The organism is Bradyrhizobium sp. WBOS08 (genome assembly GCF_024585125.1).
Classification (GTDB): Bacteria; Pseudomonadota; Alphaproteobacteria; order Rhizobiales; family Xanthobacteraceae; genus Bradyrhizobium; species Bradyrhizobium japonicum_B.
On the sequence record NZ_CP028988.1, the window covers coordinates 4,562,221 to 4,619,891 of the forward strand.

Annotated in this window: 51 protein-coding genes (2 of these 51 only partly in view); 29 read left to right on the top strand and 22 right to left on the bottom strand. The window is 64.9% G+C overall.

Features of this window, described 5'->3' with window-relative positions:
* Both DCM80_RS21455 and DCM80_RS21460 read left to right on the top strand, forming a co-directional pair.
* Positions 1-842, top strand: the 3' end of a protein-coding gene (locus DCM80_RS21455; RefSeq protein WP_257193556.1) for a transketolase. It extends 1,522 nt beyond the left edge of the window; only the last 842 of its 2,364 coding nucleotides appear in the window; its start codon lies beyond the left edge, outside the window; its stop codon occupies positions 840-842.
* 300 nt (positions 843-1,142) lie between these two features.
* Positions 1,143-2,573 (top strand): aldehyde dehydrogenase family protein, encoded by a 1,431-nt coding sequence (locus DCM80_RS21460; RefSeq protein WP_257193557.1) that lies wholly within the window; start codon positions 1,143-1,145, stop codon positions 2,571-2,573.
* Positions 2,574-2,738: 165 nt separating this feature from the next.
* Here DCM80_RS21460 and DCM80_RS21465 read toward each other — a convergent pair whose 3' ends face one another.
* Positions 2,739-3,716, bottom strand: coding sequence for an SMP-30/gluconolactonase/LRE family protein (locus DCM80_RS21465; protein WP_257193558.1), 978 nt, complete (start codon positions 3,714-3,716; stop codon positions 2,739-2,741).
* Positions 3,717-3,804: 88 nt separating this feature from the next.
* On the opposite strand from DCM80_RS21465, the gene DCM80_RS21470 reads away from it, so the two are divergent.
* Positions 3,805-4,629, top strand: coding sequence for an NAD(P)-dependent oxidoreductase (locus DCM80_RS21470; protein WP_257193559.1), 825 nt, complete (start codon positions 3,805-3,807; stop codon positions 4,627-4,629).
* A 72-nt stretch (positions 4,630-4,701) separates the two neighbouring features.
* Here DCM80_RS21470 and mddA read toward each other — a convergent pair whose 3' ends face one another.
* The 4 genes from mddA to DCM80_RS21490 form a co-directional block, all read right to left on the bottom strand.
* Positions 4,702-5,463 carry a methanethiol S-methyltransferase gene (gene mddA, locus DCM80_RS21475; RefSeq protein WP_257197996.1) on the bottom strand — a complete coding sequence of 254 codons (762 nt, stop codon included), beginning with the start codon at positions 5,461-5,463 and terminating at the stop codon, positions 4,702-4,704.
* Between the two features lie 79 nt (positions 5,464-5,542).
* On the bottom strand, positions 5,543-5,797 hold the full coding sequence (locus DCM80_RS21480; protein ID WP_257193560.1) for a hypothetical protein: 255 nt from the start codon (positions 5,795-5,797) through the stop codon (positions 5,543-5,545).
* 73 nt (positions 5,798-5,870) lie between these two features.
* Positions 5,871-6,056, bottom strand: a complete 186-nt coding sequence (locus DCM80_RS21485; RefSeq protein ID WP_257193561.1) for a hypothetical protein — start codon at positions 6,054-6,056, stop codon at positions 5,871-5,873.
* 52 nt (positions 6,057-6,108) lie between these two features.
* Complete coding sequence (locus DCM80_RS21490) at positions 6,109-6,414, bottom strand: DUF4242 domain-containing protein (RefSeq protein ID WP_257193562.1); 306 nt, start codon at positions 6,412-6,414, stop codon at positions 6,109-6,111.
* 155 nt (positions 6,415-6,569) lie between these two features.
* Between DCM80_RS21490 and DCM80_RS21495 the strand changes: the two genes are divergently transcribed.
* Positions 6,570-8,363, top strand: coding sequence for a winged helix-turn-helix domain-containing protein (locus DCM80_RS21495; RefSeq protein WP_257193564.1), 1,794 nt, complete (start codon positions 6,570-6,572; stop codon positions 8,361-8,363).
* 30 nt (positions 8,364-8,393) lie between these two features.
* Here DCM80_RS21495 and DCM80_RS21500 read toward each other — a convergent pair whose 3' ends face one another.
* On the bottom strand, positions 8,394-9,365 hold the full coding sequence (locus DCM80_RS21500; RefSeq protein ID WP_257193566.1) for a transporter: 972 nt from the start codon (positions 9,363-9,365) through the stop codon (positions 8,394-8,396).
* Positions 9,366-9,848: 483 nt separating this feature from the next.
* On the opposite strand from DCM80_RS21500, the gene DCM80_RS21505 reads away from it, so the two are divergent.
* Positions 9,849-11,561 (top strand): IlvD/Edd family dehydratase, encoded by a 1,713-nt coding sequence (locus tag DCM80_RS21505; protein ID WP_257193567.1) that lies wholly within the window; start codon positions 9,849-9,851, stop codon positions 11,559-11,561.
* A gap of 12 nt (positions 11,562-11,573) precedes the next feature.
* On the opposite strand, the gene DCM80_RS21510 is transcribed toward DCM80_RS21505, so the two are convergent.
* Positions 11,574-12,368, bottom strand: coding sequence for an enoyl-CoA hydratase/isomerase family protein (locus tag DCM80_RS21510; protein WP_257193568.1), 795 nt, complete (start codon positions 12,366-12,368; stop codon positions 11,574-11,576).
* A gap of 224 nt (positions 12,369-12,592) precedes the next feature.
* Here DCM80_RS21510 and DCM80_RS21515 point away from each other — a divergent pair, with 224 nt between their 5' ends.
* Positions 12,593-13,813 (top strand): NAD(P)/FAD-dependent oxidoreductase, encoded by a 1,221-nt coding sequence (locus DCM80_RS21515; RefSeq protein ID WP_257193569.1) that lies wholly within the window; start codon positions 12,593-12,595, stop codon positions 13,811-13,813.
* On the opposite strand, the gene DCM80_RS21520 is transcribed toward DCM80_RS21515, so the two are convergent.
* Positions 13,814-14,731: a ribokinase gene (locus DCM80_RS21520; protein WP_257193570.1), complete on the bottom strand. Its 918-nt coding sequence runs from the start codon at positions 14,729-14,731 to the stop codon at positions 13,814-13,816.
* Between the two features lie 6 nt (positions 14,732-14,737).
* Positions 14,738-15,631, bottom strand: coding sequence for a sugar kinase (locus DCM80_RS21525; protein WP_257193571.1), 894 nt, complete (start codon positions 15,629-15,631; stop codon positions 14,738-14,740).
* A gap of 224 nt (positions 15,632-15,855) precedes the next feature.
* On the opposite strand from DCM80_RS21525, the gene DCM80_RS21530 reads away from it, so the two are divergent.
* From DCM80_RS21530 to DCM80_RS21570, 9 genes are all read left to right on the top strand, one after another.
* A complete protein-coding gene (locus DCM80_RS21530) occupies positions 15,856-16,704 on the top strand; it encodes a VOC family protein (protein ID WP_028135184.1) in 849 nt (282 codons plus the stop codon).
* Positions 16,705-16,859: 155 nt separating this feature from the next.
* Entirely contained in the window at positions 16,860-17,591 is a 732-nt protein-coding gene (locus tag DCM80_RS21535) for a TetR/AcrR family transcriptional regulator (RefSeq protein WP_257193572.1), read from the top strand.
* Positions 17,592-18,007: 416 nt separating this feature from the next.
* A complete protein-coding gene (locus tag DCM80_RS21540) occupies positions 18,008-18,817 on the top strand; it encodes an ABC transporter permease (RefSeq protein ID WP_135162343.1) in 810 nt (269 codons plus the stop codon).
* Between the two features lie 57 nt (positions 18,818-18,874).
* Positions 18,875-19,867, top strand: a complete 993-nt coding sequence (locus tag DCM80_RS21545) for an ABC transporter substrate-binding protein (protein ID WP_257193573.1) — start codon at positions 18,875-18,877, stop codon at positions 19,865-19,867.
* A gap of 151 nt (positions 19,868-20,018) precedes the next feature.
* Positions 20,019-20,861, top strand: a complete 843-nt coding sequence (locus DCM80_RS21550) for an ABC transporter ATP-binding protein (protein ID WP_257197997.1) — start codon at positions 20,019-20,021, stop codon at positions 20,859-20,861.
* A gap of 218 nt (positions 20,862-21,079) precedes the next feature.
* Positions 21,080-22,477, top strand: a complete 1,398-nt coding sequence (locus tag DCM80_RS21555) for a hypothetical protein (protein WP_257193574.1) — start codon at positions 21,080-21,082, stop codon at positions 22,475-22,477.
* The gene (locus DCM80_RS21560) at positions 22,474-23,625 is read left to right on the top strand and encodes a Gfo/Idh/MocA family protein (protein ID WP_257193575.1); all 1,152 of its coding nucleotides are present in this window, start codon (positions 22,474-22,476) and stop codon (positions 23,623-23,625) included. The genes DCM80_RS21555 and DCM80_RS21560 overlap by 4 nt, the downstream gene beginning before the upstream one ends.
* 196 nt (positions 23,626-23,821) lie before the next feature.
* Positions 23,822-25,012 (top strand): dihydrodipicolinate synthase family protein, encoded by a 1,191-nt coding sequence (locus DCM80_RS21565; RefSeq protein WP_257193576.1) that lies wholly within the window; start codon positions 23,822-23,824, stop codon positions 25,010-25,012.
* On the top strand, positions 25,012-25,875 hold the full coding sequence (locus tag DCM80_RS21570; protein WP_257193577.1) for a sugar phosphate isomerase/epimerase: 864 nt from the start codon (positions 25,012-25,014) through the stop codon (positions 25,873-25,875). Before DCM80_RS21565 ends, DCM80_RS21570 begins: the two co-directional genes overlap by 1 nt.
* A 109-nt stretch (positions 25,876-25,984) precedes the next feature.
* Here DCM80_RS21570 and DCM80_RS21575 read toward each other — a convergent pair whose 3' ends face one another.
* Complete coding sequence (locus DCM80_RS21575) at positions 25,985-27,205, bottom strand: cytochrome P450 (protein WP_257193578.1); 1,221 nt, start codon at positions 27,203-27,205, stop codon at positions 25,985-25,987.
* Between the two features lie 105 nt (positions 27,206-27,310).
* On the opposite strand from DCM80_RS21575, the gene DCM80_RS21580 reads away from it, so the two are divergent.
* The 8 genes from DCM80_RS21580 to DCM80_RS21615 all read left to right on the top strand — a co-directional run bounded on the left by DCM80_RS21580 (position 27,311) and on the right by DCM80_RS21615 (position 36,271).
* On the top strand, positions 27,311-27,853 hold the full coding sequence (locus DCM80_RS21580; RefSeq protein WP_257193579.1) for a phosphonopyruvate decarboxylase: 543 nt from the start codon (positions 27,311-27,313) through the stop codon (positions 27,851-27,853).
* Positions 27,850-28,440, top strand: a complete 591-nt coding sequence (locus DCM80_RS21585) for a thiamine pyrophosphate-dependent enzyme (protein WP_257193580.1) — start codon at positions 27,850-27,852, stop codon at positions 28,438-28,440. The genes DCM80_RS21580 and DCM80_RS21585 overlap by 4 nt, the downstream gene beginning before the upstream one ends.
* Positions 28,441-28,579: 139 nt before the next feature.
* Positions 28,580-29,269, top strand: coding sequence for a TetR/AcrR family transcriptional regulator (locus DCM80_RS21590; protein WP_257193581.1), 690 nt, complete (start codon positions 28,580-28,582; stop codon positions 29,267-29,269).
* Position 29,270: 1 nt separating this feature from the next.
* On the top strand, positions 29,271-30,464 hold the full coding sequence (locus tag DCM80_RS21595) for an efflux RND transporter periplasmic adaptor subunit (RefSeq protein WP_257193582.1): 1,194 nt from the start codon (positions 29,271-29,273) through the stop codon (positions 30,462-30,464).
* 68 nt (positions 30,465-30,532) lie between these two features.
* Entirely contained in the window at positions 30,533-33,628 is a 3,096-nt protein-coding gene (locus DCM80_RS21600; protein ID WP_257193583.1) for a MexW/MexI family multidrug efflux RND transporter permease subunit, read from the top strand.
* A gap of 256 nt (positions 33,629-33,884) precedes the next feature.
* Complete coding sequence (locus tag DCM80_RS21605) at positions 33,885-34,268, top strand: response regulator (RefSeq protein ID WP_028135199.1); 384 nt, start codon at positions 33,885-33,887, stop codon at positions 34,266-34,268.
* Entirely contained in the window at positions 34,265-35,515 is a 1,251-nt protein-coding gene (locus tag DCM80_RS21610) for an adenylate/guanylate cyclase domain-containing protein (RefSeq protein ID WP_257193584.1), read from the top strand. Before DCM80_RS21605 ends, DCM80_RS21610 begins: the two co-directional genes overlap by 4 nt.
* A 9-nt stretch (positions 35,516-35,524) precedes the next feature.
* Positions 35,525-36,271: a hypothetical protein gene (locus tag DCM80_RS21615; protein WP_257193585.1), complete on the top strand. Its 747-nt coding sequence runs from the start codon at positions 35,525-35,527 to the stop codon at positions 36,269-36,271.
* Positions 36,272-36,389: 118 nt separating this feature from the next.
* Here the strand turns inward: DCM80_RS21615 and DCM80_RS21620 are convergent, their stop codons facing one another.
* The 12 genes from DCM80_RS21620 to DCM80_RS21675 form a co-directional block, all read right to left on the bottom strand.
* Entirely contained in the window at positions 36,390-37,274 is an 885-nt protein-coding gene (locus tag DCM80_RS21620) for an ABC transporter permease (RefSeq protein WP_257193586.1), read from the bottom strand.
* 4 nt (positions 37,275-37,278) lie between these two features.
* The gene (locus DCM80_RS21625; protein WP_257177350.1) at positions 37,279-38,220 is read right to left on the bottom strand and encodes an ABC transporter permease; all 942 of its coding nucleotides are present in this window, start codon (positions 38,218-38,220) and stop codon (positions 37,279-37,281) included.
* A 157-nt stretch (positions 38,221-38,377) separates the two neighbouring features.
* Complete coding sequence (locus DCM80_RS21630) at positions 38,378-39,886, bottom strand: ABC transporter substrate-binding protein (protein ID WP_257193588.1); 1,509 nt, start codon at positions 39,884-39,886, stop codon at positions 38,378-38,380.
* 22 nt (positions 39,887-39,908) lie between these two features.
* The gene (locus DCM80_RS21635) at positions 39,909-41,015 is read right to left on the bottom strand and encodes an ABC transporter ATP-binding protein (RefSeq protein ID WP_257193589.1); all 1,107 of its coding nucleotides are present in this window, start codon (positions 41,013-41,015) and stop codon (positions 39,909-39,911) included.
* A complete protein-coding gene (locus DCM80_RS21640; protein WP_257193590.1) occupies positions 41,015-42,004 on the bottom strand; it encodes an ABC transporter ATP-binding protein in 990 nt (329 codons plus the stop codon). The genes DCM80_RS21635 and DCM80_RS21640 overlap by 1 nt, the downstream gene beginning before the upstream one ends.
* Complete coding sequence (locus DCM80_RS21645; protein ID WP_257193591.1) at positions 42,001-42,711, bottom strand: DUF1028 domain-containing protein; 711 nt, start codon at positions 42,709-42,711, stop codon at positions 42,001-42,003. Before DCM80_RS21645 ends, DCM80_RS21640 begins: the two co-directional genes overlap by 4 nt.
* Before the next feature lie 10 nt (positions 42,712-42,721).
* A complete protein-coding gene (locus DCM80_RS21650; RefSeq protein ID WP_257193592.1) occupies positions 42,722-44,527 on the bottom strand; it encodes a gamma-glutamyltransferase family protein in 1,806 nt (601 codons plus the stop codon).
* Positions 44,528-44,608: 81 nt separating this feature from the next.
* Positions 44,609-45,598, bottom strand: a complete 990-nt coding sequence (locus tag DCM80_RS21655) for an ABC transporter ATP-binding protein (protein ID WP_257193593.1) — start codon at positions 45,596-45,598, stop codon at positions 44,609-44,611.
* Complete coding sequence (locus tag DCM80_RS21660) at positions 45,595-46,581, bottom strand: ABC transporter ATP-binding protein (RefSeq protein WP_257193594.1); 987 nt, start codon at positions 46,579-46,581, stop codon at positions 45,595-45,597. The genes DCM80_RS21655 and DCM80_RS21660 overlap by 4 nt, the downstream gene beginning before the upstream one ends.
* 28 nt (positions 46,582-46,609) lie before the next feature.
* Positions 46,610-47,581 (bottom strand): ABC transporter permease, encoded by a 972-nt coding sequence (locus DCM80_RS21665; RefSeq protein ID WP_257193595.1) that lies wholly within the window; start codon positions 47,579-47,581, stop codon positions 46,610-46,612.
* Between the two features lie 11 nt (positions 47,582-47,592).
* Positions 47,593-48,573: an ABC transporter permease gene (locus tag DCM80_RS21670; protein ID WP_257193596.1), complete on the bottom strand. Its 981-nt coding sequence runs from the start codon at positions 48,571-48,573 to the stop codon at positions 47,593-47,595.
* A gap of 102 nt (positions 48,574-48,675) precedes the next feature.
* Positions 48,676-50,271, bottom strand: coding sequence for an ABC transporter substrate-binding protein (locus DCM80_RS21675; RefSeq protein WP_257193597.1), 1,596 nt, complete (start codon positions 50,269-50,271; stop codon positions 48,676-48,678).
* A gap of 303 nt (positions 50,272-50,574) precedes the next feature.
* On the opposite strand from DCM80_RS21675, the gene DCM80_RS21680 reads away from it, so the two are divergent.
* The 6 genes from DCM80_RS21680 to DCM80_RS21705 all read left to right on the top strand — a co-directional run.
* Positions 50,575-50,832: a DUF6489 family protein gene (locus DCM80_RS21680; RefSeq protein WP_028135213.1), complete on the top strand. Its 258-nt coding sequence runs from the start codon at positions 50,575-50,577 to the stop codon at positions 50,830-50,832.
* Positions 50,832-51,632, top strand: a complete 801-nt coding sequence (locus DCM80_RS21685; protein ID WP_257193598.1) for a triacylglycerol lipase — start codon at positions 50,832-50,834, stop codon at positions 51,630-51,632. The genes DCM80_RS21680 and DCM80_RS21685 overlap by 1 nt, the downstream gene beginning before the upstream one ends.
* Before the next feature lie 48 nt (positions 51,633-51,680).
* Positions 51,681-53,231, top strand: coding sequence for a wax ester/triacylglycerol synthase family O-acyltransferase (locus DCM80_RS21690; RefSeq protein WP_257193599.1), 1,551 nt, complete (start codon positions 51,681-51,683; stop codon positions 53,229-53,231).
* Positions 53,232-53,241: 10 nt separating this feature from the next.
* Positions 53,242-54,237, top strand: coding sequence for an alpha/beta fold hydrolase (locus tag DCM80_RS21695; RefSeq protein ID WP_257193600.1), 996 nt, complete (start codon positions 53,242-53,244; stop codon positions 54,235-54,237).
* A gap of 125 nt (positions 54,238-54,362) precedes the next feature.
* Positions 54,363-57,596 (top strand): bifunctional cytochrome P450/NADPH--P450 reductase, encoded by a 3,234-nt coding sequence (locus tag DCM80_RS21700; RefSeq protein ID WP_257193601.1) that lies wholly within the window; start codon positions 54,363-54,365, stop codon positions 57,594-57,596.
* A 30-nt stretch (positions 57,597-57,626) separates the two neighbouring features.
* Positions 57,627-57,671, top strand: the 5' end (the start) of a protein-coding gene (locus tag DCM80_RS21705; RefSeq protein WP_257193602.1) for a spermidine synthase. Its footprint extends 630 nt past the window's final position; the window shows 45 of its 675 coding nt (coding positions 1-45); its start codon is at positions 57,627-57,629; its stop codon lies beyond the right edge, outside the window.

Genomic DNA, 57,671 nt, shown 5'->3' on the forward strand with positions numbered 1-57,671 from the left:
GCGAGCGGCTCTTGCCGGTCGGCACGCTCTACGATCCCTTCATCGAGCGCGGGCTCGATGCGCTGAACTACGCCTGCTACCAGGATGCCCGCTTCATGGTGGCGGCGACGCCGTCGGGCATCACGCTCGCGCCCGAGGGCGGCGCACATCAGTCGATCGCGACGCCCTTGATCGGAATGGCGCAGGATGGGCTCGCCTCGTTCGAGCCGGCCTTCGTCGACGAGCTCGCCGTGATCATGGGGTGGGGTTTCCAGCACATGCAGCGCGAGCCGGGCGAGGGTGGCTCGGTCTATTTGCGGTTATCGACGCGCAGCATCGAGCAGGCGCAGCGGATCATGACACCGGAGCTGCAGCAGGGCATCACCGACGGCGCGTACTGGCTGCGCAAGCCGGGCCCGAATGCCGAAGTCGTGATCGCCTATACCGGCGCGGTCGCGCCCGAGGCGATCGAGGCCACCGGTTTCGTCGGCGAGAGCCGCCGCGACGTCGGCCTGCTCGCGATCACCTCGGCCGACCGGCTGCACGCTGGATGGACCGCCGCGCGGAAATTGCGCCGCGACCGCCGCGGCGTGCAGCATCTCAGCCACGTCGAGAAGCTGCTGGCGCCGCTGCCGCGCGACTGCGGCATCGTGACCGTGATCGACGGCCACCCGTCCGCGCTCGGCTGGCTCGGCGGCATCCGCGGCCACCGCGTCGAGGCGCTCGGTGTCGAGCAGTTCGGCCAGACCGGCAGCATCGCGGACCTCTATCGGCACTACGGCATCGACGCCAACGCCATCATCGATGCGGCCGAAAGCCTCACCGTGGGCGCGCCGGTGCTGCACCGGAAGATGGCGGTGTAGTCGGGGTAACCATGCGCATGGGCCCCGGCTCTGCAGCGCATTACTGAAGAAGTGCTGCGCTGCGTCCAGGGCACGAGACTGTCTGGGCTCGTTACAATCTCGTGTCCCGGACGCGGCGCGACATGAAATGTCGCGACGTCGAGCCGGGACCCAGAGCCGCTTGCCTCGCTTCAAATCGCGTCCCATATTCCGCGCGTCCGCCGCAACGCTGGCCCGCATACGGCGGGTTCAATTGCCGGCGCTTTCGTGCAAGGATGCCGGCCGAAACGCCCCCTCCAAGCCCCCAAGAAGAGGTTAACGATGGTCAATCGCATGCAATTCTACATCGACGGCGCCTGGGTCGATCCGGTCGTCAAGAAGTCCACCGCCGTGGTCAATCCCGCGACGGAAGAGGCGATGTACGAGGTTGCGCTGGGCTCCAAGGCCGACGTGGACAAGGCGGTTGCCGCCGCCAAGCGCGCCTTCGCGACCTTCTCCCAGACCAGCCGCGATGAGCGCGTCGCGCTGCTCAGCAAGGTCATCGAGGTCTACAAAGGCCGCCTCAAGGAGATCGGCGCCGCCGTCTCCGACGAGATGGGCGCGCCGCTGCCGATGGCGGAGAAGCTGCAGGCCGGCGCCGGCCTCGGCCATCTCATGACCACGCTCGACGTGCTCAAGAACTATCATTTCGAGGAGCCGGTCGGCACCGCCATGGTGCTGCGCGAGCCGATCGGCGTGGTCGGCATGATCACGCCCTGGAACTGGCCGCTGAACCAGATCGCCTGCAAGGTCGCGCCCGCGCTCGCCGCCGGCTGCACCATGATCCTCAAGCCGTCGGAGTTCACGCCGACCTCGGCGCTGATCTTCGCGGAAATCCTGCATGAGGCCGGCGTGCCCAAGGGCGTGTTCAACCTCGTCAACGGCCTCGGCCCCGAGGTCGGCGCCGCCATGAGCGAGCATCCCGATATCGACATGATCTCGTTCACCGGCTCGACCCGTGCCGGCATCGACGTGGCCAAGCGCGCCGCGCCCACCGTGAAGCGCGTCAGCCAGGAGCTCGGCGGCAAGTCGCCGAACGTCATCCTCGAAGGTGCCGACCTCACCAAGGCGGTGACCGGCGGCGTGATGCACATGTTCAACAATTCCGGCCAGTCCTGCAACGCGCCCTCGCGCATGATCGTGCCGCTGTCGAAGATGAAGGAAGTCGCCGCGATCGCGAAGGCCGCCGCCGACAAGACCAAGGCGGGCGATCCGCGCGCCGAAGGCACCACCATTGGCCCGGTCGTCAACCGCGGTCAGTGGGACAAGATCCAGGGCTTGATCAAGAAGGGCATCGACGAGGGCGCAACGCTCGTCGCCGGCGGCCCGGGCCTGCCCGAAGGCGTCAACAAGGGCTTCTATGTCCGTCCGACCATCTTCGCCGACGTCACGCCCGACATGACGATCGCGCGCGAAGAGATCTTCGGACCGGTGCTGACCATCATCGGCGCCAAGGACGAAGCCGACGCGGTCAAGATCGCCAACGACACGCCCTATGGTCTCGCCGGCTACGTCTACGGCCCGTCGGTCGAGGACGCCAAGCGCGTCGGCCGCCAGATCCGCGCCGGCAACGTCAATCTTCAGGGCGTGCCCAACGACCGCACCGCGCCGTTCGGCGGCTACAAGCAGTCCGGCAACGGCCGCGAGTGGGGCAAGTTCGGCCTCGAGGATTTCCTCGAAGTGAAGGCCGTCGCCGGCTTCAACGCGGCGTAAGTTCGAGCGGTTGGAAAGAAGGACGCCGGAGCGGGAGGCCGCTCCGGCGTTTTTGTTTTGCGGAGTTCGTAGGGTGGATTAGCGAAGCGTAATCCACCATGTATGTCGCCGTGGAGACCAAAGAGGTGGGTTACGCCTTCGGCTAACCCACCCTACGATTTCGAACTATCCCCCCACCGCGCCCTGCGTGTTCACGTACAGCGCGTAGATCGACTGGCTCGCCGCCATGAACAGGCGGTTGCGCTTGAGGCCGCCGAAGCAGACGTTGGCGCAGCGTTCGGGCAGTGCGATGCGGCCGATCATGACGCCGTCGGGCGCGAACACCACGACGCCGTCGAGCTCGGGATCGCCCATGCCCCAGCCGCACCAGAGATTGCCGTCGATGTCGCAGCGCATGCCGTCGGGCGTGCCCGGGCCGGCATCGATGTGAACGCGCTTGTTCGAGATCGCAGTGCCGTCGGCTGAAACGTCATAGGCGAGGATCTTCCGGTTCGGCACGCCGCGGGATTCCACGACGTAGAGGATTGTCTCGTCCGGCGAGAAGCACAGCCCGTTCGGCCCGAGCACGCCCTCGGCCACGATGGTCGCCTTGCCGGTTGCCGGATCGAACCGATAGACGTTTGGCTCGATCTCGGGCTCGGCCTTGTAGCCCTCGTAATTGCCGAGCAGGCCGAAGGTCGGGTCGGTGAACCAGATCGAGCCGTCCGATTTGACGACGACGTCGTTCGGCGAGTTCAGCCGCTTGCCGTCGAATTGATCCATCAGCACCGTGATGCTGCCGTCGTATTCGGTGCGCACCACGCGCCGTCCGCCGTGCTCGCAGGTGACGAGCCGGCCCTGGCGATCGCGCGTGTTGCCGTTGGCGAAGTTCGAGGGCTTGCGGAATACGCTGACGGCGCCGGTCTCCTCCTCCCATTTGATGATGCGCTGGTTCGGGATGTCGCTGCAGAGGAGATAGCGCCCGTCGCCGAACCACACCGGTCCTTCGGCCCAGCGCAGGCCGGTCGTGACCCGCTCCACCGCCGACAGTTTCAGCCAGTATTTTTCGAAGCGGGGATCGAGCGCGTGGATGGCCGGATCGGGATAGTAGCTCGCCGGCCGCCAGCCCGGCCGTTCCTGGGGGTGGGACGATGCCTCATTCATGTCGGTTCTCTCGTTTCGTTCCCTCTGGACAATCCTGCTATCATTGGAGACACCTGACCGCAATTCGGACACCACAGGCGAGGAAGACATGCCGCGTATTTTGATGACGGGAGCTTCAGGCGGAATCGGCACCAGCCTGCGAAAACTGCTGCCGCCGATCTATCCGGATCTGCTGCTCTCCGACATCAAGCCGCCCGCGGATCTCGGTGCGAACGAGAAGTTCAAGGCGGCGGACCTTGCCGATCTCGCGCAATGCGAGGCGATCTGCGAGGGCGTCGACGGCATCCTCCATTTCGGCGGCTATTCAGTCGAAGGCAGCTGGGACCAGATCCTCCAGGCCAACATCATCGGCGGCTACAATCTGTTCGAGGCGGCCTACCGCAAGGGCGTCAAGCGCGTGGTGTTCGCCTCGTCGAACCACGCCGTCGGCTTCTATCCGCGCCACCACAGGATCGGCACCGACGTCACTGCGCGTCCCGATAGCCGCTACGGCGTCAGCAAGGTGTTCGGCGAGGCCGTCGGCGCGCTCTATGCCGACAAGCACGGGATGAAGGTGACGTGCCTGCGCATCGGCAATTTCGGCGACATGCCGCTCGACCAGCGCCGGCTCTCGATCTGGCTCAAGCCCGACGACCTCGTGCAGCTCTGCCGCATCGGGCTCGAGCATCCCGACATCCATTTCGAGGTCTTCTACGGCGCTTCCTTCAACGAGCGCGCCTGGTGGGATAACCACCGCGCCTACGAACTCGGCTACCGTCCGACCGGCCGCGCCGAAGACTTCCGCGAGCACGCCATGGCGGAGCAGGCCAAGCTCAAGCCGGATCCGGTCGGCGATTACTTCCAGGGCGGCGCGTTCTGCAGCATGGAGTTCGATGCTGACCCGGGCCGGATCATCGATTGGACGAAACGGTAGAGAAGCGCGCTCGACATGGTTTTGAGCGGCCGAAGCCCTGCTCGGCCGCTCAAACCCCATGCTCGCGCCGGATCAGAACAGGCCCGGAATCAACATCGCGACCTTCTCCCTGTAGTGCCGGTACTGATCTCCGAACAGGGTGACCAGGTCGCGCTCCTCCAACCAGATGCCGACGAAGATGTAGACCGTCGTCACCGTCGCGAACAGCAGGTGGCCGAGTGTCATGGTGGGTGTCGACCAGAACGCGATGATGAAGCCGAGATAGATGGGATGCCGGATCAGGCGATAGAGGCCCGGCGTCTTGAACTTCATTGGCTCGGCGAGCCGACCTGCAAAGTGGCTGACGACTTGGGTCAGTCCGAACAGTTCGAAATGGCTGATCAGGAACGTGCTGTACAGTACGATGAGCCAGCCGGCGAAGCTGCCAGCGACAGCGGCGTGTACGGCAATCGGCGTCTCGAATGCCCAAACGATGGACGTGATCGGCCGCCACTGCCAGAACAGCAGGAGCAGGCTCAGGCTTGCCAGCAGCACGTAGGTGCTGCGTTCGAGCGCGGGTGAAGCAAACGCGGCGAACAACTTCTTGAAGCCATGGCGAGCCATGCCGCTGTGTTGGACGGCAAACAGGGACATCAGCGCGAGGTTAATCAATAGGGCCTGTGCGGTCGAGCCGGCCACACCGCTGTCGATCGTCTTCGGCACGATGAGCTGCGAAATGAAGCCGACAGCGTAGAGAAAAGTCCCGAAGAAGATGAGATACGCGAGGACGCCGTAGCCGAGCACGAAGCTTCGTGCCGCGAGCGAACTTGCCGACTGAGCGGGTCCGTTATGCATGGTGATGGACATGATGGAGTTTCCAGTTTCGCGGAGGGGATGGAATGGCTGATTTAGTGGCGTGCCACTGTTGCCTTCATCACATTGCAAAGGGGGGCGGGAGCGTCGGAGCCTTGCATCTGCCGAGGCGTTTCTGGACCGCTGCGCCGCTCGCGCCTTCGGCATGAGGATCGTCGAACGTCGTTGCGGCCGAAGCCAGAACAATCGACAGCGTGACGGCCCCGAACGTCACGATCGCCAACGCGGCGGTTCTGGTTTTGAAGTTTCCCTGTTTGAGATGCCTGAATTTGGAGGACTTGGCTTCAGGAGCGTCGGATTGGAGGAAAGATTTCATGACTACTTCCTTGAATTGAAACTGTTGCTGGGACTTGCAGATCCCTTGATGGTGAAGCGCGTCTCGACCCGTTCTACCGCTTGCGTGCGGGGCGTGGCCCGGATGGGAAACCCTTCGCGAACTGCATTGCGGCCTTCTCGCGGTTCGCCAGCATGCTGGCGACAGACTGATTGATCAGTCGACGCAGCCGCAGCAGGATGCCGGCGAGATATCGCTGCGAGGGGCTCAGTGCGGGCGGCGCCTGAGACTGAATGGACATTTCCTTTCCTTTCACGGAATCGAGTACGATGACGGCGCCCGCCGCTGATCCGCTATTCGGCGGCTGCTGTCTGCGGTGCGGGGTCGTTGCGGACGACCACCGTCGTGGCGACCTTGTAGAATTCCTCGCCCGGTATGCCGACGCGCCGTGCATGCTCGCGGATCGACTCCCCATCGGTGGCTTCATAGATGCAGAAGGTACCGATGCGGCCGTCGGCCTCATGGACCACATAGCTGCGAATCCAGCGAACGCGGTCGGACATCTGCTCGTTGCCGATCCGCGCGGACTTCGCGCCCGCGGCTTCCAGTTCGCTCAGATTTGCCCAGGCGCTTGGGCGGCGAATGACATAGAGTTCCATAAGACGTCTCCTCGGGGTTGATGCCGCCGGTCGGTTGGTCGTGACCGATGGCCGTGAGGAGCTATAGGCGCCGCCGGCGCTGATCGTCCTTACCGGCGCCTGATCATTGCCTGATCCTTGTCTGAACCTTTTCCGTCTCTCCCAGACACACCGATATGACCCTCAGGTTTGGACCCTTCGAGCTCGACGAAGCGGGCCGCGCGCTTCTTCACGCGCAGCGGGAAGTCGCGTTACAGCCCCGCGTGTTCGATCTGCTGGTCTACCTGACTCGTAACCGGGACCGAGTCGTCACCAAGGAAGAGCTGCTCGATACCCTCTGGCCTGACGTAACGGTCACCGACAATTCCCTGCAACGGGCAGTGAGCATGCTGCGTGGCGTGCTCCGCAAAGGTGGGATGGATGGCGTCATCCGGAACATGCCGGGCAGGGGATATCGTTTCTGCATCGACGGCGTATCGGAGCTGCAGGTTGCTGCTCCCGGGACGATCGAAGAGCAAGCCCCGGACCTGCGGGTGCAAGCACAGCGCGCCGTTGCCGCGCAGGCCTGGGACAAAGCCGCAGCGCTGTTCGAGGCGGCCGATACTGTCCAACTGCTCGAAGGCACCGACTTGCGCCAATGGGCGCTGGCCTTGCAGTGCACCGGCAGGGCCGACGCGGCTCTGCCTCTCTTGGCCCGTGCAGTTGCCGTCCACACCAGGGCCGGCAACGTGCCGCTCGCCGTCACCGACGCCGTCACGCTCTCCGGTTTGCATTTCGAGCGCGGCCAGGCGGCGATTGCCAAGGGCTGGCTGGCTCAAGCGGAGGATTGGGCCTGCGAGATCGAGGATCCCGCCACGACTGCGTTAATTCTCTGGATGAAGTCGAAGGTCGCCGCGTTCGACGGCGAGCCTGAACAGGCGCTTTCGCTTGCCGACATCGCCTACAGCACGGTCCGCCACAAGGACGCTGTTGGCATCGAGGCGCTCAGTCTTGCTTATCGCGGATTCTACCGGCTGTGTCTGGGCGATACACGCGCAGGACTGGCGGACCAGGACCTCGCCGCTGCGATGGCGCTCTCCAGCGGAGATATCGATCCCATTGTCGGAGGCATCCTCTACTGCAACATCCTGTGGGCGGCGCGGATGTTCGGAGATTGGGCGAGGGCCGACCAGTGGACGCTGGGCTATCAGAAATACTGCACCGAGAGCGGGATGGAATTGACCGGTTCCTGCCAGCTTCATCGGTCCGAGGTTCTCGGCGTCAGGGGCTCGCTCGGCGAAGCCTTGTCCCGCATTCAGGACTCGCTGGCACGGCTCACAGGCGATGCACCTTGGGCGATCGGCGACGCCAACCGCGTGCTTGGCGACGTTCACGCGGCGATCGGTAACGACGACGACGCGCTCGAAGCCTATGAGAAGGCTTACGCGCGCGGCTGGTGCCCGGAACCGGGCCGCGCCATGCTGCTGCTGGAACGTGGCGAGGCTGAAGCCGCCTACGCCAGTCTCGAACGTAGTTTGATCGGAAAGACCTGGTGGACCCTGCAACGGCGGGGAATTCTGTTCGCGCACCTGGCGCTTGCCGCCGCGCACACGGGCCGTCGTGAGCAGGCATCGGCGCTGATCGAGGAACTCTCCGGAAGTCCCGACAGGTGGCCGATGCCGTCGATCCGGGCATTGACGAACGAGGCGCAATCGGTCCTCGCCCATGCGCGCGACGATTACGACTCTGCGCTGCGGCATCTTCATCTGGCCCGGCAGCTATGGTCGAGTGTCGACGGGCGAGTGCAGGCCGTCAGGCTGAGGCTCCGCATCGCGAAGCTGCAATTGGCGCATGATGACGTTCGAGGCGCTTCGGCGGAAATTCACGCAGCTCAGCTTCTGGCCGGCGAACTCGGCTCGCGGAAATACGGGGCCGAATGCGCGGCTTTGCGGCGCGAGGCTGATATCCGAAGGAGCGGACGCGCTGCCTAGCGACCGTCCACGCCGTTCGTGCGGCTGTCATCAGAAATGCAGGTTGAGACGCAACAGCGCTTGGTGCCGTTCGAACTGCTCCAGGTTGAGGCTGCGATTGTCGCCGATCGCCTTGCCGGCAACCTGCATCTGCCAGGTGCCGGAGATGCCGACCTCGTTCGAGATGTTGTAGGAGAAGGTCGGGCCAGCAAAGACGGCATCTCCCAAAAAGCGGTCGAGGCCGGCGCCGTCATAGGCCCGTGCGTAGCGTACGCCGAGGCCGAGCACGAGGTCGGGCTGCAGTGCGTACGAGATCGCGGTCTGCAACTGCATCTCGGAATCGTGTCGCCAGAGATTGGTCGAGATCTCGCGCGTTCCGCCGGTCCCGTACCAGACGTTGAAGGCCGCAAACAGCCTGTCCTTGATCAGCTCGCGATCGAACAGCGCGGCAAACTCCGCGCCATATTGTGCGATATGCATGCCGCTGGCGTCGTCGATCCGGCTCCAGCCGGGCTGCGCGTGGAGGGTCAGCCCGAACGGCGCGACGGTGCGGTCGACCAGCTTGTAGCGCAGCTCGAGCGCTCCACCGCTGAAAGCGATGTCCCGATGATCGGCAAGTCCCGGCACGCCCTTGATGTGCTGCCCGCTCAGCGAAAATCCGGGTGCGATCCGGAAGTTATCCGACACCGTGTATTTGACCTGATTGAGATTGGCCCAGGCTGCGTAAGTGCCTGAACGTTTTCCGAACGCGCCGACATTCTCGAACTCGATCTCGATATCGCCGGTCTTGCCGATATCGGAGCCCATGCTGAAGCCGAAGATGTGCTCGGTGTCGATCTCCGCGTGGGCCGACGGCAACCCGCCCGCAAGCTTGTTGGCGCCGAGGCCAGGCGCGGAGCCGGGCCACGGAGCCGCATATGCGAGGCCGCGTGCGCCCTCATCAGCGGAGGCGGAGACACAACTCGCCAGATGACCGACGATGGTCGCCGCCGCCAATGCGCCCGGGAAGCTCGATCTTCTCACCACGACAATCCACCAACCTACGCAAACCAAGGGACCGATCGACGCAGGGGCTCTGGGTTCGCTCGCAAGCCCCCTGCGATTGCAAGTCATTCGCAAAAGGATCCCATAGAATAACTAGGAATGCAACTACTTGCTAATCGTTCTTAGTTGCGTTCGAGGCCAGACCCGCGTCGAGGGCTGAAGAGCAAGGAAGTCTGGTGTGGCGCGCGGGTGCTGGTGGGTCCCCGAGGTTCGGCTGCGTGCGCGCTGGAGTTCCACCGAACCGCGCCGGGAAGCTGGAAACCTGGTAGCACTCCGCGCTGGTTGGGGGGCATCGAGATCGGCAAATCCGATGCAGGATCACCTTGCAGTTGAAACGGCCACGGTCCGTGAGATGCTCGCCTGCTGGAGGGCGCCGGCCACCAGCTCTCAGGCCTGCAACCCGGCTTATTGACAATCAGGGGGCCGGCCTTACCACGACTTCAAAGCTGAAGGAGCGACCTGATGACGAGTGGCTTGCGCAAGGGTTTGACGAGCTATGGCGATGCCGGCTTCTCGCTGTTCCTGCGCAAGGCGTTCATCAAGGCCATGGGATATTCCGACGACGCGCTGGAGCGCCCGATCGTCGGCATCACCAACACCTATAGCGACTACAATCCCTGCCACGGCAACGTCCCGCAGATCATCGAAGCCGCCAAGCGCGGTGTGATGCTGTCCGGTGCGATGCCGTTCGTGTTTCCGACGATCTCGATCGCCGAGAGCTTTGCGCATCCGACCTCGATGTATCTGCGTAACCTGATGGCGATGGACACGGAAGAAATGATCCGCGCCCAGCCGATGGATTCGGTGATCGTGATCGGCGGCTGCGACAAGACGCTGCCGGCGCAGGTGATGGCGGCGATCAGCGCCGACTTGCCGACCGTGGTGATTCCGGTCGGCCCCATGGTGGTCGGCCATCACAGGGGCGAGGTGCTGGGCGCCTGCACCGATTGCCGCCGTCTCTGGGCGAAATATCGTGCCGGCGAGATGGACGATTCCGAGATCGAGGCGGTGAACGGGCGTCTGGCGCCGTCGGTCGGCACCTGCATGGTGATGGGCACGGCCTCGACCATGGCCTGCATGATCGAAGCGATGGGCCTGTCGCTGCCGATGAGCGCGACGATTCCGGCGCCGCATGCCGAGCGCTTCCGTCTCGCAGAGGCGAGCGGGCGGGTGGCCGCCGAGATGGCGAAGACGAAGGGGCCGAAGCCGAGCGAGCTGCTGACGCCGGCCTCGTTCAGGAATGCGCAGGTGGTGCTGCAGGCGATCGGCGGCTCGACCAACGGCCTGATCCATCTGACGGCGATGGCGCATCGTTCGCCGCACCGGCTCGACCTCGAAGCGTTCGACCGGATCGGCCGCGAGGTGCCGGTGCTGGTCGATCTCAAGCCGTCCGGCGAGCATTATATGGAGCATTTCCATCACGCCGGCGGCGTGCCGAAGCTGCTGGCGCAGCTCGGCGACCTCGTCGATCTCGATGCCAGGACGATCTCCGGCCAGACGCTGCGCGATGTCGTGGCGCATGCGGAAGACGTGCCCGGGCAGGACGCGATCCGTTCGCGCGACAATCCGATCAAGAAGGAGGGCGGCCTCGCCGTGCTGCACGGCAATCTCGCGCCGCGCGGCGCGGTGATCAAGCAATCGGCGGCGAGCCCGAAGCTGCTCAAGCATACCGGGCGCGCGGTAGTATTCGAATCCGTCGAGGACATGACCTTGCGGGTCGACGATCCCGATCTCGATGTCACCGCCGATGACGTGCTGGTGCTGCGCAATGCCGGCCCGAAGGGGGCGCCGGGCATGCCCGAGGCCGGCTATCTGCCGATCCCGAAGAAGCTGGCGCGCGGTGGCACCAAGGACATGGTGCGCATCTCGGATGCGCGCATGAGCGGCACGGCGTTCGGCACCATCGTTCTGCACATCACCCCGGAATCCGCCGTGGGCGGTCCGCTCGCCCTGGTGCAGAACGGCGACATGATCAGCCTCGACGTGGCCAAGCGCAGCATCGAGCTGCTGGTCGATGCGGCCGAGCTCGAGCGCCGCCGCGCCGCGCTGAAGCCGATTGCTGCGCCGGAGGAAGCACGCCGCGGCTACGCCTGGCTGTTCAACGAGACCATCATGCAGGCCGACGAGGGCTGCGATTTCGACTTCATGCAGAGGACCGGCCCCGTGAAGGGTTGAGCGGGCGCGGCGCTATTTGCCCTTGCTGGTGAACTTCTTCACGGCGGTGCGGAAGTCCTCGGTGTTCATCGCCATGATGATCTTGTGCTCCTCGGCATCGAGCTGCTGCTTCACCGGCGTGGTCGCGGCCTGATAGACCAGCTGCTTGGTGCCTGATATCGCCGCCGGCGGGTTCTGCGCCAGACGCTCGGCGAGCTGTCGCGTCGCCGCCTTCAGCTCCGCGGCGGCAACGACCTTGGCGACCAGGCCCCATTCATGGGCCTGCTGCGCGGTGAAATTGTCCTCGGACAGGAAGATCTGCAGCGCCCGCCGCGAGCCGACCGTGCCGACGATGCCGACCGTGGAGCCGCCGTCCGGCGACACGCCGATCTTGGCATAGGCTGGCGTGAACTTGGTGTCGTCGGCGGCGATGCAGAGATCGGTGACGAAGGCGAGGCCCATGCCGGCACCGGCGGCCGAGCCGTGGACGCTCGACAGCGAGATCTTCGGCATGCGCCTGACGATCTCGATGAAGGCATGATAGTGCTTCAGGAGCTCGCCGACGACCGGCGTCACGGTGCCGGCCTCGGCGGCCGCACCGATCGTCTGCAGATCGCCGCCGGCCGAGAAGGCGCGGCCTTCGCCTTCGATCACCAGGACCTTGATGGCGTCGTCGCCCTCAATATAGGCCGCGAGCTGCTCGAGCTTCTGCGCAATCGCAAGGTTGATCGAGTTGCATGCGGCAGGGCGGTTGAGCGTGATGGTCGCGATCGGGCCGTCGACCTTGAGCAGGGCGGGATCGTCGGACTTTGAGACGGGAGCTGGCATTTCGAAATCCCCGGCATGAGGTGATTGCTGCAACTAAATCGCAGAAGCCGAGGGGTGACAATCCCCGCCTGCTGCTCTTGCACTGGGCCAAACGATAGGCTCAAATGGGCAGGCCTTTTCCAAGGGACGGACACGAGCGCCGGCTCCTCGTAAGGTCAGCAACCAGAATCAGCGAGAGGAGATGGCATGGGTCGCGCTCGTGTCTTCGGGAAATGGGCTGTCCAATGAGCGACGGTGCGGTGATCATCGTCGGTGCCGGCCATGGCGGCTACCAGGTCGCGGCATCGCTGCGCCAGGCCGGCTTTTCCGGCCGCGTCTGCCTGATCAACGACGAGGCGCATCTGCCCTATCAGCGGCCGCCGCTGTCCAAGGCTTACATCAAGGGCTCGGCCGGTCCCGAGAGCCTGATGTTCCGCCCCGAGAAGTTCTACCACGACCAGAAGATCGAGCTGATCGCCGGCCGCGCGGCCTCGATCGACCGCGCCGCGCACAAGGTGCTCCTCGCCTCGGGCGAAGCGCTCGATTACGGCCATCTCGTGCTGGCGACCGGCGCGCGCAACCGGCTGCTCGATCTGCCCAACGCTAACCTGCCCGACGTGAAATATCTGCGCATCCTCGACGAGAGCGAGGCGCTGCGGGCGATCATGCCCTCGAAGACGCGCGCCGTGATCATCGGCGCCGGCTTCATCGGCCTCGAATTCGCCGCCACCGCGCGGATCAAGGGCCTCGAGGTCGATGTGCTCGAGCTCGCCCCGCGCGTGATGGCCCGGGCGGTGACGGCGGAGGTGTCGGAGTATTTCCAAGAGCGTCATCGCGAGGCCGGCATCCGCATCCACCTCGGCGTCCAGGCGACCTCGATCGAGGCGGAGGGCGGCAAGGTCACCGGCGTCTCCTTGAGCGACGGACGGCATTTGCCCGCCGACCTCGTCGTGGTCGGCGTCGGCGTGCTGCCGAACATCGAGCTCGCGGCGGAGGCAGGGCTGCCGGTCGCGGCCGGCATCATCGTCGACGAATATCTTGCGACGGCCGACCCAGACATCTCCGCGATCGGCGATTGCGCGCTGTTCGCAAGCCCGCGCTTCGGCGGATCGCTGCGGCTGGAATCGGTGCAGAACGCGACCGACCATGCCCGCTGCCTCGCGGCGCGGCTGACCGGCGACAAGAAGCCTTATGACGGCCATCCCTGGTTCTGGAGCGACCAGGGCGACGACAAGCTCCAGATCGCGGGACTGACCACCGGCTATGACCGCGTCGTGCTGCGCGGCAACCCCGCGAACAAGGCGTTCTCGGCCTTCTGCTACAAGGGCGACAGGCTGCTCGGCATCGAATCGATCAACCGCGCCGGCGATCACATGTTCGGCCGCCGCCTGCAGGCCATGGACCGCTCGATCACGCCGGAGCAGGCCGCGGACGAAAGCTTCGACCTGAAGAGCGCGCTGGCGTAATCAAGAGGCACCAAGAACAGCCTTGACCTCCGCGGCCGTCGGCATCGACGGCCCCGCGCCCATCCGCTGCACGCTGATCGAGGCGGCGGCATTGGCGAAGGCGAGGGCGGCGCGCAAAGGCACATCGTCGGCAAGTTGCGCGGCGAGCGCGCCGACAAAGCAGTCGCCGGCGCCGGTGGTGTCGATCGCCTTCACGGCGCGCCCCGGCACGGTGATCTCTTCGCGCCCGGCAAGCGCAAGCACGCCGCGCTTGCCGAGCGTGACGCAGATGGTCTGATCCTGACGCGCCTGGAGTTTTCGCGCGACGTCGATGATCCTTGCGGCCTCATCGTCGTCCGACAACTCGCTGCCCCCGAGGAAACCGAGCTCGGTCTCGTTCAGCACGAGGATGTCGACCAGCGCCAGCAGCTCGCCCGGCATCTTCTGCGCCGGCGCAGGGTTCAAGACAGTCACGGCGCCGGCCTCACGCGCGCGCCCGAAGAATGCAGCAATCGTCGGCAGCGGAATCTCGAACTGGCTGACCGCGACGTCGCCCTTCAGCAGCGGCACCACCTCGACGTCCTCAGCGCCGACCAGCCCGTTCGCCCCGGGAACGACGACGATGGTGTTATCGGCCTCCGCCACCGTAATGATCGCGGTCCCGGTGTGCGCCTCGGCCGTCTCCACGACATAGCCGAGATCGATGCCCTGAACGGCGAGAAAGGTCCTCAGCTCGGCCCCGAACGAATCCTTCCCCAGCCGCCCGATCAACGTCGTCCCGGCGCCGAGCCGTGACGCTGCCACGGCTTGGTTGGCGCCTTTTCCGCCCGGAAAGTACAGCACCTGCCGGCCCGCGACGGTCTCGCCGACCTTCGGATGGCGATCGGCCGTCGCCACCACATCCATGTTGATGCTGCCCGCAACGAAGACGCGTCCCATCTCAATCTAGACCCTGACCTCGAACTCGTGCCTGACCTTGGCGATGTCGACCAGCGTCGGCAGGCCGGCCTCGTTGCCAAGGCGCTGGATCTTGAAGGTCGAGGCGGCGCGCGCGAAATCGAAATGCTCGCGCCAGCTTTTGCCGGGATGGGCGAGGTAGGAATAGACATAGGCGCCGTGGAAGACGTCGCCGGCGCCGTTGGTGTCGATCACGCGCTCGCGCGGGATCGGCATCGCCGGCATCACCTGCACCGTTCCGGTCTCGTCGTACCAGAAGAGGCCCTTCTCGCCCATGGTGACGCCGCCGATCTTGCATCCGCGGCTCTTGAGGTAGTCGAGCATCTTCTCGGGCGTCTGGTCCATCTGCTCGCACAGGCGCTCGGCGACGATGGCGACGTCGATGAATTCCAGGAGCTCGTGGGTGTTGGTGCGCAGGCCGCCGCCATCGAGCGAGGTCAGGATGCCGGCCTCGCGGCAGACCTTGGCGTAGTGGATCGCCGCATCCGGCTGGTGGCCGTCGACATGCAGCGCGCGGCAGCCGCCGAGGTTGAGCATCGGAAAGGGGTGGATGTGCTCGTCGTCGCGGCAGCGGACGATGGCGCGCTTGCCGTCCTTGGGCATGATGAAGGAAAGCGAGGATTGGTTGACCTTCCGCCCGTGCAGCGAGATCGCGTATTTCGCGCACATGTCCTGGAACATGCGTCCCAGCCAGTCATTGGCCACCGTCGCGATGAGATCCGGCACGATGCCGAGCTTGGCGCAGCAGAACGCCGCCGTCACGGCGTTGCCGCCGAAGGAGACCGCATAGTCCGAGGCCACGTGCTTTTCGTCGCCGCTCGGCATGTGGTCGGTGATGAAGACGACGTCGATATAGGTCTGTCCGATGAAGAGAGCCTGCATTGCCTGTCCGTCATGCGCTTGTGGTCCCGGCCGGTGCGCTTACTGTAGCACCGGTTCCGCTCCGGCGGGACGCTGAAATTATTCGCAAAACTGCCGCCCGAAGCGCTTGAGGTCAGCATGGTCAGGGAATACGACCATCACCGGGCAATGCCAAGCCCGGACAAACGCCGTGTTTCGGCCCATGGGTTCCAGGGCCATGAAAGGGGCGATCAGAGGGAGAAGAAATGATCACCGGCCTCGATCACGTCGTCGTTCTGGTAAGGGACATCGGGGCGGCCAAGGCGGCCTACCAGACGCTGCTCGCCCGCGCGCCGGCCTGGCAGAACTCGGGCGAGGGCGCCGATCGCGTGCTGTTCACCCTCGCAAACATGACGATCGAGTTGATGGCGCCAAGCGGCTTCAGCGTGACGGCAGATCGCATGCGGGCACTGCTCGATGACCAGGAGGGGATGCTCGCCAGCCTGTGCTTCCGTGTCGCGGACATGAGCCGGATGCACCGCCGGCTGGAGCGGGTGGCCCTGAACCCGGATCCGGTCACCGAGGTCGAGAGCAGCGACACCGAAACAGGCAACGTCCTGCACTGGAAGCGCACACGCGCCGCCACGGAGCTCACGCGCGGCGTGCGCATGTTCTTCCTCGAGCTGGCCGACGAGCGTCCGCTTTCCCCGGCCACCGACATCGCGCCGATCGACGCGCTCGACCATGTCGTGGTCACCACCGAGGATTCAGAACGGGCCGCTGCACTGTACGGCGCGCGGCTCGGCCTCGATCTGGCGCTCGACCGCTCGCACCAGGATTGGGGCCAGCTGATGTTCTTCCGCTGCGGCGACCTCATCGTCGAGGTGGTCCGCCGGCCCGTCGCCGGCAGCGACCTCGCGCATGACCGTCTGTGGGGCCTGAGCTGGCGCGTTGCCGATATCGACGCCACTCGCGCCCGCCTGATCGCGGCCGGCCTCGACCTCAGCGAAGTGCGCAACGGCCGCAAGCCGGGCACGCGGATCATGACGGTGCGGAGCGGCACCTGCGGCGTGCAGACCGTGCTGCTGGAGCGCTCGCCGAAGCCGGTGGAGTGAGGGCGGTCCCGTAGGGTGGGCAAAGCGAAGCGTGCCCACGTCTTGGCTGCTCGATGAGAAGACGTGGGCACGGCGCAAGTGCGCCTTTGCCTACCCTACGAAACTGCGTCCGGGCACGAGATCGTTCTCAAATGCTCGCCCGCATGATACATGCGATGGACCACCCAGCGAGCACCGGTTTGGCGAAGGCAAAGCGAACTCTGAAATGGCAGCGCGACCCCGAGGGGATGCGGCTGCGCATTCTCGAAGCCGCCAAGCAGGAGTTTTCTGCCCATGGTCTTGCCGGCGCGCGGGTCGACCGCATCGCGGCCAAGGCCGGCGCCAACAAGCGCATGCTGTACTACCACGTCGGCAACAAGGACGAGCTCTACCTGGCGGTGCTCGAAGGCGCCTATGACAAGATCCGCAGCGAGGAGCGGGGGCTCGATCTCGAGCATCTCGATCCGCCCGAGGCGATCAGGCGGCTGATCGAGTTCACCTGGAATTACTTCCTGCGCAATCCGGAATTCCTGTCGCTGCTCCAGACCGAGAACCTCGCGCGCGCCAAGCACCTGAAGAAATCGACCAAGGTCAAGTCGATGCACTCGCCCTTCGTCGAGATGATCCGCACCGTGGTGCGGCGCGGCGTCGAATCCGGCGACTTCAAGGTCGCGGTCGATCCGGTGCAGCTCTACATCTCGATCGCGGCGCTCAGCTTCTTCTACCTCTCCAACTCGGCGACGCTCAGCGTGATCTTCGGCCGCGATCTCTTGGACAAGAAGGCCAAGGACGAGCGGCTCGCGCACATGGTGGGCCTCGTGCTGGCTGCGCTGACGGGACAGTCCGTGGCCCTGTTCGAGATCGCAAAGGCACCGAAGTCGCGCGCTGCCGTGGCGCAGACGGCGTAGCCAAGCATTCCAGCGTCGGCGGATTTGGCATCCGCCGTTTCCGGATCCTCCGCTGTCATTGCCCGCGCAGGCGGGCAATCCAGTATTCCCAGAAGCGGTTGTGATTGAGCGCGAAGCCGCGACGTACTGGATTCCCCGCCTGCGCGGGGAATGACAGCGAGGGTGGGGCGGTCGCGTGCCCCGGACGCAGCGCAGCGCGTCTTCGCGGTGCGCTGCAGAGCCGGGGCCATGCCACGGCCGAGCACGACGACTCTGGGTCCCGGCTCTGCGCAGCAGCGTTGCACGCTGCAGCGCGTCCGGGACACGAGAGGAGCCCCCGGAACCCCCGCACAAAACGTCACAGGGAAAGCTCTGGACAGTATTTATCCAACGGGTTAATTTCTTGCCACAACGAAGAAGACTGCCGGGAGTGAAAATTGGCCGAGCCGAAGCCGCAAAACGCTGTTTCCAAGCTGCTGAATGCAGCGTGGGTTCGGCCGTTCTTGTTCCTGGTCTTCATCGTCGTCGCCTGGGATCTGGCCATCCGGCTGTTCAGGATTCCCGCCTACCAGATCCCGTCGCCGCTCGATGTCGTTGCCGTGCTGCGGACCGAGTGGCCGGAACTGCTGCGCCAGTCCTGGCCGACGACCTATGCGACCGTCTGCGGATTCCTGCTGTCGGCGCTGTTCGGCATTCCCGTCGCGATGCTGATCGCGGGCTCGAAGACGGTGGAGAGCTATGTCTATCCGCTGCTGGTGTTCTCCCAATCCGTGCCGAAGATCGCGATCGCGCCGCTGTTCGTGGTCTGGTTCGGCTTCGGCATCATTCCGAAGGTGATCTCGGCGTTCCTGCTCGGCTTCTTTCCCGTGGTCGTCTCCGCGGTGCAGGGCTTCAAGTCGGTCGATCCCGACATGGTCGACCTCGCCCGCGCCATGCAGGGCAGCCGTTTCCAGGTGTTCCGCGCGGTGAACCTGCCGCATGCGCTGCCGGCGATTTTTTCCGGCCTCAAGGTCTCGGTGACGCTCGCCGTGGTCGGTGCCGTCGTCGGCGAGTTCGTCGGCTCCAATTCCGGCATCGGCTACGTCATGCAGCGCTCGATCGGCACGTTCGACCTGCCGACGATGTTCGCGGCGCTCGTGATCCTCGCGCTGCTCGGCGTGGTCCTGTTCTGGATCGTGGACCGCATCGAGAAGCTGGTCATTCCCTGGCATGTCAGCCAGCGCGAGGATGTGATCTTTGCATCCTGACTAAGACAACGAACGGCCACCAATGGCCGACGTAACAGACGGCAAGGGAGAGAAACGATGAAGCGGTTGATTGGGGCTGTCTCGGCGGTGCTGATGGTTCTTGCGGCCATGCCGGCGCAGGCGGCCGACAAGGTCGTGCTGATGCTGAATTGGTATGTCTATGGCGAGCACGCGCCGTTCTATTACGGCAAGGCCAAGGGCATCTATGCGGCCGAGGGCATCGACCTCGAGATCCAGGAAGGCCGCGGCTCGGCCGCCACCACCCAGGCCGTCGCGGCCAAGACCGCCGATTTCGGCTATGTCGACGTCCCCACCATGATGCGCGCCGCCATCAAGGGGGCGCCCGTGGTTGCGACCGGCGTGCTGCTGCAGACCTCGCCAATGTCCGCCATGGGCTTCGCCGACAAGAACATCAGGAAGCCGGAAGACATCAAGGGCAAGACCGTGGCGATCACGCCGGCGGATTCCATGACCCAGATCTGGCCGCTGTTCCTGAAGAAGACCGGCCTGAAGGAGAGCGATTTCAAGACCGTCGCCGGCGACGGCCAGACCAAGCTCAACGCCGTCATCAACGGCCAGGCTGACCTCTTGCTCGGCTACGTCATGGATCAATCGATGAAGATCAAGGACGCCACCGGCAAGGACGTCTATCCGATCAAGTTCGCCGAGTACGGCATCAACATGGTGTCGTCAGGCATCATCGCCAACACCGATTACGTGAAGGCCAATGCCGACCTCGTCCGCCGCTTCATGTCGGCGACCACGAAAGCGGTCGAAGCCGCCGAGAAGGAGCCGAAGGCGGCGGCGCAATCAATCCTCGATGCCAACCCCAAGGGCGGCAAGATCGACACGCTGACGCAAGGTTTCGAGCTGACCATTCCGCTCTATCGGACCGCGGAGACCAAGGGCAAGCGTCCGTTCCAGGTCACCGACCAGAACATGACGGATTCAGTCAATCTGATGGTCGAATACGGCGGTCTCGACGCCAAGGCCAAGGAGAACCCGAAGGCGTTCTACACCAACGATTATCTGCCGAAGAGCGGGTCGTGAGCAATCAATCTCCACTGTCGTCCCTGCGAACGCAGGGACCCATAACCACCGGCCTTGATGGTTACGGAAGGTCTCAACCCGCGTGCCCGAACGCTCCGGCGCGGCGTATGGGTCCCTGCGTTCGCAGGGACGACGCGTGGAGAGGGTTATGATGAACCCTGCGACCAAGCCAGTCGATATCAACCAGCCCGCGCATCTGCGCCTGGTGAGCGACCGGGCCGGCGATGCGTCGGGCATCAAGCTGTCCGGCGTGTCCAAGACCTATCGGACTCGCGACGGCGACGTGCCGTCGCTGCGGCCGCTCGATTTCCACATCGATGACGGCGAGTTCTTTGTCGTGGTCGGGCCTTCCGGCTGCGGCAAGTCCACGCTGCTCAAGCTGATCTCGGGATTGCTCCCGCCGACATCGGGCGAGATCCTGGTCGAGGGCGAGAAGGTGACGACGCCGCACGGCAATGTCGGCATCGTGTTCCAGAACGCGCTGCTGCTGCCCTGGCGCAACATCCTGGCCAACGTGATGCTGCCGATCGACATGAAGCGCCTGCCGCGGGACAAATATCTTCCCCGTGCCAAGGAGCTGTTGAAGTTGGTGGGGCTCGAAGGCTTCGAGAAGAAGCTACCCTGGCAGCTCTCCGGCGGCATGCAGCAGCGCGCTTCGATCTGCCGCGCGCTGGTGCACGATCCCAGGATCATGCTGATGGACGAGCCGTTCGGCGCGCTCGATGCGCTGACGCGCGAACGCATGAATGTCGAGCTGATGCGGATCCAGCGCGAGACCAGGAAGACGGTGCTCTTGATCACGCATTCGATTCCGGAGGCCGTGTTCCTCGCCGACCGCGTGCTTGTGATGACCGAGCGCCCCGGCGCGATCGCGGCGATCTACGACGTGCCGCTGCCGCGCCCGCGCTCGCTCGACGTGATGGCCGACCCTGTCTTCACCGAGCTCGTGCAACGCATCCGCAGGCACTTCTTCTCGCAAGGCGCGTTGGATTAGGCTGACCATGGGATTTTCAGTGATCGCATCAAGCGCGGTGCGCTCCCTCCCCCGCTTGCGGGGGAGGGTTGGGGAGAGGGTGTCTCCGCTGGCAAGACTCCCCAAGAGGATAGAACCCTCACCCGGCGCTACGCGCCGACCTCTCCCGCAAGCGGGAGAGGCGAGTTGCCCGCGGCCATACTGCTCGCACCAAGTCCACCTCATATCGTTGTAGCACCATGTCCCCCCGCCTGAAGCTGCGAGACATCGCCTTCTTCGAACGTCCCGTGCCATTCGCGCGGCCGTTCCGCTTCGGCGCGATCACGATCAACGCGACGCCGCAGCTGTTCGTGCGGGTGGAGATCGAGGTCGAGGGCAGGGGCGTTGCCGTCGGCGCCAGCGCCGAGCTGCTGGTGCCGAAATGGTTCGACAAACGGCCGGAGCTGTCGCCGGCGCAGACGGTCGATGGGCTGCGACGGTCGCTCGAGATCGCGCGCGGGCTTTATCTGGCACGGACCGGATTTCAGACGGCATTCGATCTGCATGCCTCGTGCATCGGTGCCCAGATCGCGACCTGCGCGAAGAAGAACATTCCGGCGCTTGCTGCGGCTTATGGCCCCGCGGAGATCGACAAGGCCATCCTCGATGCGCTGCTGCGCGCCGTCGAGACCAATTTCTTCGACGGGATGGCCGGCAATATCGCGGGTATCGATGCGCGGCTTTCTCCTGATTTGAGCGAGAGGGAAATCAGGACGTTTCTCTCGGGCCGGGTGCCGCTGCAGCGTGTTGCCATCAGGCATACGGTCGGGCTTGACGATGTCGTTGAAGGCGAGGGCGGCGTTGCCGATCGGCGCGAGAACGTTGGTGCACGCTATTTCAAGCTCAAGCTGTCGGGCGATCCCGCTGCCGACGCGGCGCGGCTCGCACGGGTTGGCAAGGAGCTCGATACGCTTGGGCGGGACTCCAAGGTGACGCTCGACGCCAACGAGCAGTATGCCAACCTTGCGGCGTTGCAAGCCCTGATGGACCGGATCGATCACGACGACGCGCTGCGCACGATCGCCTTGCGCCTGCTCTATATCGAGCAGCCGATGCCGCGCGACATCACGCGGCAATCGCCGCTGGGCGCACTGGCAGATCGCGGTTTCATCATCGACGAAGCCGACGATTCCTACGATGCGTTCCCGGCTGCGCGGGCACTCGGCTATCGCGGCATCTCCTCGAAGTCCTGCAAGGGCCTCTACAAGTCGATCGTCAACGCGACGCGCGCCGCGAAATGGAGCGTGGACGGCGAGATGTGCTTCGTCACCGGCGAAGACCTTACCTGCCAGGCCGGGCTTGCCGTGCAGCAGGACCTCGCCCTCGGCGCCTTCCTCGGCGTCACCCATGCCGAACGCAACGGCCATCACTATGTCGACGGCTTTGGCGGGACGCCCGCCGCTGAGGCGCAAGCTTTCGCGCATGCGCATCCCGATCTCTACGCCGATGCCGGGCAGGGCATCCGGCTCTGTATTCACGACGGCGATCTCCTGACGGGATCGCTTCATGCTGCGGGCTTTGCGACGTCGGTCCATCCGGACTGGTCGGCGCTTCGTCCGCTCGAACAGCCGACATCACTTCAGGAGTATCCGGCATGACCACCCAACGCCTCGGCCTCATCATGAACGGCGTCACCGGCCGCATGGGGCTCAACCAGCACCTGATCCGCTCGATCGTGGCGATCCGCGACCAGGGCGGCGTCCGCCTGAAGAACGGCGACCGCGTCATGCCCGACCCGATCCTGGTCGGCCGCAGCGCCGACAAGGTCGAGGCGCTCGCCAGACGCTTCAACATCACGCGCTGGACCACCGATCTCGATGCCGCGCTCGCCGACAAGAACGACACCATGTTCTTCGACGCCGCGACCACGCAGGCGCGGCCCGGCCTGCTGACCCAGGCCATCAATGCCGGCAAGCACGTCTATTGCGAGAAGCCGATCGCGACGAATCTCGAGGAAGCCGTCGAGGTCGTCAAGCTCGCCAATGCCAAGGGCGTCAAGCACGGCACGGTGCAGGACAAGCTGTTTCTGCCGGGCTTGAAGAAAATCGCCTTCCTGCGGGATTCCGGGTTTTTCGGCCGCATCCTTTCGGTGCGCGGCGAGTTCGGCTATTGGGTGTTCGAAGGCGGCTGGCAGGAGGCGCAGCGGCCGTCCTGGAACTACCGCAGCGAGGACGGCGGCGGCATCATTCTCGACATGGTCTGCCACTGGCGCTACGTGCTCGACAATTTGTTCGGCAACGTCCAGAGCGTCAGCTGCATCGGCAATACCGACATCCCCGAGCGTTTCGACGAGCAAGGCAAGAAGTACAAGGCGACAGCGGACGATTCCGCCTACGCCACGTTCCAACTCGAGGGCGGCATCATCGCCCACATCAACATGTCCTGGGTGACGCGCGTCTATCGCGACGACCTCGTCACCTTCCAGGTCGACGGCACGCACGGCTCGGCGGTCGCGGGGCTCACCGACTGCATGATCCAGGCGCGGCAGGCGACCCCGAGGCCGGTGTGGAATCCCGACGAGAAGCGGCTGCACGATTTCTACGGCGACTGGCAGAGAGTGCCCGACAATGTCAGCTACGACAACGGCTTCAAAGAGCAGTGGGAGATGTTCATCCGCCACCTCTACGAGGATGCGCCCTACAAGTTTACCCTGCTCGAAGGCGCCAAGGGCGTGCAGCTCGCCGAATGCGCACTGAAGAGCTGGAAGGAGCGGCGCTGGATCGACGTCGCCCCGATCAAGGCGTGAGGTCTATTAGGTAAGCCCCGATGTCTACCAAGCCGTCATTGCGAGCGACTTTGTCCGCCGGAGCTCGAAGAGCGAAGGCGGAAGCGAAGCAATCCAGGATCTTTCCGCCGAGGCAGCCTGGATTGCTTCGTCGCCAGCGCAAATTGCTTCGCAATTTGTCGCGAGCTCCTCGCAATGACGCGGAGAGGTCTGAACCATGAATAAGCCCGTCCAACCCATGTCCTCCTTGTCGCTCAAGCTGCCGAAGGCCGATCGCTCGATCGAGACTTACCGGTTAGCTGCCTCGCGCAAATTTCCCGCGAAGCTCGAAGGACCGCTGAATCGCATCGCCTTCTCTGCCGTGCACACAGTGGCCGATCCCTTCGCGGACACCGATCCCTGGCTCTCCGCCGCCGTCGACTGGGACAAGACCATCGCCTTCCGCGAGCACGTCTGGGATCTCGGCCTCGGCGTCGCCGAAGCCATGGACACCGCCCAGCGCGGCATGGGGCTGGACTGGCCGACCTCGCTGGAGCTGATCACGCGCTCGGTCGCCGCCGCCAGGCGCCGCAACGCGCTGGTGTTCTCCGGTGCAGGCACGGATCATCTCGCCGTGGAGGATGCCAGGAGTCTCGACGACGTGATCCGCGCCTATGAGGAGCAGATTTCCGCAATCGAGAAGGTCGGCGGCCGCATCATCCTGATGGCCTCGCGCGCGCTGGCGAAGCTCGGCCGCAATGCCGACGATTACGCCAAGGTCTACGACCGCGTGCTGTCGCAGGTCCGCGAACCCGTGATCATCCACTGGCTCGGCGACATGTTCGATCCGGCGCTATCAGGCTATTGGGGCACTGGCGATCTCGACAAGGCGATGGACATTGCGGTGGCCATCATCAACGGCAACGCCGCCAAGGTCGACGGCGTCAAGGTCTCGCTGCTCGACAAGCAGCGCGAGATCGACATGCGCAGGCGCCTCGACAAGCGCATCAGGATGTACACGGGGGACGACTTCAACTATGCGGAGTTGATCGCCGGCGACGAACAAGGCTTCTCGCATGCGCTGCTCGGCATCTTCGATGCGATCGCGCCGGCGGCGTCCTATGCGCTGTCGCGGCTGGCGGCGGGCGACGAGACCGGCTTCCACGACGTGCTCGGGCCGACGGTGCCGTTGTCGCGTCATATCTTCAAGGCGCCGACGCGGTTCTACAAGACCGGTGTCGTGTTCATGGCCTACCTCAACGGCCACCAGGATCACTTCACCATGGTCGGGGGACAGGAGAGCACGCGGTCCACGCTACATTTGGCCGAGCTGTTCCGTCTCGCCGACAAGGCCGGCCTGCTCGCCAATCCTGAACTCGCGACGCAGCGGATGAAAACCGTGCTCGCCACCCGCGGAATCGAAGCCTGATGCGCGATTTTTCGTCCGACCATCGCTGGCTGTCGCTGAACACGGCGACCGTCCGCAAGCAGGGTGATCTCGTCGCCATCATCGAGGCCTGTGCGAAGCACGGCATCCGGGCCATCGATCCCTGGCGCGACCAGGTCGCAAGCGTCGGCCTCGACCGCGCCGCCCGCGTGGTGCGCGATGCCGGCCTCGAACTGTCAGGCTATTGCCGCGGCGGCATGTTCACCTCTGATACCCCGCGCCGGGGCGAGGTGCGTGACGACAACCGGCGCTGCGTCGACGAAGCCAAGGCGCTGGGCGCGCCCTGCATCGTCCTGGTCGTCGGCGGCCTGCCGCAATATTCGCGGCCCGGCAGCGAAGCCTCGAAGGACATCGCGGCGGCGCGCGGACAGGTCGAGGACGCGATCGCGGAGATGCTTGAGTACGCCCGGCAGGCCAAGCTGCCGCTGGCGATCGAGCCCCTGCATCCGGCCTATGCGGCCGACCGCGCCTGTGTGAACACGACCAAGCAGGCGCTCGATATCTGCGACCGACTCGATCCTGGCCGCAGCGGCATGCTCGGCGTCGCGCTCGACGTCTATCACATCTGGTGGGATCCGGAGCTGATGGGCCAGATCGCGCGCGCCGGCCAGGATCGCCTGCTCGCCTTTCACGTCTGCGACTGGCTGGTGCCGACCAGGGACATTCTCAACGACCGCGGCATGATGGGCGACGGCGTCATCGACATCACATCGGTGCGTCAAGCCGTCGAAGCGCAGGGCTTTGCTGGCTATTCCGAGATCGAGATCTTCTCCGACGACTGGTGGGGCAAGCCGATGGACGAGGTGCTGCGCACCTGCATCGCGCGGCACAGGACGGTGGTTTAGCGGTATTATAAGACCGTTGCCAGTGCCGTTTTCTGTGCCGAATATCGAATTATATCAAGCACTTGGCTACTGTGCATGGGGTTGTTTTCGCAGATTTTGCTGTGCGACCTCAGCCGATCGAGCAGGGCACGCTCAAAAACCCGCGAAACCGCACCCGTCCGCCCCGCACCGGCTTGCCGCTCATGGCATAGTTCGGGAAGCGCGCCAGGAAGCGTGAGATCGCGATCGCCCCTTCCAGCCGCGCCAGCGCCATGCCGGCGCATTGATGCGCACCGGTGGCGAAGGCGAGATGCCGGTTCGGCGCGCGCGCGATGTCGAAGCGTTCGGGGTCGGGAAACTGCGCGGGATCGCGGTTGGCCGCGCCGATGCACAGCGTCACCGACGTGCCGGCCTCCAGCATGACGCCGCCCAGCTCGACGCGCTCGGTGGTCATGCGGTTGCCGAGCTGGTTCGAGCTCTCGTAGCGCAGCATCTCCTCGACCGCGGTCTTGATCATGTCGGGATTGTCGATCAGCCGCTGCTTCTGGTCCGGATGCTGGTCCAGCGCGACGAGGCCGTTGCCGATTAGGTTGGTGGTGGTCTCGTGGCCGGCGTTGAGCAGGAAGATGCAATTGTGCAGCAGCTCCTTCTCGGTCAGTCGCTCGCCGTTTTCCTCCCCCTGGATCAGGCGCGTCAGCACATCGCGCTCGGGATTGCCGGGCCTGGCGCGCCGGCGCTCCACCAGCGTTTCGAGATAGGCCAAAAAGTCTTGCACCGCCTTGTTGCCGCGCGCAGCCGCGTCGGGCGACACTACGGGCTCGAGCGCGCCGAGGATCGCCAGCGACCAGTCGCGCAGCGGCCCGCGCTCGTCATGGGGCACGTCGAGCAGATTGCCGATCACCTCGATCGGGATGGAGGCCGCGAAATCCTCGATCAGCTCGCATCGTCCCTTGGCCGCGATAGCATCAAGCAGGCCGTCGACGAGCTTGATGAGATCGCCCTCCATGCCGGCGATCGCCCGCGGCGACAGCGCGCCCATGATCAGGCGGCGCACCCGCGTATGCGAGGGCGGATCGTTGAAGACGAGGCTGGTGGTGTGATGCTCGTAGAGCGGGGTGTCGCCGTATTTCGGCAAGAACTCGCGCTTCTTGTCCGAACTGAACGATTTGGTGTTCTTGTAGGTGGTGACGAGATCGTCGTAGCGGGTCAGGAACACGGTGCCGCTGCGCAGCCGCTTGACCGGCTCGTTTTCCCGCAGTGCACGATAGGTCGGATAGGGGTTGTCGTAGAACTCGGGCGTCAGCTTCTCGAGGTCGAAGCTTGCCGCCAGCTCCTTCGCATCTGCGTTCATCCCGTTATACTCGCCGGTTAAAGCCGTTATGCCGTTTTTGTTGTTCTGATCGGCGCATGCATGCGTCTACAGTCTTTGCACACTGCTAGCCGAGCGGACGGGAAAATGCACGCACGCACTGACGCTGCCGACACGACACCGAGTTGGCCCGACGATATTTTCGCGACACTGCAGCGCTTCGACGTCCGGCAGGTGCCTTACGTGCCCGACGCCGGTCATTCCAGTCTGATCCAGCGTGTGCTGGGCTCCTCCACCATGCGCGGCATCCCCTTGACGACCGAGGAGGAGGGCGTGGCGCTGCTTGCGGGCGCCTGGGCCGGCGGACAGCGCGGCGTCTTGCTGATGCAGTCGAGCGGCGTCGGCAATTGCATCAACATGCTGTCGCTGATCCCGATCCTGCGCATTCCCTTCCTGACGCTGGTGACCATGCGCGGCGAGTGGGGCGAGTTCAATCCCTGGCAGGTGCCGATGGGCTCGACCACCCAAGGCGTGTTCGAGCTCTCGGGCGTCCAGGTGCTGCGCGCCTCGCACGCGGCCGAGGTGCCGGCCGTGTTGGAGGCTGCTGCATCGCAAGCCTATAACGCGCTGACGCCCACCGCCGTCCTCCTGTCGCAGCGCCTGATCGGCGCCAAGGTGTTCACCAAATGAGCAAGGCCAATCTCCTCGACCGCCGTCAGGTGGTCTCCACGCTGCTGGCGAACCGCAAGGACGTCGTCGCGATCGGCGGCCTGGGTGCCTCCACCAACGACATGTGCGCGGCCGGCGACCACGCCCGCAACTTTTACCTCTGGGGCGGCATGGGCGGCGCGGCGATGATCGGCCTCGGCCTCGCATTGGCGCAGCCCAAGCTGCCGGTATTGGTCATCACCGGCGATGGCGAGATGCTGATGGGGATGGGCAGCCTTGCCACGATCGGCCTGCAGAAGCCGTCCAACCTCTCGATCGCGGTGCTCGACAACGAGGTCTATGGCGAGACCGGCGGCCAGACCAGCCACACCTCGGCCGCCGCCGATCTGGTCGGCATCGCCCGCGCCTGCGGCATCAACGACAGCCGGGCTGTCACGACCATGGCCGAGGTCGAGGCCTTCGCCAAAGCCGTCCATGACGTCTCGGCGGGGCCGTGCTTTGCCAACGTGAAGATCGACAGCGCCGCCCTGGAGCGGATCTTGCCGACCCGCGACGGGACCTACATCGTCAACCGGCTGCGCGGCGACCTCGGCTTCCAGCCGATTTAAGCGGTCCGTCCATCCCTTGACGAACGCCCGCACGCGGGTCCTGCAGGCTTGATCAAATTCCATTGATTCCAGGTCGCATGCAGGTTGCGCTGCAATATAGTGCTTGACTTCAGCGTGGGTGAGTGCTTACTCACCCAGCATGAGCTCATTACGCATGACGAGCGACCTGAGGCGTCAATTGATCCTCGGAGCCGCGAAGCGTTGCTTTGCCCGACATGGCTACAACGGCACCACGACGAAGAGCGTGGCGGCCGCCGCTGCCATTTCCGAGGCGCTGCTGTTCAAGCATTTCCCGTCCAAGGCGGCGCTGTACGCTGAAATCCTCAGTGACGAATGCGAGGCGGACCCGGCGCTCGTCGAACTGCTGGAGCGGGAGCCGTCGACGGCCACTCTGGTCGAGCTGATCCGCGGTATGGTTCAGCACTTCCTTGGTCCCGACCAGGAAGAAGCGCAACGCCTGCGACTGATGGCCACCAGCCATTTGGACGATGGCGAATTCGCCCGTTTGCTGTATGCCAAGATCGAGACGTTGATCGGCTCGGTCTTCGTCGCCTCACTCGAACGCGCCGTTGCCGGCGGTGACGCGCGGCCCGGCAGCGGTGAGCCGCTCAACCTGTTCTGGTTTGCGCATCACACGGTGATGACCGCGGCGCTGACCAGGCTGTCGACGACACCTTGCCTCGCCTACGGCAAGGCCGAAGACCTCGAGCGGCAGCTGTGCGAGTTTCTCCTGAGGGGTATCGGACTTAACGACGCCGCAATTGCTTCGCATCTGGGCCACGATCAGGCCGCGGATAAAGGCAAGACGGCGATTGCAGAAAGTGCATGACATGAACATCGTAACCGAGCACAAGATTTCGGGCGAACCGATCGACAACAAGGCTCCCAAGCGTCCGGTCCGGCCGGTGCTGTGGTTCATCATCGTCGGCACGCTGCTCGCCGCGCTGGTCGGTGGCCTCGTCTGGTTCAACTATTTCCGCGGCCAGATGATCAAGCAGTTCTTCGCCAACAACAAGCCGCCGCCGACGGCCGTCAGCGCAGCGGAGGCGAAGTCCGAGGTGGTGCCGAACCTGCTCACCGCGGTGGGCAGCCTCGTCGCCGTGCACCAGGTCGACGTCAGTGCCGACGTCAACGGTCGCGTCACCGAGATCAAGTTCCAGCCGGGCACGCGTGTCGAGGCCGGCACGCCCCTGGTGCAGCTGTTCGATGCGCCGGAGCAGGGCGACCTCGCCAATTACAAGGCTCAGGCGACCGTCGCGCAGCTGTCGCTCGACCGCGCCAAGCAGCTGGCCGCGCGCCAGTTCGGCCCGCAGGCGACCGTCGATTCCGCGCAGGCTGCCTACGACCAGGCGCAGGCGGGCATCGCCAAGACCGAAGCCTTGATTTCGCAAAAGCTGGTCCGCGCACCGTTCGCCGGCGATCTCGGCGTCCGCAAGGTCGAGGTCGGTCAATACCTGACGGCAGGTACGGCGATCGTATCGCTGACCGATCTGTCGGAGCTGTGGGCGAACTTCACCGTGACCGAAAAGGATTCCGGCAGTCTCAAGGTCGGCCAGGTCGTCCGGCTCAGAGTCGACGCCTATCCGGGCCGCACCTTCGAAGGCAAGATCACCACGATCGAGCCGCAGATATCGACCGACACCCGCAACATCCGTGTGCAGGCGACGATTGCCAATCCGGAGAAGATCCTGAAGCCCGGCATGTTCGTCACCACGACGGTGGTGCTGCCGGAGAAGCCGGCGGTGATCACCGTTCCCGAGACGGCGGTCGACTACACGCTGTACGGCGACTCCGTGTTCGTGATCTCCGAGAAGAAGGAAGAGGACGGCAAGACCAGCCTGTCGGCGGTGCGTACCTTCGTGCAGACCGGCAGCCGGGTCGAGGGTCGCGTCGAAATCATCAAGGGCCTGAAAGCGGGCGACAAGGTCGTCGCGCTCGGCCAGCTCAAGCTGCAATCGGGCGCCCCGGTGTCGATTTCGACCGATCCGACCCCGCCGATCCCGGCGCAGCCTCCGCGCTACTGACACATGCACGCGCGTGATCCGGCCCGGCCGGATCACGTTTGTAGAGAGATAGAATCGAGATCGCCGCGATGGCCTTTACCGACATTTTCATCAAACGACCGGTCCTGGCGGTCGTCGTCAGCCTGCTGATCCTGCTAATCGGCCTGCGTGCGGCGATGGTGCTGCCGATCCGGCAATATCCGAAGCTGTCGAACACGGTCATCAACATCACGACCGTCTATCCCGGCGCGTCCGCGGACCTGATCCAGGGCTTCATCACTACGCCAATCGAGCAGGCGATCGCCTCGGCCGAGGGCGTCGATTACATCACCTCTTCCTCGGTGCTCGGCACCTCGACGATCCAGGTCTACATCAAGCTGAATTTCGACCCGAACCAGGCGCTCACCGAGGTTCTGGCGAAGACGAACTCGGTCAAGTACCTGATCCCGAAGGAATCCAACGACCCGATCGTCACCAAGACCACCGGCCAGACCACGGCCGTCATGTATCTCGGCTTCTCCTCCGAGGAGCTGTCCGGCTCGGCGATCTCGGACTATCTGACGCGCGTGGTGCAGCCAGTGCTGTCGACCGTCGACGGCGTCGCCTCGGCCGACATCCTGGGCGGCCAGACCTTTGCGATGCGGCTGTGGCTCGATCCCGTGAAGATGGCGGGCCGCAATGTGTCGCCGTCGGATGTCGCTGCGGCCATCCAGGCCAATAACTTCCAATCGGCGGCGGGCCAGACCAAGGGCTATCTGATCGTCTCGAACGTCTCGACCAATACCGGCCTGACCAGCGTCGATCAGTTCAAGAAGATGATCGTCAAGGCAAAGGACGGCGGCTTCGTGCGGATGGAGGACATCGCCACCGTCGAGCTTGCGGCTCAGAGCACGGACGCCAGCGTCGCCTTCAACGGTGAGCGCGCGATCTTCATCGGCGTTCAGGCGACGCCACAGGGCAATCCACTGACGCTGGTCAAGGGTGTGCGCGCGCTGTTTCCCGAACTCGAGCGCAACCTCCCGCCGTCGATGAAGATGAAGGTCGCCTACGACTCGACCAAGTTCATCCAGTCCTCGATCGACGAGGTGCGGAATACATTGGGCGAAGCCGTGATCATCGTGATCGTGGTCATCTTCCTGTTCCTGGCCTCGCTGCGGTCGGTCATCATTCCCGTCGTCACCATTCCGCTGTCGATGATCGGCGTCTGCACCATGATGCTGGCGCTGGGCTTCAGCTTCAACCTCCTGACGCTGCTCGCGATGGTGCTGGCGATCGGCCTCGTGGTCGACGACGCCATCGTCGTGGTGGAGAACATCCATCGCCATCTGGAGGAGGGCAAGACGCCGGTCCAGGCGTCGCTGCAAGGCGCGCGCGAAATCGTCGGCCCGGTCATCTCCATGACCATCACGCTCGCTGCGGTGTACGCGCCGATCGGCTTCCTCGGCGGGCTCACCGGTTCGCTGTTTCGCGAATTCGCCTTCACGCTTGCGGGTTCGGTGATCGTGTCGGGCGTGATCGCACTCACGTTGTCGCCGATGATGTGCTCGGTGTTGCTGAAGAACACCGAAGAGGGCCGCTTCGCCAAGCTCGTAAACCGGGTGTTCGGCGCGATGACGCGCTGGTACGGGCGCAGGCTCGATCGCTCGCTCGACTATAAGGCCATCACCGGCCTGTTCGCGATCACGATCCTCGGTCTCGTCGGCTTCCTCTACATGCACACCGCCAAGGAGCTGGCACCCGAGGAAGACCAGGGCATCGTGTTCGCGGTGACCAAGGCTCCGAAATACGCCAACATCGATTATCTCGACTTCTATGGCGAGAAGCTCGACAAGGAGTTCGGGAAATTCCCCGAGACCGATCTGCGCTTCGTGCTGAACGGCATCAACGGCCCGCAGGGCGGGATCGCCGGCATGCTGCTCAAGCCATGGGACGAGCGCAAGCGCTCGTCGATCGCCTTGAAGCCGCTGGTGCAGGCCGAGCTCTCCAAGATCGAGGGCGTGCAGGCCTTCGCGTTCAACCTGCCGCCGCTGCCGGGCGGCCCTGGCGGACTGCCGATCCAGATGGTGATCAACTCCACGGCCGGGTTCCAGACCGTCTATGAACAGATGGAGAAGCTGAAGGATGCTGCGCGAAAGAGTGGCATGTTCATCGTCTCCGACAGCGATCTCGCCTACAACCAGCCGAACGTGGAGGTGACGATCGACCGCACCAAGGCGCAGGATCTCGGCGTCAACATGCAGAATCTCGGCGCCACGCTCGCTGTGCTGCTTGGCGGCAACTACATCAACCGGTTCAACCTCGAAGGCCGCTCCTACCAGGTAATCCCGCAGGTGCCCCGCGCCAAGCGGCTGTCGCCTGAATCGCTCGCTGGCTTCTATGTGACGACCAACACCGGCCAGCAGCTTCCGCTATCCACCGTCGTCTCGATCAGGACAAAGACCGACCCGAATTCGCTGACGCACTTCAACCAGCTCAATTCGGCGACGTTCTCGGCCGTGCCCATGCCCGGCGTCACCGTCGGTGCCGCGGTGGACTTCCTGGAAGGCGAGGCCAAGAAGCTGCCGCAAGGCTTCAGCCACGACTATCTGGCGGATAGCCGTCAATACGTGCAGGAAGGCAACCAGCTCGCGATCACCTTCGGCTTCGCGCTGATCATCATCTTCCTGGTGCTGGCAGCGCAATTCGAGAGCTTGCGCGATCCGCTGGTCATCATGATCTCGGTGCCGATGGCAATCGTGGGCGCGCTGATCCCGCTATTCTTCGGCATGGCGACGATGAACATTTACACCCAGGTCGGTCTGCTCACGCTGGTCGGCTTGATCACCAAGCACGGCATCCTGATGGTGGAGTTCGCCAACGAGCTCCAGGTCAACGAGCGGCTCGACCGCCGCTCGGCCATCGAGATGTCGGCCCGCATCCGCCTGCGGCCGATCCTGATGACCACGGCCGCCATGGTGACCGGCCTGATACCGCTGCTGACCGCGACCGGCGCGGGCGCGGCCAGCCGCTTCTCGATCGGTCTGGTCGTCGTGGCAGGCATGTCGATCGGCACGCTGTTTACCCTGTTCGTGCTGCCGGCAGTGTACGTGGTGCTGGCGACCGACCACCGCGCGGCGGCCGATTCCGAGCGGAACAAGCAGATCAGCGAGATCGATCTCGGCGGCAAGGCCCTGCGGCCGACCTGAGACGGCTCGCACGCGAACCAGAGGGCGGTAGCGGCCAGACCGTTGCCGCCCTTTTTTTCGTTGTACCACGGCATCTGCCATTTCGGCGCCGCAGCCGCAGCGGACCTCCGGCCTGCGGCGATCGCTCGACGCCATGATATCGTCGTGAAGCAGCACGGCGGCGCCATCGACGTGGATACCGAACCCGGTGTATTACCGAATGCACCATCACCCTGCCGCGCACGATGGCGGCGGGCGGCATGTCCGGAGGCAAGTCGTGAACGCTTACATCCTGGTCGTTGACGACGAGCCCGACGTCGAGGCGCTGTTCCGGCAGCAGTTCCGACGCGAGCTGCGCGCCGGCCGCTTTCAGATGGAGTTCGCCACCTCCGCGCCCGATGCGCTCAAGCGTGCCGCCGAGGTCCGCACCCCCTCGCTGATCCTGTCCGACATCAACATGCCAGGCATGAGCGGGCTGGACATGCTGCCGAAGGTGCGTGCCGCGCATCCGGACGTTCCCGTCATCATGATCACGGCCTATGGCGATGCCGAGACGCGGCGGAAGGCGATCGAGCGCGGCGCCGTCGGGCTGCTCACCAAGCCGATCGACTTCGCCTTGCTGCGACAGGAGATCGACACGAGGCTCGAGCAGGCCGCATGAGCACCACCATCCTCTTCGTCGACGACGAGCCGGATCTCGAGGCGCTGGTCCTGCAAAAGTTCCGCAGGCAGATCCGCGACGGAGAGGTGACCATCATGTTCGCCCGCGACGGTCTCGAGGCGCTGGCCTCGCTCGAGCAGAACCCGCAGGTCGACATGGTGGTTTCCGACATCAACATGCCCCGGATGGACGGGCTGTCTCTGCTGGCGAAGCTCCAGGAGGCCGAGGAGAAGAAGTCAACCATCATCGTCTCCGCCTATGGCGACATGAGCAACATTCGAACCGCCATGAACCGCGGGGCGTTCGACTTCCTGACCAAGCCGATCGATTTCGCCGATCTGGAAGCCACGATCGGCAAGACCATCCGCCACATCGAGATGCTGCACGAGGCGCGCCGGCGCCAGATGGAAGCCGAGCGCGCCCATGCCGCGCTGTCGCGTCATTTCTCGCCCGAGCTGGCCAAACGTCTGGCCGCCAGCGGCGAAGGCGAGGGAATCGAGGTGAAGTGGCGAGATGTCGCCACCATCTTCACCGACATTACGGGCTTCACCTCGCTGGTCGAGACCGCCCCGCCCGAGGCATTGGGCAAGCTGCTCAACGAGTATGTCGGCGGCATGACCGAGATCGTCTTCGCGCATGAGGGGACGGTCGCAAAGATCATTGGCGATGCGATCCAGGTGCTCTTCAACGCGCCAGGGGATCAGCCGGATTATGCCACGCGCGCGGTCGCTTGTGCCCATGCGCTCGATGCCTGGGCGGAGGAGTTCCGAGGCCGGCAACATGCGATGGGCATCACCTTCGGTGCGACCCGCATCGGCATTCACGCCGGGCCTGCGCTGGTCGGTAATTTCGGCGGCAACCGTTACTTCGACTACACCGCGTATGGGGATTCCATCAACATCGCGGCGCGGCTGGAGGCCGCCAACAAGCATCTGGGGACGCGCATCTGCGTCAGCGCCAGCGTTGCCGAGGCGGCTGAGGGTTTTCAAGGGCGCCCCGTGGGTGAGCTGATGCTGCGCGGACGCAGCGAGCCGTTGCGCGCGTTCGAGCCGTTGCCGCCGGCAAAATACGAGGCGCCGGAAACCGCGCTGTATGCTGAGGCTTTCGCCAGGATGGCGGCCGGCGACGCCGCGGCCATGCCTGCCTTTGCTGCGCTGGTCGGCGCGCATGCCGACGATTCCCTGGCCGGTTTTCACCTGAAGCGCCTTCTCAACGGCGCCAAGGGCATTCGCATGCAGCTTGAATAGGAGTTCGTCATGATCCGTGATTTCCCTTCCGGCAATTACCGCTTCATTCCGTCCGTGTTTCAATATTCGGCTGGCGCCGCCGCGGATGACGGCTACGAGATCGAACGCGTCCGCTTCGATCGTCTGGTGCCGCTCGCGGAAGGCTTTGCGCTGGCGGCGAAGTTCATCCAGGAAGCCGGGCGTCCGCTGACGGCGTTCTGCGCCTGCGAACTGCGTTCGCCGGCGGCCTTCAGCGAGGAGGGCTTTCGCGCGTTCAATCTGCACTATGTCAAGACGCTGTCGGAATGGGGCATCTTCGACGGCACCACCAATCCGGTGGCGCGCAGCAATGTCTGTCCCGAGATCGATCCGCCGTCCGAACCGTCGTTCTATGCATTCTCGTTCACGCGGCCGACCCGCTCCAAGGCCCCGTCGTTCGTGATCGCCGGCGGCGCCGAGGCGCGCGAAGGCAGCGGGACCTATGTCGAGCGCACGGTGCGCTATCGTGATCTCAGCCCGGAGGGTCTGCGCGAGAAGGTGCGCTTCACGACCACCTCACAGATGGAGAATCGGATGGCGGCCTTCGGCTTCGGCTGGAAGGATACGACCGGCGTGCAGGCCTATTCCGTCCACGACTTCCACCACACGCTCGTCGACGAGCTGGTGCGCCGCGGCGCGCTGCGCTCGGGCCTGACCTGGCATTTCGCCCGGCCGCCGGTGGTCGATCTCGAATACGAGATGGATTGCCGCCGCGTGATGCGGGAAGTCGTGATTTGAGATCCTCATCCTGAGAGCGGCCAGCAGGCCGCCCCATCGAAGCATGGCCGCAGGCGACAGCGGAGCTCTCATGGTTCGAGACGCGCGCGAGGAGCGCGCTCCGCACCATGAGGAACTTCTACCGCTGCCGCGGATCGAGCGCGTCGCGCAGGCCGTCGCCGAGCAGGTTCAGCGACAGCACCACGAGAAAGATCGCAAGTCCCGGCCAGATCGCCATCCACGGCGCCTGTGTCAGGAAGCGTTGCGCGGCGTTCAGCATGCTGCCCCAGGACGGTGCCGGCGGTTGCTGGCCGAGGCCGAGGAACGACAGCGCGGCCTCGGCGATGATGGCGGCGGCGATCGAGAGCGTCGCCTGCACCAGCAGCGCGGGCAGGATGTTCGGCAGGATATGCGAGAGCGCGATCCGCCACGGCGGATTGCCGAGCGCGCGCGCCGCCTCGACATAGTCCTCGGCCTTGACCACGAGGACCTGGCCGCGGGTCAGGCGGATGAAGATCGGTGTTGCCGAGATGCCGATCGCGATCATGGCATTGCCGAGGCTCGGCCCGAGGAACGCCGCGAGCGCGATCGCCAGGATCAGGAACGGGCACGCCAGCATCGCATCCGTGACCCGGCTGATCAGCGCATCGATAAAGCCGCCGCGATAACCGGCGAGGAGGCCGAGCGGAACGCCGATGCCGAGCGCGATCGCGACCGAGATGAGGCCCGCCAGCAGCGAGGCGCGCGCGCCGTAGACGATGCGGCTGAGGATGTCGCGGCCGAGTTCGTCGGTGCCGAACCAGTGCGCCGCATTGGGCGGCTTGCGCACCAGGCTCCAGCTCGTCGCGATGGGATCATAGGGCACGATGAGCGGAGCCAGCACGGCGAGCAGGATGAACATCGTGAGCACGATGAGGCCGAACACCGCCGCCTTCCGCTTGAACAGCCGCCGACGCGCGCGGCGGGCCGGGCTATCCAGCTCGTCGGAATGCGTGAGAGGGCTCGGCAGCGCAGCATCGGTCATGAAACTAGCCCCGAAGCCGCGGATTGACGAGGATGTAGGCGATGTCGGCCACGAGGTTCAGCGTGATGTAGATCGTGGCCGTCACCAGCACCACACCCTGCACCACGGCATAATCGCGGTTGAACACGGCATCCACGATCAGCTTGCCGAACCCGGGAATGGAGAAGATCTGCTCGGTCAGGACGGCGCCGGACAGCAGCGTGCCGAGCTCGAGCGCGCCGAGGGTAATGACAGGGGTCAGCGCATTGCGCATGGCATGCTTGAGGATCACCGAGCGCTCCAACAGGCCCTTGGCGCGAGCGGTGCGGACGTAATCGCTCTCCAGCACCTGCAGCATGGCGCTGCGCGTATGCCGCATCAGGACCGCGGCAATCGCATTGCCGAGCACGAATGCTGGCATGATGGTGACCGCCAGGCTGGCGCGCCAGTTCTCTGTGAGCGGCACATAGCCGGACGCCGGCAGCCAGCCGAGCTCGATCGAGAACAGGAAGATCAGCATGATCCCGAGCCAGAAGTTCGGCGTCGAGATGCCCCACAGTGCAAACAGGTTCGCGCAATAGTCCCAGGCCGAACCCTTCTTGACGGCGGCGACGATGCCGGCGGGAATGCCGATCAGGAAGGCGATCACGATCGCCATCGAGCCGAGCTGCAGAGTCACCGGCAGCTTCTGCGCGATCAGCTCGCGCACCGGCATCTTGTTGCGCAGCGACTCGCCGAAATCGCCCGCGAGGACGCCCTTGATCCAGTAGACGTACTGGACCGGCACGGGCTGATCGAGCCGGTACTGGCGGCGGATCTGCTCGATCACGGCCGGATCGCGCTCTTCGCCCGCCATCACCAGCGCGGGATCGCCCGGCAGCAATTGCTGCAGCGAGAAAATCAGCACCGAGACGAAGAACAGCGTCGGCACAATCTGCGCAAGGCGGCGGGCGAGGAAGTTCAGCATGGTCGCACCTGTGTCCCGGGCGCGGCGCAACTCGCAATGTTGCGCCGCTGAACCGAGACCCGGCTGCAACGGTTCGTCGTCGCCGTGGGTCCCGGCTCAGTGGTGCAGCGCTTCCGCGCTGCGCCGCGTCCGGGACACGGACTGAGTTTCAGATCGATCACTTCAACTTCAGCCCGATCACGCGAACGAGGCCGTCGGGCATCTGCTTGTAGCCTTCTAGCCTCGTCGTGTGCGCGATGATGATGCGGCGGTGGTAGAGGTAGAGCAGCGGCTCCTCCTCCTGCACGAGCTTGGCGAGCGTCTCATAGCTCGCTTTGCGCTTGGCGGGATCGGTGACCAGCCGCGCGTCCTGCAGCGCCTTGTCGGCCTGAGGGTTGTTCCATGCGCTGTAGTTCTGCGGCGCGTCCTTGTACAAGAACACGTAGGAATTGCCGTCGGGGTCGATACGTCCGCTCCATGCCAGCATGAAGGCCTGATAGTCGCCGGTTTCGGCCTGTTTCAGCGACGTTGCGAACTCGGTAACCCGGATCTTCATATCGAAGCCGGCTTCGCTCGCCATGGATTGCACCACTTGGGCCACGGCTTCGGTTTCGGCACCCTTCGGCACCAGAAAGTCGACGCTGACAGGCGGCGCGACGCCGGCTTCCTTCAGCAGCGCCTTGGCCTTGGCGACATCACGGCTGCGGATGGGAAATGCACCCTGATAATAGGGGTGATCCGGATTGACCCATTGGTTGCCTGGTTTGAACTCACCGTTGAACACGACCTGGTTGATCGCCTCGCGGTCGATGGCGAGGTCGAGTGCCTGCCGCACCTTGGCGGACTGGCTGAGCGGTCCCTTGGCCTTGTCCTTGCCGATGTTGAGCGTGATGCCCTGATAGCCGAGCTCGATGGCGGTCGCGACCTTCAGCCGCGAATCCGCGCGCACGTCCTTCAGATCCGTTGCGAGCACGCGTTCGATCAGGTCGAGCCCGCCGGATTTCAGGTTCGCGAGCCGCACGGTGGCATCGACGATCGGCTGGAACACGATCTTGTCGATGAAGACGTTGTCCTTATTCCAGTAGTCGGCGAACTTCTCGAACACGATGCGGTCCTGCTGCACCCGCTCGACGAATTTGTAGGGGCCGGCGCAGACCGGGCGCAGGCCGAACTTGTCGCCGGCCTCTTTCGCGGCCTTCGGCGACATCATCATGCCGGCACGGTCGGTGAGCTGGGCGAGCAGCGGCGAGAACGGCGACTTCAGCACCAGCTTGACGGTGAGGGGATCGACGACCTCGATGTGATCGACCGAGGCCAGCTCCGGCTTGCGGAACGAGCCGGTGAACGTCAGATGGCGTTCCAGCGAGAACTTGACGGCCTCGGCATCGAGCGGCTCGCCGTCGTGGAATTTCACGCCGGGGCGCAACTTGATGACGAGGCCCTTGCCGTCGTCGACGGTCTCGCTCGACAGCGCGAGCTGCGGCACGATGTTGAGCTTCTCGTCGATGTCGAACAGCTTGTCGCAGAAGGCGGAGAACACGATGCGGCCGACATAGGTGCGCGCCATCGTGGGATCGAGGATATCGGGGTCCTCGGCGAGGCCTATGCGAAGCGTGGTCTGAGCCTGCACGGCTCCGATCGACAACAGGAGGGCGGCGGCCGTTGCGGCCAGGCGAAACATCTTCATCGGACAATCCCCATTGCTTCGGCTATTTCGTTGTGGACGCAGTGTCTTGTATACCAACCCCGGCGGAGCTCCGGCCTTCCGTCTTTTGGCTGAAGGCCGCGACCAATCTTGCAAGCGCCGGCGAAAATCCGCCCGCTACCGGCAGAATGGCATCGGCAGACGGCAGCTCTGCCATTCGGTGACAGGCGGCGGCATGGCCGGTGCCGTCCGCCGTCAGCTTCGGCGCCTCGCTGCGGCAACGCTCGATCACGAACGGGCAGCGGGTGTGGAAGCGGCAGCCGGCCGGAGGATTGAGCGCGCTCGGGATTTCGCCCTCCAGCAGGACCGTCGTTCGTTTCGCCTTCGGCTGCGGCAGCGGGATCGCGGATAGCAGCGCCCGGCTGTAGGGATGACGTGGCGCGGCGAACAGCGCGTCGGCCTTAGCCGTCTCGACGATCTGGCCGAGATTCATCACCGCCACCTGGTCGGCGATGTGCTTGATCACGGCGAGGTCGTGCGAGACGAAGATGTAGGCGAGGCCGAGCCGGTCCTGCAGCTCACGCAGCAGGTTGAGGATCTGCGCGCGGATCGAGACGTCGAGCGCCGAGACCGGCTCGTCGCAGATGATCAGCTTCGGCTCGACCGCGAGCGCGCGGGCGATGGCGATGCGCTGGCGCTGGCCGCCGGAGAATTCGTGCGGATAGCGCCGGGCGAGGCGCGGCTCCAGCCCGACCAGCCGCAGCAGCTCGGCGACGCGCGCGCGGCGCTGCGCCGGCGGCACGAGATCGTGCAGCGCCAGCGGTTCGGTCAGGATCTGGCCGACCGTCATGCGCGGGTTGAGCGAGGCATAGGGGTCCTGGAAGATGATCTGCGCCTCGCGGCGGAACGCGCGCAAGCCGCCGGCGTCGAGCGCGAGCAGGTCGCGGCCCTCGAACCGCACCGTGCCCGAATCCGGCTCGATCAGTCGCAGCACCAGGCGGCTGATCGTGGATTTGCCGCAACCGGATTCGCCGACCAGGGCCAGTGTCTTGCCGGCCTCGAGCGTGAAGGAAACCCCATCGACCGCCTTGACGTGCGCCAGCGGCCGGCCAAACAGCGAGCGCCGGGCGACGAAATGCTTGACCAGGCCGGTAACCTCGAGCAGCGCCATCACGCCACCAGACGTTCGAGCGGCGCGCGGATGCAGCGCGAGAGATGGCCGGGGCTGATTTCGAGCAATGGCGGCGGCGCATGACTGCAGGCGTCCAGCACGAACGGGCAGCGCGCCGCGAAGCGGCAGCCCGCCGGCGGCTGCGCCATGTTCGGCACCATGCCTTCGATCGTCGCAAGCTGCTCGGCGCGATGGTCGAGCCGCGGGATCGAGCCGAGCAGGCCCACTGTGTAAGGATGCTGCGGGGCGGAGAACAGCTCGTCCACCGGCGCCCGCTCGACGATCTCGCCGGCATACATCACCGCGACCTCGTCGCAGACTTCGGCGACGACGCCGAGATCGTGGGTGATCAGGATGATGGCGGCGCCGCTGGCCGCCTTCAGCTCGCGCATCAGCTCCAGGATCTGGGCCTGCAGGGTGACGTCGAGCGCCGTGGTCGGCTCGTCCGCGATCAAGAGGTGCGGATCGCAGGCCAGCGCCATCGCGATCATCACGCGCTGGCGCATGCCGCCGGACAGCTTGTGCGGATATTCGTCGATGCGGCGTTCGGGTGATGGGATGTGGACGCGGCGCAACAGCTCGATCGTCCGCTCGCGCGCGCTTTTTCGCGAGCCGCCGCGATGGCGCAAGATGGTCTCGATGATCTGGTCGCCGATCGTGAAGCTCGGATTGAGCGAGGTCATCGGCTCCTGGAAGATCATCGCGAGCCGGTTGCCGCGCAAATCGCGCAGGGTCTGATCCGTCGTCCGCAGCAGATCGAGGCCGTCGAAGCGGATCGCGCCGGTTATCTCCGCGCTTTGTTTCGGCAAGAGGCCCATGATCGCGAGCGACGTCACGCTCTTGCCGCAGCCGGATTCGCCGACGAGGCCCAGCGTCGCGCCGTTGGCCACGCTGAGATCGACGCTGTCGACCGCGTGGGTGATGCGGCCGTCGTCGCCGTGGAAACGGATGCGCAGGTCCCTGATCTCGATGAGAGGGCTCGCGCTCATGACTGTCTTGCGCGTGCGGCTGCGATGCTGGCGTCGATGACGCTGCGATCGGTGTTGCCGGCCGGGTTCTTTCGCGTCGGCATCGACGCGCGAAAGTGCACCCAGAGCTCGTGGCTGACGCGTTCGAGCCGTTCGAGCTCGCCGATCGGGTCGGGATGATCGTCGGCGCGAATGTCCAGCGCCGGCCATTCCTCCTCGCCGTGGATCAGGAGCGCCGCGGACTGCTTTCCGCGCTTGTCGCCGCCGGCGGCTTCCCCAGCGCGCATCGCCGCGAGCAGGCGGCGCGGGAAGGGCAGGCTGTCGTTGGCGAGATAGGTCTTTGCCGTCTCGGCAAGCACGTCGGCGCCAGCGAGCATGTTGCCGGCGATCGAATATCCGCTGCCCGCGACGTGTCCGCACCAATCGACGCAGTCGCGGCCGGTATGCGCCGCGATTGCGCCGCTCGCATCCATGATGTGGACCTGCCGGCTTTCGCGGCCCTCGTCCGCCGCGAGCAGCGTTGCGAGCACGTCGTGGACGTTGAGACCCTCGCGCAGCAGCTTGACCCCGTCGATGCCGTAATAGGGATTGACGAAGGCCTGCGTCGCGATCGCGCCGAGGCCGGCCGCGATATAGGGCACGCGGGCACCGACGGCGAAGAACCGAGTCGCGACCGCGATGCCGAACTGGCCGGTGGCAGGATCTTTCGCGATGATCGACCAGGTCATGTGCTGCCTATCAGCGTCCCGCGGCGTAACCTTGCATGCCGCGCGGATTGGCGGCGGCGCGCCGGCGCGGTCCGACACGCGAGGCCGCGGTGAGGCGGCCTTCGGACCAGTCGGGGCCGACCTCGACGATGTGCCCGCGCTCGCGCAGGTTCTCGATCGTCGCCTTGGGCACGCGGTTCTCGACCACGAGCACGCCGGGGCGCGCGGTGCGCGGCCAGAACGAGATCGGGAAATGCTCGGAGTGCCAGGCCGGCGCGTCGATGGCTTCCTGGAGATTGAGATTGCAATGGACGTGGCGCAGGAAGAACTGGGTGATCCATTGGTCCTGCTGATCGCCGCCGGGCGAGCCCCAGGCGAGGTAAGGCTCGCCGTCGCGCAGCGCCATGCTCGGCGACAGCGTCGTGCGCGGCCGCTTGCCGGGCGCCAGCGAACTCGGCTGGTTCTCTTCCAGATCGAACATCTGGGCGCGGCTGCCGAGGCAGAAACCCAATTCGGGAATGACGGGCGAGGATTGCAGCCAGCCACCGGACGGCGTCGAGGATACCATGTTGCCGGCCTTGTCGATGATGTCGAAATGCACGGTGTCGCCGCGCACCTCGCCGAAGCGCCCCACGGTTGGTTCGCCGGCACCCAAAGCGCCCACGGCCTCGCGCTGTCCTTCGGCGCGACGCAGCTTGACCACGCCGCCAAAGCCCTCGACCGCGCCGGGCCGGAGATCGAGCGAAGCCTTCTCGGTCACGAGCTTGCGGCGCTCGTCGTTATACGCATCCGACAGCAGCGTCCCGATCGGGATCTCGCTGAATTTAGGATCGCCATAGAACTTCTCGCGGTCGGCGAAGGCGAGCTTGGCGCATTCGATCTGCAGATGAATGAACTCCGGTCCGGTCGGATCGAGCCCGTCGAGCCCAAAGCCCTTCAGGAGCGCCAGCTGCTGCAGCGTCACCGGGCCCTGGCTCCAGACGCCGGCCTTGCACACGGTGTAGCGGCCATAATCGTAGGTGAGCGGCGCCTCGATGGTCGGCTGCCAGCGCGCCATGTCGTCGGCGGACAGCACGCCGCGATGCGGCGAGCCGCTGACGTCCATCACCTCCTGGGTCCGGCAGAACCGGTCGATGGCCTCGGCGACGAAGCCTTGCGACCAGGCCTTGCGCGCCCGCTCGATCTCGGCATCGCGGCCTCCGCCGCCGCTCTCGGCCTCGCCGAGAATGCGGGCATAAGTTGCGGCCAGCGTCTTGTTGGTGAACAGCGTGCCCGGCTTCGGCACCTCGCCGTTCGGCAGATAGACGGCGGCGGAGGTCGGCCAATGCTTGCGGAACAATTGCTCGACGGTCTGGATCGTGGCGCAGGCGCGCTCCACCAGCGGGTAGCCGTCGCGCGCATAGGAGATGGCGGGCTCCAGCACGTCGCGCACGCGCATCGTGCCGTAGTCGCGCAGCAGCATCATCCAGGATTCGAAGGTGCCGGGGACGCAGGCGGCGAGCAGGCCGGTGCCCGGCACCATGTCGAGGCCCTCGCTCCTGTAGTGCGCGATGGTGGCGCGTGCCGGCGCCGGGCCCTGGCCGCAGATCACCTCGGTGCGGCCGCGCTTCACATCGTGCACGATGACGGGCACGTCGCCGCCCGGGCCGTTCAGATGCGGCTCGACCACCTGGAGCGTGAAGGCGGTGGCGACTCCGGCGTCGAAGGCGTTGCCGCCCTTTTCGAGAATGGCCATGCCGATTGCGGTCGCGATCCAGTGCGTGGTGGCGACGACCCCGAACGTGCCCTCGATCTCGGGGCGCGTCGTAAAGGGATCGGGGTTGACGTTGCTGGCCATCGATTACCTCACTTGCGGCGCGCGCAATTGATCACAGGGACGGGCCGCGGCCAAATGCGCAGGCTGCATGGCACGCGCGCGTCACGCCGGGACCGGTGCGGTGTTGACCGCATGGCAGGCGACGCCGCCGATCAGTTCCGGAGCCTCCTTGCGGCAGAGATTGAACGCCAGTGGACAGCGCGGATTGAAGGCGCAGCCGGAGGGCGGGTTGATCGGGTTCGGGATCTCGCCTTTCACCGGAATGCGCTGGCGGCCGCTCATGGCAAGGTCGGGCACGGCGCCCAGCAGCATCTTGGTGTAGGGCATGCGCGGATTGGCGAACAGCTCGCGTCCCTCCGCGATCTCGACGATGCGGCCGAGATACATCACGCCGACGCGGCTCGCCATGTGGCGGACTACGGCGAGGTTGTGGCTGATGAACATGTAGGTCAGGCCGAACTTGTCCTGGAGGTCGCGCATCAGGTTGAGGATCTGCGCTTGCACCGAGACGTCGAGCGCCGAAGTCGGCTCGTCGCAGACGATGAACTCGGCGTCGGAAGCGAGCGCCCGCGCAATTGCGATGCGCTGACGCTGGCCGCCCGAGAATTCGTGCGGAAACTTCAGCCGGTCGTCGGGATGCAGGCCGACCAGCGTGAGCAGCTCGGCGACGCGGGCCCGGATGTCGCGCTCGCCCTGGATCAAGTCGAAGGCGCGGATCGGCTCGGAGATGATGGCGTCGACGCGGAAGCGCGGGTTCAGGCTGGCATAGGGATCCTGGAAGATCATCTGGATGCGGCGGCGCAACTTCCGCCGCGCCGGCGTCTGCCGCGGATCGGTCATCGAGACGCCGTCGATCAGGACGTCGCCGGCGCTCGGCGGCAGCAGCCCCACGACCATCCGCGCCACCGTGGTCTTGCCCGAGCCGGACTCGCCGACCAGCGCAAACGTCTCACCCTTCCTGATGTCGAAGGTGACGTGGTCGACCGCCTTGAGATACTCGAGGTGCCCGCCCTCGAGCATGCGGTTGAGCCAGGGTTTCGAGACATCGAAAACCCGACGCAGATTTGTGGCCTGAACGAAGGGAGCGCTCATGCCGCGCTCTCCGCCGGCACGTTGTCGTAGAGGTGGCAGGCGACCGATTGCGTGCCGCGCGGCAGCGGCTCCGGCCGCTCGACCCGGCAGCGGTCGAAGGCGAAGGCGCAGCGCGGATTGAACGAACAGCCGCGCGGGATTGCCGAGAGGCGCGGCATCGAACCGGGGATCTGCTGGAGGCGCTTGTCGTCGCCGGCCAGCGTCGGAATCGCGCCCATCAAGCCTTTGGCGTAGGGGTGCAGCGGATTTCTGACGACATCCTGCACCGGACCGATCTCGGCGACGCGGCCGGCATACATCACCGCAACGCGGTCCGAGGTCTCCGCGATCACGCCCATGTCGTGCGTCACCAGCATCACGGCGGTGCCGTGGTCGCGGCCGAGCCGCTTGATCAGCGAGATGATCTGCGCCTGCACGGAGACGTCGAGCGCGGTGGTCGGCTCGTCGGCGATGATCAGCTCGGGCTCGGCGCAGATCGCCAGCGCGATCACGACGCGCTGACGCATGCCGCCGGAGAATTCGTGCGGATAGCCGTCGATGCGCCGGTCCGGCGCGGGAATGCCGACCTCGGCGAGCAGGTCGATGGCGCGGCGGCGGGCGGCGGATTCGGACAGGTCCAAATGGGTCCTGATCGTCTCCACGATCTGGTCGCCGACCCGATACAGCGGATTGAGGGAAGTGAGGGGGTCCTGGAAGATCATGCCGATCCGCTTGCCGCGGATGCGGCGCATCTCCTCAGGCGGCAGATGGTCGATGCGCTGGCCTGCCAGACGAATCTCGCCGCCGGCGATGCGGCCGGGAGGATCGATCAGGCCGATCACGGCAAGACCGGTGACGGATTTTCCGGCTCCGGATTCGCCGACCACGCCCAGCACCTCGCCCTTGGCGATGTCGAAGGAGGCGCCGTCGATAGCGCGCAGCGTGCCGCGGCGGGAGGCGAACTCCACCTGGAGGTTGCGCACGGAGAGGATTGGTTCGGTCATGAGCGGGGCGGACTCATCGAAATGTTGCTCATCGGAGTTTCGGATTGAGCGCGTCGCGCAGCCAGTCGCCCAGCAAATTGATCGACAGGATCAGCCCGGCCAGCGCCAGGCCCGGGAAGGCGACGATCCACCATTCGCCAGCGAACAGGTAGTTGTTGCCGATGCGGATCAGGGTGCCGAGCGAGGGCATCGTGTCGGGCAGGCCGACGCCCAGGAAGGACAGCGTCGCCTCGGTGATGATGGCCAGCGCCAGGTTGATGGTGGCGATGACCAGGATCGGGCCCATAGTGTTGGGCAGCACGTGGCGCAGCATGATCGTCGGCGCGGGAAGGCCGATCAGTTGCGCGGCAGCCACGTAATCCTTGTTCTTCTCGACCATCACGGAGCCCCGCACCGTTCGGGCATACCCCACCCAGAAACTCAGGCCGATCGAGATCACCAGCACCACGAGCATGCTGGTGGCATCCAGCCGGTTGCCGAAGATGGATTTGGCGATGCCGTTGACCAGCAGCGCGATCAGAATGGCGGGAAAGGTGAGCTGCACGTCGGCGATCCGCATGATCACGCCGTCGACCGCGCCGCCGAAATAGCCGGCGATCAGGCCGAGCGCGATGCCGAGCGCACCGGCGAAGATCACGCCGGCGACGCCCACCGCGAGCGAGATGCGCATTCCATAGAGGATGGCGGAGAACACGTCGCGGCCCTGCTCGTCGGTGCCGAGCAGGAACGGGCTCTGTCCGTCGGCGGTCCAGAGCGGCGAGATGCGCGAGTTCATCAACTGGAGCTGCGCCGGATCGAACGGGTTCTGCACCGCGAGGGCGGATGCAAAGATCGCGAGCAGGAAGAACAGCACGGTGATGGCCGCCGCCACCATGGTCAGCTTGGAACGGCGGAACGAATAGAAGATGTCGCTGTCGAGCGCGCGGCTCAGCCAGCTGCGGCCGACATGGGCGGGCGGCGTGCTCTGCTCGTCGGCATTGGAGGCGGCTGCGTCGGACATGCAGGGCTGCCTTATGAGGCGCGGCCGACGGTCGCGCGGAGGCGCGGATCGACCACGGTGTAGAGGATGTCGACCACCAGGTTGATGGTGACGAAGATCAGCGAAACCATCAGCAGGTAGGCGGCCATGATCGGGATGTCGACGTTTTGCACGGCCTGCACGAACAGAAGTCCCATGCCCGGCCATTGGAACACGGTTTCGGTGATGATCGAAAATGCAATAACCGAGCCAAACTGGAGTCCGGCCACCGTGATCACGGGAATCAGCGTGTTCTTCAGCGCGTGGCCGAAATGGATGGCGCGGGTGGTGAGCCCCCGGGCACGGGCGAAGCGGATATAGTCGGTTCGCAGCACCTCCAGCATCTCCGCCCGCACCAGCCGCATGATCAAGGTCATCTGGAACAGGCCGAGGGTGATCGAGGGCATGATCAATGCCTTCAGTCCCGACAGCGTGAGCAGGCCCGTGCTCCACCAGCCGAGCTTGACCACCTCGCCGCGGCCGAACGAGGGCAACCAGCCCAATGTCACGGCGAACAGGTAGATCAGCAGAATGCCGATCAGGAAAGTCGGCAACGAGATTCCGACGAGCGAAACCGCCTGGAACAGCTTGGCCAGCAAGGTGTCGCGCCTAAGCGCCGAATAGACCCCCATCAGAATCCCGAACACCATTGCAAAGACGGTGGCGCAGATCGCAAGTTCCAGCGTGGCGGGCATCCGCTCCATCAACAAAGTCGAGACCGGCTGGCGGAACTGATAGGAGACGCCGAACTTGAACTGCGCGGCATCGGCGAAGTAGCGCACGAACTGCACCGGCACGGGATCGTCGAGACCGAGCGACTTACGCACGATTTCGCGTTCGGCCGCCGAGGTGTCGATCGAGACGATCTGGTTGACGGGGTCGCCGGCGAAACGGAACATCGAGAAGGCGATGATGCCCACGGCGAACATGACGCCGATGGCCTGAACCGCGCGGCGAAGCGTGAAAGCGAGCATGCCTTCCACTATCCTTGGGTACGTGCGGCCGACGATTTTGTCAGCCGGAAAAAGGAAAGGTCCCGGCCGCCTGGTGCGCCGGGACCTCGTGTTCGACTGACGCTATTCCTTCTTGGTCGCCCAGTGGAACATGACCAAATTGTCGGCGCGTTGCGGCAGGTTGACCTTTTTCGATACGCCCCAGGCCAGCGCCTGCTGATGCAGCGGAATGTAGGCCCAGTCCTTGATGCTGATGTCGTAGGCCTGCTTGATCAGCTGGTTGCGCTTGGCGGTGTCGGTCTCGACCAGCACCTTGTCGGTGATGGCGTCGAACTCCTTGTTGCAATAACCGCCGAGATTGGCCTCGCCGCGCGAGGATTTCGCATCGTCGCGGCAGCCCATGATGTCGTACAGCACGTTGTGCGAGTCCATCGTGCTCGGGGTCCAGCCCAAGAGGTAGAACGAGGTCTGGTAGCCGCCTTGCTTGAGCACCTTGGCGAAGTACTGCGCCTTCGGCTGCGCCAAGAGATTGATCTTGACGCCGATGCGGGCGAGCATGCCGACGACGGCCTGGCAGATCGCGGCGTCGTTGACGTAGCGATCGTTCGGGCAATCCATCGTGACCTCGAAGCCGTCGGGATAACCCGCTTCGGTCAGGAGCTTCTTGGCGCCGTCAGGATCGAATTTCGGCCGCGTGAACTCCTTGGACAGGGCAAACAGTTCCGGCGCGATCATCAGGGCCGACGGCGTCGACAGTCCGCGCATCACGCGCGTCTTGATCAGCTCGATGTCGATGGCCTTGTAGAAGGCTTCGCGAACCCGGGCGTCCTTGAAGGGGTTCTTGCCCTTGATGTTGGAGTAGAGCAGTTCGTCGCGCGTCTGGTCGAAGCCGATGAAGATGGTGCGCAGCTCCGGCCCCTTCAGCACCTGGGCATTCGGGCTGGAATCGACGCGGGAGATGTCCTGGATCGGCACCGGCTCGATGACGTCGACTTCGCCGGAGAGCAGTGCGGCGACGCGGGTGGCGTCGGAGGAAATCGGGGTGAAGACGATCTCCTTCAGGTTACCTTCCACCTTGCCCCAGTAATTGGGATTGGCCTTGAACACCGTCTTCACGCCGGGCTGATGGCTTTCGATGATGAAGGGGCCGGTGCCGTTCTCGTGCAGCGAGGCGTAGCTGGGCGTGGTCGCCGCCACCGGCGTCGGATCGACGACGTTGTTCGCCTCGGCCCATTTCTTGTCCATGATGTACCAGACATCCCACGAATTGTGCAGGATGGGATTGGGCGAGGGCAGGACGAAGTCGACGGTGTAGTCGTCGACCTTGACGACCTTGACGTCGGGCGCAAGGCGGGTCTGCATGTTGGACCCCTTCTTGCGGACGCGATCGGCCGAGAACACGACGTCGTCGGCGGTGAAGGGGTCGCCGTTGTGGAATTTCACGCCCTTGCGCAAATGGAAGCGCCAGCGGGTCGGTTCGGGAGTTTCCCAGCTCTCCGCCAGCGCCGGAATGATCTTGAGGTCCTTGTCGCGCGCGGTGAGGCCCTGGTAGACGTGACCGAGATGCGCGTGGGTCGTGCTCTCGTTGAGCGTGTAGGGATCAAGGGACTTCAGGTCACCCTGGTTGGCATAACGGAGCGTTTGGCTCGACGCCGGCGTGACCGCCAACGCAAGCGCACCGGCGAGCGTCGTCGCAAACAGACTTCGACCTAATGACATTCTTGACCCTCTCCACGCTGCCATGCCGATGATTTTTGATTGTTCGGCGGGGCTGATTGATCCATGTTGCCCAGAGTTCTCGACCGGTGCAAGCGCCATTCCAGCAAGGAACGCGCCAAGTTGCGCCGCTGTGCAGCAATGCAGTCCATGCCGTCCGGCATGGAAGATCGCCTCTTTCGACTTTGGTTGACCATACCGCCCGATTGGGGGACGGGCACGCCGCGCCTGCATCAGGTCGCTTGCGTCGCAGCACAACTCGCGGCGATACTCCGCCAGGCGGCCCGAATCTCATCCGGAGGGGACATGAAAGTAAATATCGAAATTGACTGCACCCCCCTCGAGGCTCGCCAGTTCTTCGGTCTGCCCGACGTGGGGCCGATGCAGACGGCGGTGATGGACAAGCTGCAGCAGCAGGTGCTCAGCAACATCGAGAAGGTCTCGCCGGAATCGCTGATCCAGAGCTGGTTCACGTTCGATCCGAAGATCGCCGAGCGGTTTCAGGATATGTTCGTCACGATGGCCGGCCTCGGCGGCACGCGCAGCAGCGACAAGAAAAAATAGTGTCGTCCGGGCAGGAGGGGGCGCTGGAGAAAGGCCGGCTACGTCCGCCGGGCCTCGCCCTGTTGCTCGCAGAAGCCCGTGGCCTGCTCGAACTCAATGCAAGCCTCCTGCTGTCGCCGCTCCTGATGCGGGCGCCGCGGGGCGACGGCCATCCGGTGCTGGCGCTGCCGGGCTTCCTCGCCAGCGACGTCTCGATGGCGCCGATGCGGCGCTATCTCAGCGAGCTCGGCTACGAGACGCATGCCTGGCGGATGGGCCGTAATCTCGGCGGGCTGGGCCGGATGCGGGACGCGCTGCGCGCCCGGCTTGCGGAGATTCATGCCGCGAGCGGGCGCAAGGTCAGCCTGGTCGGGTGGAGTCTCGGCGGCGTCTATGCCCGTGATCTTTCGCTTTGGGCGCCCGACATGGTTCGCTACGTCATCACGCTCGGCAGCCCTTTCGCCAATGACGTGCGGGCGACCAACGCCAGGCGGCTGTACGAGGCGCTGTCCGGCGAGCGCGTCGAGGATTTCGCGGAAGCGCGCGAGGCGATCGCCGGCGATCTGCCGGTTCCGACAACCTCGATCTATTCGCGGGCCGACGGTGTGGTTAACTGGCGGACCTGCTTGTTGCGTCCCTCCGACCGCGCCGAAAACATCGAGGTGCATCTGGCGAGCCATCTCGGGCTCGGGGTAAATCCTGCGGCGCTGTGGGCGGTGGCCGACCGTTTGGCCCAACCGGAGGGGGAGTTCTCGCCATTTGACCGGGCAGGGCCGTTTGCCATTGCATATGCCCCGCCGGAACAGGCAATATCGGCCTGACGAGAAGCGCCGGCTAAGGCGCCCGTCAAATCGTTGCGGGAGGGAATTATGGCTGACGGTAAGAAGCTGTCGTCGCTGGACGCGTCTTTTCTCTATCTGGAAACACCGGAAATGCCGATGCATGTCGGCAGCATGGCGATCTTTCGCCTGCCCGACGACTACAAGGGCGACTTCTTCGAAGACTTCAAGGCGATGATCGTCTCGCGGCTGCACATCGCGCCGATTCTGAAGGTGCGGCTGGAGAAGGCGCCGCTCGACATCGACCATCCGTCCTGGGTCGAGGATGACCAGTTCGACATCGACCGCCACATCTTCCGCGCCAGCCTGCCGCAGCCGCGCGACCGCGCCACGCTCGAGCGCATCGTCGGCTGGATGCATGCCAAGCTGCTCAACCGCGCCCGTCCGCTCTGGGAATTCTACGTATTCGAGGGCATGAAGGACAACGAGGTCGGGCTTTATTCCAAGATGCATCATGCCGCGATCGACGGCGGCGCCGGCGCGGCGCTGACCAACATGATCTACGACATCTCGCCGATCCCGCGGAGGGTCGAGCCGCCGACGGCGGGCAGCAAACCAGGGCAGGAGCCGCGCGACATCGCCGCGAACCTCCTGGATTCCTATCAGCAGCTGTTCAGCCAGCCGCTCGATGCTTCGCAGGCCGCGAAGAACCTTCAGCTGCCGCGCACCGGCAAGAGCGACATCGGCTCGATCCTGTTCGACAATGCGATGTATCAGATCGAGAGCGCGGTGCGCTTCGCCGGCAACATCCCGACCGTGCTCAAGAGCGTGTCCGACGTGCTCGGCAAGGTCGCCGATCCCAAGTCGCGCGAAAGCCTCGCCAGCATGGTGTCGCCCCCGACCATGCTCAACAAGACCATCTCCTCGGAACGAAGCTTTGCCGGCGTGTCGATCCCGCTGTCGCGGGCCAAGGCGCTGGCTAAACAGGCCGGCGGCAAGCTCAACGACGTCGTGCTGGCGCTGGCGTCTGGCGTCGTCCGCCGCTATCTGCTGCAATATGGCACGCTGCCGGCGAAATCGCTGACGGCGGCGGTGCCGATCTCGCTGCGTGAGGAGGGCAACACCGAGGCCAACAACCAGGTGTTCGGCATGATCTGCTCGATCGCGACCAATGTCGACGATCCCAAGGCGCGGCTGGAGGCCATCATCGCGCAGTCGACCAAATCCAAGGAGATGTCGCATCCCCTGCGCGCGCTGATGCCGCAGGTCTCCAACATCTCGATGCTGGGCGCGCCGATCATGGTGCAGATCCTGGCGCTGCTCTACAGCCGCTCGAACCTCTCGGACGTGCTGCCGCCGGCCGCCAACATCACGGTGTCCAACGTGCCGGGACCGCGGCAGACGCTCTATGCCGCGGGGGCCGAGCTGCTGCACATCTTCCCGGTGTCGATCTCGACACACGGGCAGGCGCTCAACATCACCGTGCAGAGTTATCGCGACCAGCTCGATTTCGGCTTCATCGTCGGCGCCAACATCATTCCGCACGTGCAGGTGATGTGCGACATGCTGCCGGAGGAGTTCGCCGCACTGGAGGCGGCCTACGCGCCGCCGGCGGCCGACATCAAGGGTGCCGCTGAATAGGAATGCTGCAATGATAGAAATGCCGCCGCTCAAGTTCGCGTCGACGAACGGAATCCGCATGGGCTATTACGAGGCTGGCCCAGCCGACGACAAGCCGCCGGTCGTGCTGTGCCACGGCTGGCCCGAGCTCGCCTTTTCCTGGCGCCACCAGATCAAGGCGCTGAGCGAGGCCGGCATCCGCGTGATCGCCCCGGACCAGCGCGGCTATGGCGCGACCGACCGCCCCGAGCCGGTCGAAGACTACGACATGGAGCATTTGACAGGCGATCTGGTCGGGCTGCTCGATCATCTCGGGATCGACAAGGCGATCTTCGTCGGTCACGACTGGGGCGGCTTCGTCGTCTGGCAGATGCCTTTGCGGCACCCTTCGCGGGTTGCCGGTGTGGTCGGGGTCAACACCCCGCATTGGGACCGCGCGCCGATCGATCCCATCGCGCTGTTTCGCCAGCGCTATGGCGACCAGATGTATATCGTCCAGTTCCAGGATCCCGCGCGCGAGCCGGACAGGATTTTCGGCAGCCGGGTCGAGCAGACCTTCGACGCGTTCATGCGCAAGCCGCTGGGGCGGCCTGCGGCGAAGCCGGATGAGCCGCCGATCGCAGGCGTCGGCGCCGCGGCAAAAACCAATCTGGCCTTCCCGCAGATGATTGCGGCTTACGATGCCAAGGTCGACCCGCGCACGCCGATCCTGTCCACCGACGAGAAGAAGGTGTTCGTCGACACCTTCACGAAGACAGGCTTCACCGGCGGCATCAACTGGTACCGTAACTTCACCCGCAATTGGGAGCGGTCGAAGGGCCTGGACCACCACGTCCACGTGCCGTCGCTGATGATCATGGCGGAGAACGACGCGGTGCTGCCGCCCTCTGCGGCGGACGGCATGGAGAATCTGATCGGTGATCTCGAAAAGTATCTGGTGAAGGACAGCGGCCATTGGACGCAGCAGGAGAAGCCGGAGGAGGTCAGCGCCAAGCTGATCGAATGGCGTAGAAGGCGGTTTGGCTAGCGCTCGTCATTGCAAGCGAAGCGAGGCAATCCAGAAATGCATTCGCGGAAGGCAGTCTGGATTGCTTCGTCGCTTCGCTCCTCGCAATGACGGCGGTGAATATCGAGGCAGGGGAAGCACTTTTAATGTCTACCACGAATCGTCTGGACCCGATTCCGCATCCGCCGACCAAGCCGGTGGTCGGCAACATGCTGTCGCTGGATTCGGCTGCGCCCGTGCAGCACCTGACGCGGCTCGCCAAGGAGCTCGGTCCGATCTTCTGGCTCGATATGATGGGCTCGCCGATCGTGGTCGTCTCCGGCCACGATCTCGTCGACGAGCTCTCCGACGAGAAGCGCTTCGACAAGACGGTGCGCGGCGCGCTGCGGCGCGTGCGCGCGGTCGGCGGCGACGGCCTGTTCACGGCCGATACCAGGGAGCCGAACTGGAGCAAGGCGCACAACATCCTGCTTCAGCCCTTCGGCAACCGCGCCATGCAGTCCTATCATCCGAGCATGGTCGATATCGCCGAGCAACTGGTCCAGAAATGGGAGCGGCTCAACGCCGACGACGAGATCGACGTCGTTCATGATATGACGGCGCTGACGCTGGACACGATCGGGCTGTGCGGTTTCGACTACCGTTTCAACTCCTTCTACCGGAGCGACTATCATCCCTACGTCGAGTCGTTGGTGCGCTCGCTCGAAACCATCATGATGACGCGCGGCCTGCCGTTCGAGCAGATCTGGATGCAGAAGCGGCGCAAGACCCTCGTCGAAGACGTCGCCTTCATGAACAGGATGGTCGACGAGATTATCGCCGAGCGCCGCAAGAGCGCGGAAGGGATCGACGACAAGAAGGACATGCTGGCTGCGATGATGACCGGCGTCGACCGTTCGACCGGCGAGCAGCTCGACGACGTCAATATCCGCTACCAGATCAACACCTTCCTGATCGCCGGCCACGAGACCACCAGCGGCCTGTTGTCCTACACGCTCTATGCGCTGCTCAAGCATCCGGAGATCCTGAAGAAGGCGTACGACGAGGTCGATCGCGTCTTCGGGCCGGACGTCAATGCGAAGCCGACCTACCAGCAGGTGACGCAGCTCACCTACATCACGCAGATCCTGAAGGAGGCGCTGCGGCTGTGGCCGCCGGCGCCGGCCTATGGCATCTCGCCGCTGAACGACGAGACGATCGGCGGCAAGTACAAGCTTCGGAAGGGCACCTTCACCACGATCCTGGTGACCGCCCTGCATCGCGATCCCTCCGTCTGGGGTCCGAATCCCGATGCCTTCGATCCCGAGAATTTCAGCCGCGAGGCGGAAGCGAAGCGGCCGATCAACGCCTGGAAGCCGTTCGGCAACGGCCAGCGCGCCTGCATCGGCCGCGGCTTCGCCATGCACGAGGCCGCCCTGGCGCTCGGCATGATCCTGCAGCGCTTCAAGCTGATCGACCATCAGCGCTACCAGATGCATCTGAAGGAAACGCTGACGATGAAGCCGGAAGGCTTCAAGATCAAGGTGCGCCCCCGTGCCGAGCGCGAGCGCGGCGCTTACGGTGGGCCTCTTGCGTCTGCGTCCTCGGCGCCGAAGGCGCCGCGCCAGCCGACGGCCCGGCCCGGCCACAACACGCCGATGCTGGTGCTGTACGGCTCTAATCTCGGCACGGCGGAAGAACTCGCGACGCGCATGGCCGACCTTGCGGAGATCAACGGTTTTGCCGTGCATCTCGGCCCGCTCGACGATTACGTCGGCAAGCTGCCGCAGCAGGGCGGCGTGCTGATCATCTGCGCCTCCTACAACGGCGTGCCGCCTGACAACGCGACGCAGTTCGTCAAATGGCTTGGCGGCGATTTGCCGAAGGATGCCTTCGCCGGCGTGCGCTACGCCGTGTTCGGTTGCGGCAACAGCGACTGGGCCGCGACCTATCAATCGGTGCCGCGCCTGATCGACGAGCAATTGTCGAAGCATGGCGCGCGTGCGGTCTATCCGCGCGGCGAGGGCGATGCGCGCAGCGATCTCGATGGCCAGTTCCAGAAATGGTTCCCGGCCGCGGCCCAGGTCGCGACCAAGGAGTTCGGCATCGACTGGAATTTCACCCGCACCGCGGAGGACGATCCGCTCTATGCGATCGAGCCGGTCGCGGTCACCGCCGTCAACACCATCGTGGCGCAGGGCGGCGCGGTGGCGATGAAGGTGCTGGCCAACGAGGAGCTTCAGAACAAGAGTGGGGCCCATCCGTCGGAGCGATCGACGCGGCACATCGAGGTGCAGCTGCCCGCCAATGTCAGCTACCGGGTCGGCGATCACCTCAGCGTCGTCCCGCGCAATGATCCGACGCTGGTGGATTCTGTGGCCCGTCGCTTCGGTTTCCTGCCCGCCGACCAGATCAGGCTGCAGGTCGCCGAGGGCCGCCGCGCCCAATTGCCGGTCGGCGAGGCCGTGTCGGTGGGCCGCCTGCTCAGCGAGTTTGTCGAGCTGCAGCAGGTCGCAACCCGCAAGCAGATCCAGATCATGGCCGACCACACCCGTTGCCCGATGACCAAGCCGAAGCTGTTGGGCTTCGTCGGCGAGGAGCCTGAAACGCTCGAGCGCTACCGCACCGAGATTCTGGCGAGACGCAAATCGGTGTTCGACCTGCTGCTGGAATATCCCGCCTGCGAACTGCCGTTCCACGTCTATCTGGAAATGCTCTCGCTGCTGGCGCCGCGCTATTACTCGATCTCGTCCTCGCCGTCGGTTGATCCCGCTCGCTGCAGCATCACGGTGGGCGTGGTCGAGGGCCCCGCCGCCTCGGGACGCGGCGTCTACAAAGGAATCTGCTCGAACTATCTCGCCAATCGCCGTGCGGGCGATATGATCTACGCCACCGTACGCGAGACCAAAGCGGGCTTCCGGCTGCCCGATAATGCATCCGTGCCGATCATCATGATCGGACCCGGTACGGGACTTGCGCCCTTCCGCGGCTTCCTCCAGGAGCGCGCGACGCGCAAGGCGAAAGGGACCACGCTCGGCCCGGCCATGCTGTTTTTCGGCTGTCGCCATCCCGATCAGGATTTCCTCTACGCCGACGAGCTAAAGGCGCTAGCGGGCGCCGGCATCACCGAGCTGTTCACGGCGTTCTCGCGGAGCGACGGACCGAAGACCTATGTGCAACACGTGCTGGCGGCGCAGAAGGACAGGATCTGGCCGCTGATCGAGCAGGGCGCGATCATCTATGTCTGCGGTGATGGCGGCAAGATGGAGCCCGACGTGAAGGCGGCGCTGGTCGCGATCCACCGCGAGAGGAGCGGCGGTGACGCGGCCGCCAGCGCGCGCTGGATCGAGGAGATGGGCACGAACAACCGCTATGTGCTCGACGTTTGGGCGGGTGGGTGATTGTTCGTCCGATCGTGCTAAACCCCGGGGATGATTCCCTGGGAAAAGATCGACACCGCAAAAATCCCCGGCTCC

Coding starts and splice junctions, on each gene's coding strand:
- DCM80_RS21460 (WP_257193557.1), top strand. CDS start 1,143: ATGGTCAATCGCATGCAATTCTACATCGACGGCGCCTGGGTCGATCCG.
- DCM80_RS21465 (WP_257193558.1), bottom strand. CDS start 3,716: ATGAATGAGGCATCGTCCCACCCCCAGGAACGGCCGGGCTGGCGGCCG.
- DCM80_RS21470 (WP_257193559.1), top strand. CDS start 3,805: ATGCCGCGTATTTTGATGACGGGAGCTTCAGGCGGAATCGGCACCAGC.
- mddA (WP_257197996.1), bottom strand. CDS start 5,463: ATGCATAACGGACCCGCTCAGTCGGCAAGTTCGCTCGCGGCACGAAGC.
- DCM80_RS21480 (WP_257193560.1), bottom strand. CDS start 5,797: ATGAAATCTTTCCTCCAATCCGACGCTCCTGAAGCCAAGTCCTCCAAA.
- DCM80_RS21485 (WP_257193561.1), bottom strand. CDS start 6,056: ATGTCCATTCAGTCTCAGGCGCCGCCCGCACTGAGCCCCTCGCAGCGA.
- DCM80_RS21490 (WP_257193562.1), bottom strand. CDS start 6,414: ATGGAACTCTATGTCATTCGCCGCCCAAGCGCCTGGGCAAATCTGAGC.
- DCM80_RS21495 (WP_257193564.1), top strand. CDS start 6,570: ATGACCCTCAGGTTTGGACCCTTCGAGCTCGACGAAGCGGGCCGCGCG.
- DCM80_RS21505 (WP_257193567.1), top strand. CDS start 9,849: ATGACGAGTGGCTTGCGCAAGGGTTTGACGAGCTATGGCGATGCCGGC.
- DCM80_RS21510 (WP_257193568.1), bottom strand. CDS start 12,368: ATGCCAGCTCCCGTCTCAAAGTCCGACGATCCCGCCCTGCTCAAGGTC.
- DCM80_RS21515 (WP_257193569.1), top strand. CDS start 12,593: ATGAGCGACGGTGCGGTGATCATCGTCGGTGCCGGCCATGGCGGCTAC.
- DCM80_RS21520 (WP_257193570.1), bottom strand. CDS start 14,731: ATGGGACGCGTCTTCGTTGCGGGCAGCATCAACATGGATGTGGTGGCG.
- DCM80_RS21525 (WP_257193571.1), bottom strand. CDS start 15,631: ATGCAGGCTCTCTTCATCGGACAGACCTATATCGACGTCGTCTTCATC.
- DCM80_RS21530 (WP_028135184.1), top strand. CDS start 15,856: ATGATCACCGGCCTCGATCACGTCGTCGTTCTGGTAAGGGACATCGGG.
- DCM80_RS21535 (WP_257193572.1), top strand. CDS start 16,860: ATGGACCACCCAGCGAGCACCGGTTTGGCGAAGGCAAAGCGAACTCTG.
- DCM80_RS21545 (WP_257193573.1), top strand. CDS start 18,875: ATGAAGCGGTTGATTGGGGCTGTCTCGGCGGTGCTGATGGTTCTTGCG.
- DCM80_RS21550 (WP_257197997.1), top strand. CDS start 20,019: ATGAACCCTGCGACCAAGCCAGTCGATATCAACCAGCCCGCGCATCTG.
- DCM80_RS21555 (WP_257193574.1), top strand. CDS start 21,080: ATGTCCCCCCGCCTGAAGCTGCGAGACATCGCCTTCTTCGAACGTCCC.
- DCM80_RS21560 (WP_257193575.1), top strand. CDS start 22,474: ATGACCACCCAACGCCTCGGCCTCATCATGAACGGCGTCACCGGCCGC.
- DCM80_RS21565 (WP_257193576.1), top strand. CDS start 23,822: ATGAATAAGCCCGTCCAACCCATGTCCTCCTTGTCGCTCAAGCTGCCG.
- DCM80_RS21570 (WP_257193577.1), top strand. CDS start 25,012: ATGCGCGATTTTTCGTCCGACCATCGCTGGCTGTCGCTGAACACGGCG.
- DCM80_RS21575 (WP_257193578.1), bottom strand. CDS start 27,205: ATGAACGCAGATGCGAAGGAGCTGGCGGCAAGCTTCGACCTCGAGAAG.
- DCM80_RS21580 (WP_257193579.1), top strand. CDS start 27,311: ATGCACGCACGCACTGACGCTGCCGACACGACACCGAGTTGGCCCGAC.
- DCM80_RS21585 (WP_257193580.1), top strand. CDS start 27,850: ATGAGCAAGGCCAATCTCCTCGACCGCCGTCAGGTGGTCTCCACGCTG.
- DCM80_RS21590 (WP_257193581.1), top strand. CDS start 28,580: ATGAGCTCATTACGCATGACGAGCGACCTGAGGCGTCAATTGATCCTC.
- DCM80_RS21595 (WP_257193582.1), top strand. CDS start 29,271: ATGAACATCGTAACCGAGCACAAGATTTCGGGCGAACCGATCGACAAC.
- DCM80_RS21600 (WP_257193583.1), top strand. CDS start 30,533: ATGGCCTTTACCGACATTTTCATCAAACGACCGGTCCTGGCGGTCGTC.
- DCM80_RS21610 (WP_257193584.1), top strand. CDS start 34,265: ATGAGCACCACCATCCTCTTCGTCGACGACGAGCCGGATCTCGAGGCG.
- DCM80_RS21615 (WP_257193585.1), top strand. CDS start 35,525: ATGATCCGTGATTTCCCTTCCGGCAATTACCGCTTCATTCCGTCCGTG.
- DCM80_RS21620 (WP_257193586.1), bottom strand. CDS start 37,274: ATGACCGATGCTGCGCTGCCGAGCCCTCTCACGCATTCCGACGAGCTG.
- DCM80_RS21625 (WP_257177350.1), bottom strand. CDS start 38,220: ATGCTGAACTTCCTCGCCCGCCGCCTTGCGCAGATTGTGCCGACGCTG.
- DCM80_RS21630 (WP_257193588.1), bottom strand. CDS start 39,886: ATGAAGATGTTTCGCCTGGCCGCAACGGCCGCCGCCCTCCTGTTGTCG.
- DCM80_RS21635 (WP_257193589.1), bottom strand. CDS start 41,015: ATGGCGCTGCTCGAGGTTACCGGCCTGGTCAAGCATTTCGTCGCCCGG.
- DCM80_RS21640 (WP_257193590.1), bottom strand. CDS start 42,004: ATGAGCGCGAGCCCTCTCATCGAGATCAGGGACCTGCGCATCCGTTTC.
- DCM80_RS21645 (WP_257193591.1), bottom strand. CDS start 42,711: ATGACCTGGTCGATCATCGCGAAAGATCCTGCCACCGGCCAGTTCGGC.
- DCM80_RS21650 (WP_257193592.1), bottom strand. CDS start 44,527: ATGGCCAGCAACGTCAACCCCGATCCCTTTACGACGCGCCCCGAGATC.
- DCM80_RS21655 (WP_257193593.1), bottom strand. CDS start 45,598: ATGAGCGCTCCCTTCGTTCAGGCCACAAATCTGCGTCGGGTTTTCGAT.
- DCM80_RS21660 (WP_257193594.1), bottom strand. CDS start 46,581: ATGACCGAACCAATCCTCTCCGTGCGCAACCTCCAGGTGGAGTTCGCC.
- DCM80_RS21665 (WP_257193595.1), bottom strand. CDS start 47,581: ATGTCCGACGCAGCCGCCTCCAATGCCGACGAGCAGAGCACGCCGCCC.
- DCM80_RS21670 (WP_257193596.1), bottom strand. CDS start 48,573: ATGCTCGCTTTCACGCTTCGCCGCGCGGTTCAGGCCATCGGCGTCATG.
- DCM80_RS21675 (WP_257193597.1), bottom strand. CDS start 50,271: ATGTCATTAGGTCGAAGTCTGTTTGCGACGACGCTCGCCGGTGCGCTT.
- DCM80_RS21680 (WP_028135213.1), top strand. CDS start 50,575: ATGAAAGTAAATATCGAAATTGACTGCACCCCCCTCGAGGCTCGCCAG.
- DCM80_RS21690 (WP_257193599.1), top strand. CDS start 51,681: ATGGCTGACGGTAAGAAGCTGTCGTCGCTGGACGCGTCTTTTCTCTAT.
- DCM80_RS21695 (WP_257193600.1), top strand. CDS start 53,242: ATGATAGAAATGCCGCCGCTCAAGTTCGCGTCGACGAACGGAATCCGC.
- DCM80_RS21700 (WP_257193601.1), top strand. CDS start 54,363: ATGTCTACCACGAATCGTCTGGACCCGATTCCGCATCCGCCGACCAAG.